The 57,671-nt window shown below is 75.6% G+C and carries 45 protein-coding genes and 1 tRNA gene (2 of these 46 cut by a window edge); 22 read left to right on the top strand and 24 right to left on the bottom strand.

From position 1 onward, the window contains the following. Together AUV08_RS01835 and AUV08_RS01830 are read right to left on the bottom strand one after the other, a co-directional pair. A protein-coding gene (locus tag AUV08_RS01835) for a DUF1003 domain-containing protein (protein WP_061867034.1) crosses the window boundary here: on the bottom strand, window positions 1-154 show its beginning. It extends 626 nt beyond the left edge of the window; the window shows 154 of its 780 coding nt (coding positions 1-154); its start codon is at window positions 152-154; its stop codon lies beyond the left edge, outside the window. Window positions 155-193: 39 nt separating this feature from the next. Then, on the bottom strand, window positions 194-1,462 hold the full coding sequence (locus tag AUV08_RS01830; protein ID WP_010080556.1) for a magnesium transporter MgtE N-terminal domain-containing protein: 1,269 nt from the start codon (window positions 1,460-1,462) through the stop codon (window positions 194-196). A 92-nt stretch (window positions 1,463-1,554) separates the two neighbouring features. Here AUV08_RS01830 and AUV08_RS01825 point away from each other — a divergent pair, with 92 nt between their 5' ends. Next, a complete protein-coding gene (locus AUV08_RS01825; RefSeq protein ID WP_061873074.1) occupies window positions 1,555-2,331 on the top strand; it encodes a general stress protein in 777 nt (258 codons plus the stop codon). A gap of 6 nt (window positions 2,332-2,337) precedes the next feature. Here AUV08_RS01825 and AUV08_RS01820 read toward each other — a convergent pair whose 3' ends face one another. Next, entirely contained in the window at window positions 2,338-4,143 is a 1,806-nt protein-coding gene (locus AUV08_RS01820) for a pyruvate kinase (protein ID WP_061867032.1), read from the bottom strand. 33 nt (window positions 4,144-4,176) lie between these two features. Then, window positions 4,177-5,775 (bottom strand): aminopeptidase P family protein, encoded by a 1,599-nt coding sequence (locus AUV08_RS01815; protein ID WP_061867031.1) that lies wholly within the window; start codon window positions 5,773-5,775, stop codon window positions 4,177-4,179. A 64-nt stretch (window positions 5,776-5,839) separates the two neighbouring features. On the opposite strand from AUV08_RS01815, the gene AUV08_RS01810 reads away from it, so the two are divergent. Further along, complete coding sequence (locus AUV08_RS01810) at window positions 5,840-6,700, top strand: PHP domain-containing protein (RefSeq protein ID WP_049147253.1); 861 nt, start codon at window positions 5,840-5,842, stop codon at window positions 6,698-6,700. A 118-nt stretch (window positions 6,701-6,818) separates the two neighbouring features. Here AUV08_RS01810 and AUV08_RS01805 read toward each other — a convergent pair whose 3' ends face one another. From AUV08_RS01805 to AUV08_RS01785, 5 genes are all read right to left on the bottom strand, one after another. Next, the gene (locus AUV08_RS01805) at window positions 6,819-8,627 is read right to left on the bottom strand and encodes a DEAD/DEAH box helicase (protein ID WP_061867030.1); all 1,809 of its coding nucleotides are present in this window, start codon (window positions 8,625-8,627) and stop codon (window positions 6,819-6,821) included. Between the two features lie 251 nt (window positions 8,628-8,878). Further along, the gene (locus tag AUV08_RS01800) at window positions 8,879-10,444 is read right to left on the bottom strand and encodes an RNB domain-containing ribonuclease (RefSeq protein WP_061867029.1); all 1,566 of its coding nucleotides are present in this window, start codon (window positions 10,442-10,444) and stop codon (window positions 8,879-8,881) included. Between the two features lie 67 nt (window positions 10,445-10,511). Further along, window positions 10,512-10,736: a DUF3107 domain-containing protein gene (locus AUV08_RS01795; protein WP_002854967.1), complete on the bottom strand. Its 225-nt coding sequence runs from the start codon at window positions 10,734-10,736 to the stop codon at window positions 10,512-10,514. 120 nt (window positions 10,737-10,856) lie between these two features. Continuing rightward, window positions 10,857-11,513 (bottom strand): TetR/AcrR family transcriptional regulator, encoded by a 657-nt coding sequence (locus AUV08_RS01790; RefSeq protein ID WP_061867028.1) that lies wholly within the window; start codon window positions 11,511-11,513, stop codon window positions 10,857-10,859. Window positions 11,514-11,538: 25 nt separating this feature from the next. Further along, entirely contained in the window at window positions 11,539-12,891 is a 1,353-nt protein-coding gene (locus AUV08_RS01785; RefSeq protein ID WP_061873073.1) for a glutamyl-tRNA reductase, read from the bottom strand. A 136-nt stretch (window positions 12,892-13,027) separates the two neighbouring features. Between AUV08_RS01785 and hemE the strand changes: the two genes are divergently transcribed. The 6 genes from hemE to AUV08_RS01755 are packed head-to-tail and all read left to right on the top strand — an operon-like array spanning window position 13,028 to window position 19,851. Continuing rightward, window positions 13,028-14,251 (top strand): uroporphyrinogen decarboxylase, encoded by a 1,224-nt coding sequence (hemE, locus tag AUV08_RS01780; RefSeq protein WP_061867026.1) that lies wholly within the window; start codon window positions 13,028-13,030, stop codon window positions 14,249-14,251. Then, window positions 14,248-15,756, top strand: a complete 1,509-nt coding sequence (locus tag AUV08_RS01775; protein ID WP_061867025.1) for an NAD(P)/FAD-dependent oxidoreductase — start codon at window positions 14,248-14,250, stop codon at window positions 15,754-15,756. Before hemE ends, AUV08_RS01775 begins: the two co-directional genes overlap by 4 nt. A 50-nt stretch (window positions 15,757-15,806) precedes the next feature. Continuing rightward, a complete protein-coding gene (gene hemQ, locus AUV08_RS01770) occupies window positions 15,807-16,523 on the top strand; it encodes a hydrogen peroxide-dependent heme synthase (RefSeq protein ID WP_036314319.1) in 717 nt (238 codons plus the stop codon). Beyond that, window positions 16,523-17,872, top strand: a complete 1,350-nt coding sequence (locus tag AUV08_RS01765; protein WP_061867024.1) for a ferrochelatase — start codon at window positions 16,523-16,525, stop codon at window positions 17,870-17,872. Before hemQ ends, AUV08_RS01765 begins: the two co-directional genes overlap by 1 nt. Before the next feature lie 4 nt (window positions 17,873-17,876). Further along, the gene (hemC, locus tag AUV08_RS01760) at window positions 17,877-19,010 is read left to right on the top strand and encodes a hydroxymethylbilane synthase (RefSeq protein WP_061867023.1); all 1,134 of its coding nucleotides are present in this window, start codon (window positions 17,877-17,879) and stop codon (window positions 19,008-19,010) included. A 1-nt stretch (window position 19,011) separates the two neighbouring features. Then, window positions 19,012-19,851 carry a uroporphyrinogen-III synthase gene (locus tag AUV08_RS01755; protein ID WP_061867022.1) on the top strand — a complete coding sequence of 280 codons (840 nt, stop codon included), beginning with the start codon at window positions 19,012-19,014 and terminating at the stop codon, window positions 19,849-19,851. A gap of 27 nt (window positions 19,852-19,878) precedes the next feature. Here AUV08_RS01755 and AUV08_RS01750 read toward each other — a convergent pair whose 3' ends face one another. The 3 genes from AUV08_RS01750 to brnQ all read right to left on the bottom strand — a co-directional run bounded on the left by AUV08_RS01750 (window position 19,879) and on the right by brnQ (window position 22,735). Next, window positions 19,879-20,160 (bottom strand): hypothetical protein, encoded by a 282-nt coding sequence (locus AUV08_RS01750; RefSeq protein WP_061867021.1) that lies wholly within the window; start codon window positions 20,158-20,160, stop codon window positions 19,879-19,881. Between the two features lie 99 nt (window positions 20,161-20,259). Further along, entirely contained in the window at window positions 20,260-21,330 is a 1,071-nt protein-coding gene (locus AUV08_RS01745) for an NYN domain-containing protein (protein WP_061867020.1), read from the bottom strand. Window positions 21,331-21,340: 10 nt separating this feature from the next. Then, window positions 21,341-22,735: a branched-chain amino acid transport system II carrier protein gene (gene brnQ / locus AUV08_RS01740; RefSeq protein ID WP_036314330.1), complete on the bottom strand. Its 1,395-nt coding sequence runs from the start codon at window positions 22,733-22,735 to the stop codon at window positions 21,341-21,343. A 107-nt stretch (window positions 22,736-22,842) separates the two neighbouring features. Here brnQ and hemB point away from each other — a divergent pair, with 107 nt between their 5' ends. Together hemB and hemL are read left to right on the top strand one after the other, a co-directional pair. Next, window positions 22,843-23,829, top strand: coding sequence for a porphobilinogen synthase (hemB, locus tag AUV08_RS01735; RefSeq protein WP_036314332.1), 987 nt, complete (start codon window positions 22,843-22,845; stop codon window positions 23,827-23,829). Continuing rightward, window positions 23,826-25,151, top strand: a complete 1,326-nt coding sequence (gene hemL, locus AUV08_RS01730; RefSeq protein WP_061867019.1) for a glutamate-1-semialdehyde 2,1-aminomutase — start codon at window positions 23,826-23,828, stop codon at window positions 25,149-25,151. Before hemB ends, hemL begins: the two co-directional genes overlap by 4 nt. A 28-nt stretch (window positions 25,152-25,179) precedes the next feature. Here hemL and AUV08_RS01725 read toward each other — a convergent pair whose 3' ends face one another. Then, window positions 25,180-25,866: a 3'-5' exonuclease gene (locus tag AUV08_RS01725; protein ID WP_049147285.1), complete on the bottom strand. Its 687-nt coding sequence runs from the start codon at window positions 25,864-25,866 to the stop codon at window positions 25,180-25,182. Between the two features lie 44 nt (window positions 25,867-25,910). Between AUV08_RS01725 and AUV08_RS01720 the strand changes: the two genes are divergently transcribed. The 3 genes from AUV08_RS01720 to AUV08_RS01710 are packed head-to-tail and all read left to right on the top strand — an operon-like array spanning window position 25,911 to window position 33,270. Further along, a complete protein-coding gene (locus tag AUV08_RS01720; RefSeq protein ID WP_061867018.1) occupies window positions 25,911-26,321 on the top strand; it encodes an MGMT family protein in 411 nt (136 codons plus the stop codon). Then, a complete protein-coding gene (locus AUV08_RS01715) occupies window positions 26,318-29,758 on the top strand; it encodes an ATP-dependent DNA helicase (protein WP_061867017.1) in 3,441 nt (1,146 codons plus the stop codon). Before AUV08_RS01720 ends, AUV08_RS01715 begins: the two co-directional genes overlap by 4 nt. After that, a complete protein-coding gene (locus tag AUV08_RS01710) occupies window positions 29,746-33,270 on the top strand; it encodes an ATP-dependent DNA helicase (protein WP_061873072.1) in 3,525 nt (1,174 codons plus the stop codon). The genes AUV08_RS01715 and AUV08_RS01710 overlap by 13 nt, the downstream gene beginning before the upstream one ends. Here AUV08_RS01710 and AUV08_RS01705 read toward each other — a convergent pair. After that, window positions 33,245-34,351: a phosphotransferase gene (locus tag AUV08_RS01705; RefSeq protein WP_041105121.1), complete on the bottom strand. Its 1,107-nt coding sequence runs from the start codon at window positions 34,349-34,351 to the stop codon at window positions 33,245-33,247. The genes AUV08_RS01710 and AUV08_RS01705 overlap by 26 nt on opposite strands. Window positions 34,352-34,423: 72 nt before the next feature. Between AUV08_RS01705 and nudC the strand changes: the two genes are divergently transcribed. Both nudC and AUV08_RS01695 read left to right on the top strand, forming a co-directional pair. Further along, entirely contained in the window at window positions 34,424-35,413 is a 990-nt protein-coding gene (gene nudC / locus AUV08_RS01700; protein WP_036314348.1) for an NAD(+) diphosphatase, read from the top strand. Window positions 35,414-35,428: 15 nt separating this feature from the next. Next, window positions 35,429-37,558: an ATP-dependent DNA helicase UvrD2 gene (locus AUV08_RS01695; protein WP_041105123.1), complete on the top strand. Its 2,130-nt coding sequence runs from the start codon at window positions 35,429-35,431 to the stop codon at window positions 37,556-37,558. A gap of 42 nt (window positions 37,559-37,600) precedes the next feature. Here AUV08_RS01695 and AUV08_RS01690 read toward each other — a convergent pair whose 3' ends face one another. Then, entirely contained in the window at window positions 37,601-38,329 is a 729-nt protein-coding gene (locus AUV08_RS01690; protein WP_041105125.1) for a ThiF family adenylyltransferase, read from the bottom strand. Window positions 38,330-38,426: 97 nt separating this feature from the next. Here AUV08_RS01690 and AUV08_RS01685 point away from each other — a divergent pair, with 97 nt between their 5' ends. Further along, a complete protein-coding gene (locus AUV08_RS01685) occupies window positions 38,427-39,098 on the top strand; it encodes a M48 family metallopeptidase (protein ID WP_041105127.1) in 672 nt (223 codons plus the stop codon). A gap of 64 nt (window positions 39,099-39,162) precedes the next feature. On the opposite strand, the gene AUV08_RS01680 is transcribed toward AUV08_RS01685, so the two are convergent. Further along, on the bottom strand, window positions 39,163-40,563 hold the full coding sequence (locus tag AUV08_RS01680; protein ID WP_041105129.1) for a zinc-dependent metalloprotease: 1,401 nt from the start codon (window positions 40,561-40,563) through the stop codon (window positions 39,163-39,165). A 196-nt stretch (window positions 40,564-40,759) separates the two neighbouring features. Here AUV08_RS01680 and AUV08_RS01675 point away from each other — a divergent pair, with 196 nt between their 5' ends. The 3 genes from AUV08_RS01675 (at window position 40,760) to AUV08_RS01665 (ending at window position 45,333) form a co-directional block, all read left to right on the top strand. Next, window positions 40,760-41,830: a PDZ domain-containing protein gene (locus AUV08_RS01675; RefSeq protein ID WP_230594532.1), complete on the top strand. Its 1,071-nt coding sequence runs from the start codon at window positions 40,760-40,762 to the stop codon at window positions 41,828-41,830. 110 nt (window positions 41,831-41,940) lie between these two features. Then, entirely contained in the window at window positions 41,941-45,084 is a 3,144-nt protein-coding gene (locus AUV08_RS01670) for a UPF0182 family protein (RefSeq protein ID WP_061867014.1), read from the top strand. Window positions 45,085-45,259: 175 nt separating this feature from the next. Then, a tRNA-Met gene (locus AUV08_RS01665) sits at window positions 45,260-45,333 on the top strand. 133 nt (window positions 45,334-45,466) lie between these two features. Here AUV08_RS01665 and AUV08_RS01660 read toward each other — a convergent pair. The 3 genes from AUV08_RS01660 to AUV08_RS01650 all read right to left on the bottom strand — a co-directional run bounded on the left by AUV08_RS01660 (window position 45,467) and on the right by AUV08_RS01650 (window position 50,114). Then, complete coding sequence (locus AUV08_RS01660) at window positions 45,467-46,867, bottom strand: sodium/glutamate symporter (RefSeq protein ID WP_036341163.1); 1,401 nt, start codon at window positions 46,865-46,867, stop codon at window positions 45,467-45,469. Window positions 46,868-47,046: 179 nt separating this feature from the next. Continuing rightward, window positions 47,047-47,865, bottom strand: coding sequence for a PspA/IM30 family protein (locus AUV08_RS01655; RefSeq protein WP_002854906.1), 819 nt, complete (start codon window positions 47,863-47,865; stop codon window positions 47,047-47,049). Between the two features lie 116 nt (window positions 47,866-47,981). Then, entirely contained in the window at window positions 47,982-50,114 is a 2,133-nt protein-coding gene (locus tag AUV08_RS01650) for a TPM domain-containing protein (RefSeq protein ID WP_036314365.1), read from the bottom strand. Window positions 50,115-50,372: 258 nt separating this feature from the next. Between AUV08_RS01650 and AUV08_RS01645 the strand changes: the two genes are divergently transcribed. After that, entirely contained in the window at window positions 50,373-51,653 is a 1,281-nt protein-coding gene (locus tag AUV08_RS01645; RefSeq protein ID WP_061867013.1) for a S1C family serine protease, read from the top strand. Beyond that, window positions 51,650-52,429: a PIG-L deacetylase family protein gene (locus AUV08_RS01640; RefSeq protein WP_061867174.1), complete on the top strand. Its 780-nt coding sequence runs from the start codon at window positions 51,650-51,652 to the stop codon at window positions 52,427-52,429. Before AUV08_RS01645 ends, AUV08_RS01640 begins: the two co-directional genes overlap by 4 nt. A gap of 63 nt (window positions 52,430-52,492) precedes the next feature. Here AUV08_RS01640 and AUV08_RS01635 read toward each other — a convergent pair whose 3' ends face one another. The 5 genes from AUV08_RS01635 to folP are packed head-to-tail and all read right to left on the bottom strand — an operon-like array spanning window position 52,493 to window position 57,262. Further along, on the bottom strand, window positions 52,493-53,923 hold the full coding sequence (locus tag AUV08_RS01635; protein WP_061867012.1) for an anti-sigma factor domain-containing protein: 1,431 nt from the start codon (window positions 53,921-53,923) through the stop codon (window positions 52,493-52,495). Window positions 53,924-53,930: 7 nt separating this feature from the next. Next, window positions 53,931-54,491: a tRNA (cytidine(34)-2'-O)-methyltransferase gene (locus tag AUV08_RS01630; RefSeq protein ID WP_061867011.1), complete on the bottom strand. Its 561-nt coding sequence runs from the start codon at window positions 54,489-54,491 to the stop codon at window positions 53,931-53,933. A 40-nt stretch (window positions 54,492-54,531) separates the two neighbouring features. Continuing rightward, window positions 54,532-55,485: a J domain-containing protein gene (locus AUV08_RS01625; protein WP_061867010.1), complete on the bottom strand. Its 954-nt coding sequence runs from the start codon at window positions 55,483-55,485 to the stop codon at window positions 54,532-54,534. Beyond that, window positions 55,482-56,273: a dihydrofolate reductase family protein gene (locus tag AUV08_RS01620; RefSeq protein WP_061867009.1), complete on the bottom strand. Its 792-nt coding sequence runs from the start codon at window positions 56,271-56,273 to the stop codon at window positions 55,482-55,484. Before AUV08_RS01620 ends, AUV08_RS01625 begins: the two co-directional genes overlap by 4 nt. Next, on the bottom strand, window positions 56,270-57,262 hold the full coding sequence (gene folP / locus AUV08_RS01615; protein WP_061867008.1) for a dihydropteroate synthase: 993 nt from the start codon (window positions 57,260-57,262) through the stop codon (window positions 56,270-56,272). The genes AUV08_RS01620 and folP overlap by 4 nt, the downstream gene beginning before the upstream one ends. Window positions 57,263-57,327: 65 nt before the next feature. Between folP and AUV08_RS01610 the strand changes: the two genes are divergently transcribed. Further along, window positions 57,328-57,671, top strand: the beginning of a protein-coding gene (locus AUV08_RS01610; protein WP_166437547.1) for a TrkH family potassium uptake protein. It continues 1,015 nt past the right edge of the window; only the first 344 of its 1,359 coding nucleotides appear in the window; it begins with the start codon at window positions 57,328-57,330; its stop codon lies beyond the right edge, outside the window.

The following is a 57,671-nucleotide window of genomic DNA, read 5'->3' as shown; positions in this document are numbered from 1 at the left end:
GCGGGGTGCCCATGAAGCGGGCGATGCCCTCGGTGGCCTCGCCGAAGGCGTCCGGGTTCGGGGCCAGCCGGGGCACGCGGCGCCCGCTGGCGCTCAGCGGGGTGTCCAGGCCGGTGCCGCGGCCCGGGCGCAGGTATCGCGCGGTCTGGGTCATGCTCACACCTCCGGTGTCGTGCGGCGGCGGGCCGCGGGGTCAGGTTGCGGGGCGGGTCTCGGCGTCGTCGAGGTCCATGGCCCGCCAGTCGTCGGGCAGGATGTGGTCGAGCAGGTCGTCCACGCTCACAGCCCCGACGACGCGGTCCTGCTCGTTCACCACGGGGATGCACGTGAGGTTGTAGGTCGCGAGCTCGCGGGTCACGTGGGCGATGGGGGCGAGGTCCGAGACGGCCTCGAGATCCTTGTCCATGATGTTGCCGATCGCCTCCGGCGGCGGGTACCGCAGCAGGCGCTGGAAGTGGACGACGCCGAGGAACCGGCCCGTCGGCGTCTCCAACGGCGGCCGGGCCACGATCACGAGCGAGGCCAGCGCGGGGGAGATCTCCTGCTGTCGGATGGTCGCCATGGCCTCGGCCACGGTGGCCTCCGGGGGGAGGATGACCGGCACGGGGGTCATGAGCGAGCCCGCCGTGCCCTCCTCGTACTCGAGCAGGCGCCGGACGTCCTCGGCGTCCTCCGGCTCCATGCGTTCGAGCAGCAGCTCCTGCTGGGAGTCGGGCAGCTCGTGGAGCAGGTCCGCCGCGTCGTCCGGGTCCATCTCCTCCAGGACGTCGGCGGCGCGGTCGATGTCCAGCTGGGAGAGGATCTGCACCTGGTCGTCGTCGGGCAGCTCCTGGAGCACGTCCGCGAGGCGTTCGTTCTGCAGCTCCCTGGCGACCTCGACGCGGCGCTTCTCCGACATGTCGTGGAGCATGTCCGCCAGGTCGGCGGGCTTGAGGTCCTCGTGCGCGGCGAGGAAGCTCGTGGCCCCCTGCGGGTCGGCCTGCGCCGTCCAGCGGGCCTCGTCCCAGTTCAGCAGGAGGTGCTCGCCCCGCTGGGCGCGGCCGAAGGGGCCGCGGCCGACGATGCGGCGCACGTACAGGTCCGAGACCAGCCAGTCGCCGTTGCGCTGCTGCTCCAGCCCGATGTCCTCCAGGAAGGCCTCGCCCGACCCGTCGGAGAGGCGCACCTTCCGGTCGAAGAGGTCGGCGGCCACCATCTGCTCGGCGCCACGGCGGGAGAACCGGCGCAGGTTGATCAGCCCGGTCGTGATGATCCGGCCCGAGTCCATGGACGTCACCCGCGTCATCGGGACGAAGACGCGCTTCTTGCCGGGGACCTCGATCACGAGGCCGGTGGCGAACGGGGCTGCGGCGGGGCCGCGGTCCAGCACGACGACGTCGCGCAGCCGTCCCAGGCGGTCGCCGAGGGGGTCGAAGACGTCCAGGCCCAGCAGGCGGGCCACGAAGATCTTGGGGGAGCTCACCGACCCAGCCTACGGCGTGCCGGACCGCGGCTCCGTGTCCGCGTACGGCGGACCGCCGCCCGCCCGGGCGCCGGGCCGGGCACAATGGGTCCATGTCGTTCATGATGTCCAACCCTCAGCCCGGCGCCGAGCAGGGCCTGCCCCGCGGAGAGCTGCTGGCCACCTACGCCACCTACGCGCAGGCGCGCGAGCAGGTGGACCGCCTCGCCGCCACGGACTTCCCCGTGAGCGCCGTGTCGATCGTGGGCAAGGACCTGCGGGTCGTGGAGCGGGTGCGCGGCCGGCTGAACTACGCCCAGGTGGCGTTGTCCGCGGGTGTGCGCGGCGTGTTCTTCGGCGGACTGATCGGCATGTTCCTCTACCTGCTGGCCCCCGAGGCCGGCCCGGGGCAGATCCTCACCTCCATGCTGCTGGGCCTGGCGGTGTGGCTGATCTTCGGCGTGATCGGCTTCGCGATGCGTCGGGGCCAGCACGGCTTCGCGTCCTCGCAGGCCGTCGTGCCGACGGCCTTCGACCTCGTGGTCGCGTTCGACCACGCCGCCCGCGCCCGCCAGGAGCTGGGCCTGGGCGGTGCCGCGGCCCCGACGCCGCAGCCGGCCCCGCAGCCGGCGCCCGCCCCCGCCGCGGAGGAGGCCGGGGGCGGGTCCGTGCAGGCCACCCCGGCCGCCGCGCCGTCGTCGGGCGGGTCCCACGCGGCGCCGGCCCCCGGCGGGCCCGAGGCGTCGGCCCGGCCCACTCCGGAGGCGGACACCGCGCCCACCGGCCTGGACCGCTCCTACGGCGTGACCCTGCCCCCGGAGGAGGTCGCCAAGCTCATCGAGGCGCGCGGCGGCCACCCGCCCCGGCCCCAGGACGAACCGCGCGGCTGAGCCCCGTCAGAGGGACCAGGACTCGAGTCGCCGGAGCATGTCGCGCTTCTTGCTCGCATGACCGTGCATCCGGCCCAGGATGTCGCCGAGGACGGTGACGGCGCGGTCGATGTACGGGCCCTTGTTCAGCATCGCGGCCTCGGCCCGCTGCGCCATCGCGGCGTCCGTGATCTCCGCCCGTGAGGGCAGGCCGGTCTTGGCGAGGGACTCGAGGACCTGGGTGGCCCAGATCGCGGGCACGTGCGCCGCCTCGCACAGCCACAGGATCTCCTCCTGCAGCTCGGCCATCCGTGCGAAGCCGGCCTCCACCGCCAGGTCGCCCCGGGCGATCATCACCCCGACGTCCCGCCAGCGCATCGCCTCGAGCAGCATCCGCGGCAGCTGCCGGAAGGCCTCCACCGTCTCGATCTTCAGCGTGATGTCCACGTCCGGCGCGTCCTCGGCCTCGAGCGCGTCGATCAGCTGGGCCACGTCCTCGGCCGAGCGGACGAAGGACATGTTCACCATGTCCGCGTGGCGGGCCGCGAACGGGATGTGGGCGAGGTCCTCGTCCGTGAGGGCCGGGATGTCCAGGTGCGTGTCCGGGAAGTTCACGCCCTTCTCCGCCTTGAGCTTCGCCCCGCGCGGGCCGGCCTGGGTCACCTCGAGGGTGATCTCGTCGTCGGACACCGCCGTGATCCGCGCGCCGATCCGCCCGTCGTCGAGGGAGACCCGGTCGCCGACCGCCGCGTCCGCGAACGCCTGCGCCAGGGTGAGGCCGATCCGGTAGGGCGGCGTGTCGACCGCGGGGACCGGCTCGAGCGAGCGGGCCAGCACGATCTCCTCGCCCTCGTGCACGCGCATGGACTGCTCGAGCGGGGGCAGCGGCCCGACCTCGAGCGGCCCGTGCGGCGTCGTCAGCGCCGTGCCCGTCGCCCAGTAGACCGTCTTGTCCGCCTGCACGAGCACGCCCTCGCCGTCCACCTGCTCGACCTCGAGCCTGCGGTGAGCGCCACGCGCGTCGGTCAGCTCGATCTCGTCGCCGCGCTGCAGGACCGCCAGGGTCGTCCCCTCCGGGTCCGCGAGCGGCACGACGACGGCGCCGTCCGGCCGGTCCGCTGTGGCCACGGCGTCGTGGGGCCCGGCGGCGAGCCACACGCGGGAGGGCTCGGTGACGATCCCGGAGGGGTCCCGGGCGGGCTTCACCTTCACGACGCGCGGTCCCGGCTCGATGGGGCCGGTGCGCACCTTCGGCCCGGCCAGGTCCATCGCGACCAGGGGTGCGGGCCGGCCCGCACCGGCACACCGGCGGACCGCCGCGATCATGGCGGCCCACGCCTGCTCGTCGTCGTGGGCGCAGTTCACGCGCGCCAGGTCCATGCCGGCCTCGGCGATCCGGGCCACGAGCTCCGGGTCCGTGGCGGCCTCGGAGGGCATGGTCACCATGATGCGCGCGTCCCGGTCGCCGCGGGCCGGACCGAGCAGGCTCGCCGCGTTGCGGGCGAGGATGGCGCGGCCCTCGGCGGAGGTCAGGGCGTCGTCCTCGGGCGCGGGGGCGGGGTCGCCGTCGAGCGCGCGGGCGGCGGCCAGCACCGCGTCCACGTGGCCCAGCACGCCGGCCTCCATGCGGCCCAGAGAGGACAGTCCGGCGTCGCTCAGCGCCTCCTGCAGGGGCCGCAGGTCGGTGCCGCGCAGGGCGACGTAGTGCACGAGGTTCCGGGCCGAGGCCCGGTGGCGCTCCCGGACGCGGGAGATGAGGTCGGCGTGCTCCGCCTCGGCGGAGAGGAGGCGGTCGCGGAGGGCGGTGAGCTCGGTGGTCAGGTCGATACCCATGGTCCGAACCCTAGGGGCGCCCTCCGCGCCGGATCACGCCTGGAGCCGCGCCATCCAGGCCTCGATCTCGTCCGGGGTGCGGGGGAGGACCGCGGAGAGGTTCTCGGCCCCGTCCTCGGTCACGAGGATGTCGTCCTCGATGCGCACGCCGATGCCGCGGTACTCCTCGGGGACGGCCAGGTCCTCCTCCTTGAAGTACAGACCCGGCTCGATCGTGAAGACCATGCCCGGCTCGAGCACGCCGTCCAGGTAGAGCTCCCGCTTGGCCTGCGCGCAGTCGTGCACGTCGAGGCCGAGGTGGTGCGAGGTGCCGTGGGGCATCCAGCGCCGGTGGTGCTGGCCCTCGTCCGATAGCGCGACCTCGGCCGAGACCGGCAGCAGGCCCCAGCCGTCGAGGCGGTCGACGAGCACCCGCATGGCCTCGGCGTGGAGCTCGCGGAACCGGATGCCGGGGCGCACGATCGCGAAGGCGGCGTCCGCGGCGTCGAGGACCGCCTGGTAGATGCGGCGCTGCACGTCCGTGAACGTGCCGGACACGGGCAGGGTGCGGGTGATGTCCGCGGTGTAGAGGGAGTCGTCCTCGACGCCGGCGTCGAGCAGCAGCAGCTCACCCGGGCGCACGGCGCCCGTGTTGCGGATCCAGTGCAGGATCGTGGCGTTGTTGCCGGAGGCCGCGATCGTGTCGTAGCCCAGGTCGTTGCCCTCGAGGCGGGCGCGGGCGAAGAAGGCGCCCTCGACCACGCGCTCGCCGCGGTCGTGGCCCACGGCGCGCGGCAGGGCCCGCACGACGTCCTCGAAGCCCGCGATCGTGGCGGCCACCGAGGCGCGCATCCGCTCGACCTCCCACGCGTCCTTGACCAGGCGCAGCTCGGAGAGGAACTCGGCGGTCTGGGCGTCGGCCTCGGCCGCGGCGGCCAGGTCCACGCCGGCCTCGGTCCGGACGGCGGCCAGCAGCGCGTCCACGTCCTGGTCGGTCTCGGCCAGCAGCCGCACCGCGGTGCCGTCCGCGGCCACGTTCTTGGTGACGGCGGACTCGAGCTCCTCGAGCCCCGCCGTGCGCAGACCCGTGCGGGCGGCCAGGCCGGCCAGGGTCGGACGGGGGCCGATCCAGAACTCACCCGAGCGCGAGTCCGCGTAGAACTGCTCGGTGTCCCGGCCGGCCAGGGGACGGAAGTACAGGGTGGCGGTGTGGTCCGTGCCGTCGTCGCCGGCGCCCGGGTCCGTGGGCTCGAGCACGAGCACGGCGTCCGGCTCGTGGTCCACGCCGAGGCCCGTCAGGTGGGCAAACGCGGAGTGCGCGCGGAAGCGGTAGTCGGTGTCGTTCGAGCGGACCTTGAGGCGGCCGGCCGGCACCACGATCCGCTCGCCCGGGAAGCGCGCGGACACGGCGGCCCGCCGCCGGGCGGCGTACGGGGCCGAGGCGTCGGGGTCGGGCAGGGCCTGCGACGAGGGCGCCCAGTCGGAGGCCATGAAGTCGCGGAAGGCGTTCGAGGCGGGGCGCTGCGAGCGGTTGTCGACGCGCTCGGCCAGCGGCTGGGGGTTCACCGCGCCGGTGCCGTCGGCGCCCGCCTCGGGGGCGGCGGCGGGCTGGTCGGGGGTGGTCTGGGCGGGGTGCTGTGCGGCATCGGTCATGCCCTCCATCATGGCACCGGTGGGCGCGGGCAGGTCGGGGCCGCCGCGCGCGGGTCTCGGTACCATGGCCGCCATGGCCCGCTACGACCTGCACACGCACTCGACCGAGTCCGACGGCACCGAGCCGCCGGCCGACGTGGTGCGTGCGGCGGCGCGGGCCGGGCTGGACGGCCTCGCGCTCACCGACCACGACACGACCGCCGGCTGGGCCGAGGCCGCCCACGCCGCGCGGGAGACCGGGCTGACGCTCGTGCCCGGCATGGAGATGTCCTGCACCTCCGCCGACGGCGTGAGCGTGCACGTGCTCAGCTACCTGCACGACCCCGAGGACCCCGCCCTGCTGCGGGAGGTCGGCCTGGCCCGCGACGCGAGGCTGATCCGGGCGCAGGAGATGGTGCGGCGCCTGGGCGCGGACTTCCCGATCACGTGGGAGCTGGTCCAGGAGCACGCGGCGGAGAACGCGACGATCGGCCGGCCCCACCTGGCCGACGCCCTCGTGACGATCGGGGCCGTCCCGGACCGCTCCGCGGCGTTCCGGGAGATCCTCGCCGGCCGGTCCAAGTACTACGTGCCGCACTTCGCCCCGGACCCGGCCGAGGCGGTCGCGCTCATCCGGGCCGCCGGCGGGGTGCCGGTGTTCGCGCATCCCCGGGCGCGCATGCGGGGCCGCGTGGTGGGCGACGAGGTGTTCGAGCAGATGGCCGAGGCCGGACTGGCGGGGGTCGAGGTCGAGCACCGGGACAACCCGGCGGAGGAGCGCACCTGGCTGCGCGCGTTCGCGGACCGGCACGGGCTGTTCGTCACCGGCTCGTCCGACTACCACGGCACGGGCAAGCCCAATCCGATCGGCGAGCACACCACGGGCGCGGAGGTGCTCGCCGAGATCGAGCGGCAGGGCACCGGCACGGCGATCATCCGCGGCTGAGCCCGGACGGCCGGGGCGACGGCGGAGGATCCGTTGCGCGAATGACCCTTCCGGCCGCCTGCACGGCGGTCAGAAGGGTCATTCGCGCAGAAGACTCCCGGGGGCCCGGAAGGGAGGGTCAGCCGTCCACGACCTCGCCGTTGCGGCGGCGCGTGCGGGTGCGGCCGCCCCGGCGACGACGGGCCTCGGCCCGCGCCTCGGCGCGCTCGGCCCGGCGGGCCTCCGTCAGCTCGACGCCGGCCACCGGCTCCGGCGTCCGGGCTGCGGGGGCCTCGGAGCGCGAGGCGGTGCGCTCGCGGCCCTCGCCGCGACCACGGCCCCGGCCCTCGGCGCGCTGCTCGGCGGGTACCTCACCACGCCCGCGGGCCGAGCGCTCGCCGCGGCCTCCGCCGCGTGCATCGTCGCGGCCCTCGCCGGAGCGGCCGCCCCGGTTCCGTCCGCCACGTCCGCCGCGGCCGCCCTCACGGCCGCCGCGCTCGCCGTCGCGGGACCGACCGCCCTCGCGACCCCGTCCGCGGCCGCCGTCGCGCTGCTTCGCCTCGGGGCCGCCGAGGTCCTCGAGCGTCTCGCCCTCGAGGCCCTCGAGCACGCGCTTGGCCTGCGGCAGACGGCCCTTCGTGCCCTTCGGGATGCCGAGGTCGGAGAACAGGTGCGGGGAGGAGGAGTAGGTCTCCACCGGCTCGGGCTGGCCGAGGCCGAGCGCCTTGTCGATCAGGGACCAGCGCGGCATGTCCTCCCAGTCCACGAGGGTCACCGCCACGCCCTTGTTGCCGGCGCGGCCCGTGCGGCCCACGCGGTGCACGTAGGTCTTCTCGTCCTCCGGCGCCTGGAAGTTGAACACGTGCGTGACGTCGTCGACGTCGATGCCGCGCGCCGCGACGTCGGTGGCCACGAGGATGTCCACCTTGCCGTTGCGGAACGCGCGCAGCGCCTGCTCGCGGGCGCCCTGGCCGAGGTCGCCGTGCAGCGCGCCGGCCGCGAAGCCGCGCGCCGTCAGCTCGTCCGCCACGCGAGCGGCCGTGCGCTTGGTGCGCGTGAAGATGATGGTCCGGCCGCGGCCCTCGGCCTGCAGGGCGCGGGCCACGAGCTCGTCCTTGTCCATGTGGTGGGCGCGGTAGACGAGCTGACGGATGTCCTTCTTCGTCAGGCCCTCGTCCTCCGGGTCCGCCGCGCGGATGTGGGTCGGCTGCGTCATGTAGCGGCGCGCCATCGCGACCACGGGACCCGGCATGGTGGCCGAGAACAGCATGGTCTGACGCACGGCCGGGACGGCGGCGAGCAGGGTCTCGACGTCGGGGAGGAAGCCGAGGTCCAGCATCTCGTCGGCCTCGTCCAGCACCACCGTGTTCACCAGGTCCAGGCGCAGGTGGCGCTGGCGCATCAGGTCGATGAGGCGGCCGGGGGTGCCGACGACGATCTCGACGCCGCGCTGCAGCTCCTCGATCTGCGGCTCGTAGGCGCGGCCGCCGTAGATGGTGGCGATGCGCAGGGGGCGCCGGGCCGCGGCGGCCGTGAGGTCGCCGGCCACCTGGACGGCGAGCTCGCGCGTCGGGGCGACGATCAGGGCCTGCGGGGCGCCCGCGGTGCCCTTGGCCTCGAGGCCGTCCCAGCCGGGCTCGCCCGGGCCGATGGCGCGCTGTAGCGCGGGGATGCCGAAGCCGAGGGTCTTGCCGGTGCCGGTCTTGGCCTGGCCGATGATGTCGTGGCCGCCGAGGGCGACCGGCAGGGTCATGGCCTGGATGGGGAAGGGGTGGACGATGCCCTTGGCCTCCAAGGCCTCGACGATCGCGGGGTGCACCCCGAAGTCGGCGAAGGTCTGCTCGGGGGCCACGGGGGCGGCGTCCTCGGTGACGATGTCCTCCGCGATCGCGGCGACCGTCGGGTCGAGATCGGCGGAGGCGGGGGTGTGCTCGGAGTTCTGGGTCATGGCGACTCGCGTTCCTGGTCAGGCGTCGTCACGGCGGGCGGAAGGCCCGGCTCCGCCGTGCGCGCGGTTCAAGCGGAAGCCGATCGCGAGGCAAGCACGCGGAGCGGCCGACGGGCGGCGCCCCGTGGAACCGGGCCGGGCGCGCCGTACGCGGCGGGCCGTGCCGGATCCGGCAGGTCATGGTGCCGTCCCGGGCGTCAGGGGCGCGGGCGGCGGGTCAGGGTGATCAGAGAGCGACCGGTCATCCTGGGTCAGCGTGAGCTGTGCGGCCAGTCTACCCCCGCGGCCATGATCGCACCCGAGGCACGGTCCACGCCCTCGATCCGCACGCGCACCCGGGTGCCCGCCGGGACGCCGCCCGGCACCCGCAGGCTCACGGCCGGGTCGAGCAGCCACACCTCCGTGCCGTCCTTCGCCTCGCGCACCGCGATCCCCTCGAGCTCCGCGCCGACGCGGGACTCGAGCGCCGCCGCCTCCACGAGGTCCGCCGCCGTCCGGCTCGCGGCCGAAGCCCGGCGCGACGAGTCCGCCATGAGGGCGGGCAGCTCGGGCAGGGCGCTGCGGACCCACGCGGGGGCGGGGGCGCCGACGGCGTGGGCGTGGCACAGGGCCAGGACGAAGCGGTCCACGAGCCGGCGCAGCGGAGCGGTGGCGTGGGCGTAGGGGGCGGCGAGCGCGGCCTGGGCCGGTTCGTCCGGCGGCGTGCGCAGGCCCGGGTCCTCGGTCTGCGCGTCGAAGGCCGTGTACCCGGCGCCGCGGAACAGCCCGGTGGCCGCGTGCAGCACCGCCAGGTGCCGCGCGTCGGCGGGGTCGAGGGAACGCAGGTAGGCGCCGTAGTCCTGGCCCTCGTCCCACGGGGCGCCCAGGGCGCGCGTGCGCTCTCGGAAGGCGGCGACGGCGTCGGCGTCCGGCGCCGGCATCGTGCGCAGGATCCCGACCCCGGCGGCCAGCATCAGCTCGGCCGCGGCCATGCCGGTCAGCAGGGAGAGCTGGGCGTTGTGCTCCTCCGCCGGCAGCGGCGCCCGGTGCACGAGCTCGTGCGCCCCGTCCTCGGTGACACGGACCTCCTGGTCCGGCAGGTTCAGGGAGGCACCGCCGCGGGCGGCCTCCTGCGCGGCCCGCCGTCGGCCCACCTCCGGCAGCAGCGCCAGCGAGTCGCGCACCTCGGCCGGCCACCCCTCGGCGGCGGCCCGGTCCGCGTCGGTGACCCCGGGACGCGGCGTCGTCGGCGCCTGCGCCCCCGGCTGTGCGTCGAGGAAGGCCTGCACCTGCCCGTAGGTCAGCTGCGCCCGGGAGCGGACGCGGGCGCGTTCGAGGCCGGTCTCGACGACGACGCCCGCGGCGTCCAGCAGGAACGTCCAGACGAACGCCGGGCGCTCGCGGTCGGGCAGCAGGGAGGCGGCGTCCTCGCTCAGCACCTCCGGGTGCAGGGGGACCCGGCCGTCGGGCAGGTAGACGGTCTGGCCGCGGCGGCGGGCCTCGGCGTCCACGGCGCCGCCCGGGGCCACGAAGGCGGGCACGTCCGCGATCGCGTAGCGGACGAGGATGCCGTCGTCGTCGGCGGGGGTCAGGAGCAGGGCCTGGTCCAGGTCCGTGGAGCCGGCGGGATCCACGGTGACAAACGGCAGGGCCGTGCGGTCCGCGTGGTCCGGGCTCCCGGTCAGGCCCGCGTGCACCTCACGCGCGGCCGCCTCCGCCTCGGCCAGGACGGGGGCGGGGAAGGCCGGCGGCAACTCGAGCTCCGTCCACAGGGCGGCGAGACGCTCGAGCAGGGCCGGGTCGGCGGGGCCGCGGAGGCCGAGGGCGTGAGGCGACATGGCGATGCTCCTGGGCAGGGGCCGAGACGACGCACGCCCCGGCGGATCACCGGGGCGTGCGGGCGGGTCAGGAGGCGGCGAACCCGAGCGGGCCCGACTTCTTCGCGCCGATCTCCACGAAGCCGATGCGGTCGCCGGGGACGACCACCTGGCGGCCCTTGGCGTCCGCCAGGACCAGCGGGGTGCCGTCGGCGACGGCGGCGTCCACGAGGGAGCGGACCTCGTCCGCCGACTGCTCGCTGTCGATGACGACCTCGCGGCCGACGTGCTGCACACCGATGCGGATCTCCATGGGGAACCTCTTCTCTTCGTCGCGTCCTGTGCGGTCCGCCGTCAGCCTACGGGACCGCTCGGCGGGGTGGACGGGCGCCCCCGAGGTTCACCCGCGGGCGAAACGGGCCGGACGGCCGGGTCAGCGCGGCGCGTCGTCCGCGGAGGGCAGCGAGGCGAGGCCGCGCCAGACGAGCGCGTCCACCGTGCGGGCCATCTCGGCGGCGGCGGGGCGGGCATCGGCGTCGAGCCGGTCCGCCCAGTGGCGTGCGGCGCCCAGGAGATAGCCGACGAGTCCGCGGGAGAGCACCTCGGCCTCGGCCTCGGCCACGGTGGTGTCCGCGCGGATGGTGCGCGCGACCTCGGAGGAGAGCAGCCGGTGGACGGCCTCGCTGCGCGTGCGCACCTCCGGGTCCGCGTCGATGCCGGAGTCGAAGATGAGGCGGTGGGTCCGCTCGGGGGAGGCCATGTACTCGAACACGGCGGCGACGGTGGCCCGCACCCGTTCGCGGTTGTCCCGGCGGGTGTCCATCGCCGCCTCGAGAAGCGCGCGCAGGTTCGCGACCTCGGCGTCCAGCAGCTCGAGGAAGAGCTCGTGCTTGCTGGGGAAGTGCTGGTAGAGGACCGGCTTGGAGACCTCGGCCCACTCGGCGATCTGCTCCATGGAGGCCCCTGCGTACCGCTCGGCGGCGAAGACCGCGCGGGCGCAGTCCAGCAGCTGGCGGCGACGCTCGTGCCGGGGCAGACGACGGCCTCGCCCGGGCTCGTCGGGCGCGGTGGCGGCGGGGTGGGCGGTCACGGGGTCCTCCTGGCGCGGGGCGGGCTCACGCGATGCGCGCGGCGCCGCCCTCGTCCTGGTGCGCGGGGCAGGCCGCCTCGACCGTGCCCACGGCGGGGGCGGGGCGGCCGGGGGCCTCGATCCCGAAGACCGCCTCGAGGGCGTCCTCATAGCGGTCGAGCCGGCCCTCGGCGGCGAGTCGCTTGGCGCGCACGCTGGGCTCGTGCAGGAGCTGGTTCACCATGCGGCGCAGGGCGAACTCCACCTCCTCGGCGGCCGCCGTGCAGCCGTGGCGGGCGCGCACGCGCTCGAGCTCCCGGTCGAGCACGCCGAGGGTGTGGCGGCGCAGGGCCTTGATCGCCGCGTCGGCGCTGCGGCCGCGCTGCGCGGCGCGGTACTCCTCGACGGCGTCGTCCACGAGCGCGCGGGCCTCGGCGACGGCGACCTCGGCCTGTTCGGGTGCGGCCAGCCGCACCGACTCGAGGGTGACGAGGTCGACGTCCGGCAGGTCCGCGACCGCCGGGTCGAAGTCCCGCGAGAGGGCCAGGTCGACCACCGTGAGCGGGCGCCGCCCGCCCTCGCGCAGCTCCTGCAGGCGCTCGGGGCTGATCTGGCGTTCGCCCCCGGAGGAGCCGATGATCACGTCCGCCTCGGCGACGGCGCCGGCCACGGCCTCGCCGCCGAGCGCGAGGGCCCAGCCGCCGCGGTCCGCGACGAACTGCTCCGCGCGGCCCGAGGCCGAGTGCACGCCGACGGTGGTCGCGCCCCGGTCCGCCAGCTGCGCGAGCGTGGTGCCGGCGTAGGCGCCCGTGCCGATCAGCAGGATGGTGGCCCCGGCCCAGAAGTCGCGCTGGGCCGCGGCGTCGGTGAGACCGCGCAGCTCCTCCGCGAGGTCCAGGGCGACGGAGACGACCGAGCGGCCGGCCGCGCCGAGCGCCGTGCGGGAGCCGACGTCCTTGGCCGTGCGCGTGGCGGACTCGAAGAGGCGGACGAGCGGGCCCGAGGCGGTGCCGGCCTCCTGGGCCGCCGTCAGGGCGCGCCGGACCTGACCGGCGATCTCGCGCTCGCCCACCACGGCGGAGTCCAGTCCGGCGCCGACCTCGAAGAGGTGACGGGCCGTGGCGTCGGCGTCGAGCGTGCGGAACGCGGCGTGCACGTCCTCGTCCGGCAGGGAGGTGGAGGCGGCGACGGCGGACAGCAGCCCCGCGCGGGCGGCCTCGACGCCGACCCCGTCGGCCTCGGCGTAGATCTCCACGCGGTTGCACGTGGCCAGGACGACGGCGCCCGCCGCACCGCTGCCGGGCAGGGCGGGCCCGACCCCGGTCGCGCCGGCGCTGAGGCGGGCGACCGTGTCCAGGTCCAGGTCATGGTGGGAGGCGACGAGAGAGAAGACAGTCACAGCGGGCCAAGTCTAGCCCCGACCGCCCCGCCCGTCCGGGAAGGCGGACCTGACCCGGGCGCCGTCGACGAGTGTGACGGCGCTCACGGAGGACGCGGATGTGCCACCGCGACACGACCGGTGGGACACTGGGGGCATGTCCGCCCTGTCCCAGACCCCCGAGACCCCCGCGGCCGTCCCGGCACTGCCCGCCGCGCACCCGCTGCGCACCGAGGATCCGTCACGCTCGACCGCGGCCAGCCCGCTCCTTCGCGCGCTGCGCGGCCAGCGCCCCGACCGCCACCCCGTGTGGTTCATGCGGCAGGCCGGCCGTTCGCTGCCCGAGTACCGCCGGGTGCGCGAGGGGATCGGGATGCTCGACTCCTGCCTCATGCCGGACCTGGTCCGGGAGATCACGATGCAGCCGGTGCGCCGCCACGACGTCGACGCGGCGATCTTCTTCTCGGACATCGTGGTCCCCCTGCGCCTGGCGGGCGTGGACGTGGAGATCCAGCCCGGCGTGGGCCCCGTGCTCGGCCAGGCCGTCCGCACCGCCGACGACGTCGCCGCGCTGCCCGTCCTCGAGGACGCCGCCCTGGACGTGATCCGCGAGGCCGTCGCGGCCACCGTCGCCGAGCTGGGCCCGCGCCCCCTGATCGGCTTCGCCGGCGCCCCCTTCACGCTGGCGGCGTACATGGTGGAGGGCCGTCCCTCCCGCGACCACTTCGGCCCGCGACGCATGATGCACGCCGACCCCGAGACCTGGGCCGCCCTGGCCGGCTGGGCGGCCACCGTGTCCGGCCAGTTCCTGCGCGCCCAGCTCGAGTCCGGCGCCTCCGCCGCGCAGCTGTTCGACTCGTGGGCCGGTTCGCTCTCGGCGGACGACTACCTCGAGCACGTGCAGCCGCATTCGACGGCGGCCCTCGCCCATGTCGCCGACCTCGCCGGGCCCGGCGTCCCCGACGGCGCCCCGCTCCTGCACTTCGGCACGGGCACCGGAGAGTTCCTGCACCACATGCGTGACGCGGGCGCGACCGCCGTCGGCGTGGACCACCGCCTCACGCTCGCCGAGGCGCACCGCCGGCTCAGCGCGAACCCCGGCCCCGACGGACGCGGCGCCGTGCCCCTGCAGGGCAACATCGACCCGGCCCTGCTCGCCGCCCCGTGGGAGGTCCTCGAGGCCCACGTGCGCGACGTCGTCGCCTCCGGCGCCGTCGCGCCCGGCCACGTCGTCAACCTCGCCCACGGCGTGCCGCCGGAGACGGACGCGGCCGTGCTGACCCGCGTGGTCGAGCTAATCCACTCCCTGCCCGTGCCGGAGCGGGAGGGCCAGGACCCGGCACCGGGGGTCGAGACCGCCGAGCGGGAGGAGCGCGCATGAGCGGCACGGCGCTCGTGGTCGGCGGCGGCATCGCCGGCCTCGTCGCGGCCCACCGACTGTCCACGGCGGGCTGGGACGTGACCCTCGCCGAGGCCACCTCCGTGCTCGGGGGCGCGGTCTCCCCGCGCTTCCTCGACGTCCCCTCGCACGGCGAGACCGGGGCCCCCGAGACCCAGACCCTCGAACTCGACGGCGGCGCCGAGTCGTTCGCCGTCCGCGGCGCCGCCGTGCGCGCGCTCGTGGAGGAGCTCGGGCTGGGCGAGAAGATCGTCGCGCCCGAGCCCCTCGGCTCGTGGCTGCACGGTCCCGCCGGCCCCGTGCGCGCCCCGCGTCTCGGCATCGTCGGCATCCCGGGCGACCTCGACGCCGAGGACCTCGCCGCCGCCCTCACGCCGGCCGGCCTGGAGCGCGCCCGGCAGGACGCCGAGGCCCCCATGGATCGCTGGGCCGCCGCGCTCGCGGCCGGCGAACCGGTGACCGTCGCGCAGGTCGTGGCCGACCGCCTCGGCGACGAGGTGCTCGACCGCCTCGTGGCCCCCGTCGTCGCCGGAGTCCACTCGGCCGACCCCGCGGTCGTCGAGCTGGAGCGCGTGGCCCCCGGCCTGCTCGCCGCCGCCGTGGAGCACGGCGGGCTGGCCGCGGGCGTCGCCGCGCTGCGGTCCACCGGGACCCCCGGCTCGCTCGTGGCCGGTCTGGACGGCGGCATGGTCCGCCTCACCGGCCGGCTCGTCGAGGCGCTGCGCGAGGACGGGGCCACCGTCCTGCGCGGCGTCCGGGTGGCCGCCCTGTCCCGCGTGCCCGCCACCGGCGGCTGGTGGGCCCAGATCTCGGACCGGGACGACGAGGTCGTCCGCGGGCTCGACGTGGACCGCGTCGTGCTGGCCGTGGACGGCGTCACCGCCTGGGACCTGCTGGCCCCGCTCTCGGCCGAGGCCCTGGACCCCGGCGCCGGCCCCGCCCTCGGCGAGGGCATCGCGCTGGCCACGCTCGTCGTCGAGGCCGCGGGCCTGGACGACGCGCCACGCGGCACCGGAGTGCTGGTCGGCGCCGGGACGGACGTGGCCGCCAAGGCCCTGACCCACGCCACCGCCAAGTGGGCGTGGCTGCGCGAGGTCGTCGCGCGGCCACAGGAGGGCGGCGTCGCCCGTCATCCCCATCGCCACGTGCTGCGCCTGTCCTACGGCCGCCAGGGCGGCGGGCCCGAGGCGCTGGGCCACCGCAGCGCGGACGAGGAGCTGCTCGCGCAGGCGCTCGTGGACACGGCGACTCTCACCGGGGTGCCGCTGGCGGAGGAGGACGTCGTCGCCCGCACCGTCACCCGCTGGCGCCGCTCCATCCCGCCGCAGGCCGGCCCCGACCGCGCGAAGGCGGACACGCTGATCGACTGGGCACGGGACGTGCCCGGCCTCGAGCTCGTGGGCAGCTGGGTGCACGGCACCGGGCTGGCCGCCGTCGTCGCCGGCGTGGACCGCACCCTCGGCGCCGACGCGCCGCCCGCGGGTTGACCTCGCCCCCAGACCACCCCTGACGCAATCGGATCTCAAGGAAGAGGACCATGACCAAGGACAGCACCACCACCCCTGCCGAGGCCGGCAAGGACTGGTTCACCACCTACACCGTGTTCGCCCGCCCACAGGGCGAGCCAGGCTGGCTGGGACTGGAGGGCCGCGACGCGAAGAAGGCCGCCAAGGAGTTCGACGAGGCCGTCGCGCGGGTGGCCCAGACCGGCGTGACCGTGCGCGGCGTCTACGACGTCTCGGGCATGCGCGAGGCCGGCGACGTCATGGTGTGGATGTACGGCCAGGTGCCCGAGGACCTGCAGGCCGCCATCCGCGAACTGCGCCGCACCCGTCTGCTCGAGGGCACCACGATGGTGCTCTCGGCCATGGGCGCCGATCGCATGGCCGAGTTCAACAAGGACCACGTCCCCGCCTTCGCCATGGGCCGCAAGGCCCTGAAGTGGCTGTGCTTCTACCCGTTCGTGCGCTCGTACGACTGGTACCTGCTGGACCCGAAGGAGCGGGCCCGCATGCTCCGCGAGCACGGCCAGCTCGGCCAGGACTTCCCGCAGGTATGGGCGAACACCACCAGCGCGTTCGGCCTGAACGACTGGGAGTGGCTGCTGGGCCTCGAGGCGGACGAGCTGACGGACCTGGTGGACATGATGCGCCACCTGCGCAACAACGAGACCCGCCTGCACGTGCGCAGCGAGGTGCCGTTCTACACCGGACGCCGTCTGGAGACCGCCGAGATCGCGGAGGTGCTGGCCTGATGACCGCCGCCCCCGAGCCCCGCGCCGACGCGCCCGTCCACACCGGCCCGGACGCCGGCGTCGCCCCGGCCCTCCGGACGCCCGAGAAGGCCGCCGCCGGCGTCGACTACGACGTGTGCGGCGTGATGGCCCCCAAGGACTACGACGCCCTGCTGCTCGCCTCCTTCGGCGGGCCCGAGGGTCAGGACGACGTGATCCCGTTCCTGCGCAACGTCACGCGCGGGCGCGGCATCCCGGACGAGCGCCTCGAGGAGGTCGCCACCCACTACCGCGCCAACGGCGGCGTCAGCCCCATCAACGCGCAGAACCGCGCGCTGAAGGCGGCCATCGAGGCCGAGCTGGCCGCCCGCGGCCTGGACCTGCCCGTGTACTGGGGCAACCGCAACTGGGAGCCCTACTTCCCGGACACCCTCGCGCGGATGCACGCCGACGGGCACCGCCGCATCCTGACGGTCACCACCTCCGCGTACTCCTGCTACTCCTCGTGCCGCCAGTACCGCGAGGACATGGGCATGGCCATGGAGCAGACCGGCCTGACCGGGAAGGTGGACCTGGACAAGACGCGCCAGTACTTCAACCACCCCGGCTTCATCGAGCCGTTCCGGGACGGCCTGCGCGCGGACCTGGCCTCGCTGCGCGCGGAGCTGGGGGACGACGCGCGGATCCACGTGCTCTTCGCGACCCACTCGATCCCCACCTCCGACGCCGCCGCCGCCGGCCCGCGCGGCCTCGCCGCCGACCTGCGCGCGCAGGCGGGGGCGGAGCCGGGCGACGAGGGTGCGGACGTGTACTCGGCGCAGCACCTCGACGTGGCCCGCGAGATCCTCGCCGGCGTGCCCGAGGCCGCGGACGTGCCGTGGTCGCTCGTGTACCAGTCGCGCTCCGGCCCGCCCTCGGTGCCGTGGCTCGAGCCGGACATCAACGACGCGATGGAGCACCTCGCGGGCGAGGGCGCCGAGACGGACGCGCAGGGGCGCGCCGTGGCGGGCTTCGTCGTCGTGCCGCTGGGCTTCGTCTCGGACCACATGGAGGTGGTCTGGGACCTCGACACCGAGGCCAAGGAGACCGCCGAGGGGCTGGGCGTGGGGTTCCGTCGCAGCCCCACCCCGGGCACCGACCCGCGGTTCGTGGCCGGGCTCGTGGACATCGTGGAGGAGCGGCTGGGCCGCCGCGAGGGCCGCGCCGCGGCCGGCTGCTTCCCGGCCTGGTACGACGTGTGCCGGCCGGACTGCTGCGCCAAGGTGATGCGGGACGGCTCGACGCGGCCGACGACGTCCGCGGTCGACGCCGCCGTGCGCGGGCTGGCCGAGCACGAGGCGGGCGCCGCGGCCCCCGCCGAGGAGGCCTGAGACCGTGACCCCCCTGCGCATCGGCACCCGGGGCTCCGCCCTGGCGACCACGCAGACCACCCACGTGGCGGAGGCGCTCACGGAGCGCTCCGGCCTGGCCCACGAGCTGGTGGTGATCCGCACCGAGGGCGACGTCACCACCGGCTCGCTGGCCTCGCTGGGCGGCACCGGCGTGTTCGCCTCGGCGCTGCGGGCCGCCGTGCTCGACGGCGTCGTGGACGCGGCCGTGCACTCGCTCAAGGACCTGCCGGCCGCCCAGCCGGAGACCCTCGAGATCGCCGCGGTGCCGGCCCGGGCCGACCTGCGGGACGCCCTGTGCGCCCGCGACGGCCTCACCCTGGCGACCCTGCCCGAGGGCGCCCGGGTGGGCACGGGCTCTCCGCGCCGCGTGGCCCAGCTCAAGGCGCTGCGCCCGGATCTGGAGCTCGTGGACATCCGCGGCAACGTGCAGACCCGCCTGGCCCGCGTGCCCGGGCTGGAGCAGCACGACGACCACGCCCCGGCCGCCGTGGGTTCGCCCCGCGGTGACCTCGACGCCGTGATCCTGGCCTGTGCCGGGCTCGACCGGCTCGGCCTGGACCACGTGATCACCGAGCGGATCGACCCGGAGGTCATGGTGCCCGCCCCCGGGCAGGGCGCCCTGGCCGTGGAGATCCGGGCCGAGGACGAGTCCTTCCTCGGTCGGGCGCTCCTGGACCCCCAGGCGCCGGTCGGGAGGCTGCACGCCGCCCTCGAGCTGGTCGACGATCGGGACACCCACGTGGCGGTCACCGCCGAGCGGGCCCTGCTGCGCCGCCTCGAGGCCGGCTGCGCCGCGCCGATCGGGGCCGTGGCCCGCGTGACCGACGGCGAGGCCGGCGCGCCGCGCATCGAGATGACCGCGATGGTGGCCGCCCTCGACGGCTCGCGCGTGCTGCGCCGGACCTCGTCCGTGCAGCTCGACCCGGTGCCGGCCGACGTGGCCGGCGACCCGGCGGCCGCCGACGAGTGGCTCGAGGACACCCTGTTCGTGGCCGCGGAGGCACTCGGCGTGCACGTGGCCGAGCAGTTCGTGGCCGAGGGCGCCGACCTGCTGCCCGGCACGGTGCGCGGGGTGGACCGGGGCGACGGCGCCCCGCGGCCCGACGACCCGGCCTGAGATGCGCGTCCTGCTCACCCGCCAGCCGGCCCAGGCCGGCGACCTCGAGGCCGGTCTCGCCGGCGCCGAGGTGGCGGGGCGGCGGCTGCGGGTCGGCTTCCTGCCGCTGACCGACTTCGCGCTGCCCGACGACGACGGCCCCCTGCGCGCGCTGCTCGCGGACTGGGCGGGGGCCGACGGTGATGCGGCCGGGCCGGTGCGCTCGGACGGGTCCCGCTGGCTCGTGCTGACGAGCCCCAACACCGTGCGCGCACTCAGGGCCGTCAGCTGGGACGGCCATGTCCCGGCGGGCGCGCGGATCGCGGTCACCGGACCGGGCACGGCACGGGTGCTGACCGAGGCGGGCTGCGACGCGGCGCCGTGGCTGCCGCCCGAGGACCGCTCCGCCGATGGCCTGATCGCCGGACTCGCCGCCCTGCATCCCCGCGGCGCCCGCGCGTGGCTGCCCCAGTCCGATCGGGCCCGGTCCCGCCTCGCCGACGGCCTGCGCGCGGCGGGCTGGGACGTGCGGACCGGGCTCGCCTACCGGACGGTGCCGTATCCGGCGCAGGTCGGCAGGCGGCTGCTCGACGGGGCGGCAGACGAGGGCCGGGGGGACGTCGTGACGCCCGCGCGGTTGGCCGCGGTCGCGGCGGGGACCGCCGTGGTGCTCACCAGCTCGTCCGCGGCGGAGGAGTTCGTGGCCGCGGGCCTGACGCCGCTGGTGGGGGAGCGGGTGCGGCTCGTGGCGATCGGCGCGCCGACCCGTGACACGTGCGCGCGGCGGGGTCTGCCCCTGCTCGGGACGGCCCCCACGCCGGACGCGGCCGGAGTGCTGGCCGTGCTGCGCGCTGCGGCCTGAGCCGCCCGTCCGCACTCGAGGCGAGGCTCAGTCGGGGCGGCCGCCGTCCCGGTCGGTCGCGTCGTCCTCCGTCGACGCCGGGCCGGCGTCGTGCGTCTCGTCCTCCGGCACGCCGGTGGCGGCGGCCATGATGTCCACCCGCGGATCGCGCAGGATGGCGACCGAGACGTTGGTGAAGCCCGTGTTGGCGAGCAGCTCCGAGGCCTCCTCGTCCGTCAGGTCGTACGCGTGCGCGAGCATGCGCACGTTCTCCGTGTAGAAGGCGTGCAGGCGGTCGACGCCGCGCAGGAAGCCCAGAGTGTTCCCCATGGCGGGGAGCCTACCGGGCGGGCGTGGTGGCCGGGTGGCCGGCGGGTGAACGGCTGGTGGACCGGCCCGCCGGCCGCGGGGGACGACGGGCCGTGCCGCTCAGCCCTCGGCGCGGCGGCTGCGGCGGCGGACCAGCGAGACCTCCATGGTCCGGCCCTCGGTGCGGGTGCGCAGGTACGGCTGGTCCTCCACGAGGGTGGAGAGCTTGGAGTGCCCGAAGTCGCGCGGGTCGAAGTCCACGTGGGTGCGGCTCAGGTGCTGGCCGATCAGGGACAGCGTGGCCCAGCCGTCGTCGGTGCTCGTGGCGTTGACGGCCTTGGTGAGCGCGGCCTGCAGGTCGATGCGCGGGGCGGCGTCGGCCTCGTCGTGCTCGGGCTCGGCCTCGACCGGCACCTCGGGCGGGGTCGGGTCCTCGGTGACGTCCGACGGCGACGCACGGCGGCCCCGCCGACCGGCCCCGGACTTCGCCTGCGGGCCCTTCCCGTCCTTGCCGGCGGCGTCCCCGGCGGGCGCCTCGTCGGCGCCGGGGGCCTCGGCGTCCGCGACGTCCGCGTCCGTGGCCTCGGGGGTGTCGGCGGCGTCGGTGGTCTTGGACCCGCGACCGCGGCCTCGACCGCCGCGGCGGGACCCCGAGCGGCCGGAGCCCTCGGACGCCTTGGCGTTCTCCTCCTTGGCGGGGGCGTCCTCCCCGGTCTCGTCGTCGTCGACGTCGTGGTCCGTGGCGGTGCCGAGCAGCTCGAGGTAGATGAACTGGTCCACGGCGTTGCGCAGCGAGGCGGGGGTCTTGCGGGCGCCCAGGCCGATCACGCGCTTGCCGCCCTCGCGCAGGCGGGTGGCCAGGCGCGTGAAGTCGGAGTCCGAGGAGACGAGGGCGAACGCGTCCACGTTGCCCATCCAGAGCAGGTCCATCGCGTCGATGATGAGCGCGGAGTCCGAGGAGTTCTTGCCCACGGTGTAGGCGAACTGCTGGACCGGCTGGATCGCGTGGTGGTTCAGCGCCTTCTTCCAGCCGTTGAGGTTGGTCGTGGTCCAGTCGCCGTACGCGCGCTTGATCGTGGGGGTGCCGTAGGTGGCGAGCTCCTCGAGGATCAGGGGGGCGAACTTGGGGGAGACGTTGTCGCTGTCCATCAGGACGGCGATTCGCAGGGATGCGGGGGTGGGTTCGGGCATGTGTCCCACCCTAGTCGGCGGCGGTGCGCCCGTGGCCGGCGGTGACCGGGATCGCCTCCCGCTCGCCCCGGCGGGGGCGGGGCCGCGAGGCGGCGGCCACTGTGCCGACGACCAGCCCGACGAGCGCCGGGACCACCCAGCCGAAGCCGACCGCGTAGCCGGGCAGCACCCGGCCGGCCAGGCCCGTCAGGGCGGTGACGGGCGGCGTCGTCGCGAGCGCCTCCGGCAGGGCGCCCAGCAGGTCGAAGAAGGCGGCGAGCCCCGTGCAGGCGACCACCCAGCGGGCCACCGCCGGGTGGTCCCGCACCCAGGCCCAGGCGAGACCGAGCAGGATGACGACGACGGCGATCGGGTAGAGGAACATCAGCACCGGGACGGACCAGGCGATGATCGCCTCCAGGCCCAGGTTGGCGAGCGCGAAGGACACGACGAGGAAGAGGCTCGCCCACAGCCGGTAGGACCCGGGGAACATCTCCGCGAACATCTCGGTGCACGCCACGATCAGTCCGATGCAGGTCTTCAGGCACGCGACGACGACGATGGCCGCGATGAGGTACACGCCCGCCGCGCCGAAGAAGTGGCTCGCGCTGCGGGCGAGGACGTCGCCGCCGTTCGCGGCCTGCGCGAACGCGCCGTGGCTCGTGGCGCCGACGTACGCCAGGGAGGCGTAGACCACCGCCATCGCCGCACCGCCGAGCAGCCCCGCCTTGCCCAGCTCCACCGCCATGCGGCGCGGGCCCGTCACGCCCAGGCGCCGGGCGGCGTCGACGATCACGACCGCGAAGGCGAGCGAGGCGAGCGCGTCCATGGTGTTGTAGCCGTCCAGCAGGCCCCGCACGAGCGCCCCGTCGGCGTAGGCGGGGGTCGGCGAGGGCAGGGCGCCCGTGCTCATCGGGGCCACGACGGCGGCCGCCATCAGGGCGCCGAGCAGGACCAGGAACGCCGGGGTCAGGTAGCGCCCCACCCACTCCATGAGCCGGCCCGGACGGAACGCCGCCACCGCGGCGACCGCGAAGAACGCCGCCGTGAAGCCGAGCAGCCGCAGGCCGCCGTCGCCCGCCAGGGGCGCGACACCGATCTCATAGGACACCGTGGCGGTGCGGGGGATGGCGAAGAGGGGGCCGATCGTCAGGTACAGCAGGCACGTGAACGCCACGGCGAAGCGCCGGGAGACGGGCGCCGTCATCTCACGGACCGAGCGCGCCCCCGTCACCGCCGAGGCGACGATGCCCAGGACCGGCAGCCCCACCGCCGTGACGAGGAAGCCGAGCGTGGCCGGCGTGACCGCGGCGCCCGCATCCCGGCCCAGGCCGGCGGGGAAGATCAGGTTGCCGGCGCCGAAGAACAGGCCGAAGACGAGCGAGGCCAGCAGCAGGGTCTGACCGGGGCGCAGGCGCGGGGGCATCACGGGCCTCTCGACGGCGAACGGGGCGCCATGACTGTACCCGGCGCGCGGTCAGCCTCCGCGCCTAGACTGGACGGGTCCCCGAACCAGGAGCGTGTGACCCCGTCATGTCCTTCCCGCTGCACCGTCCCCGGCGTCTGCGCCGGTCCGCCGCGATGCGCCGCCTCGCCGCCGAGACGCGCCTGCACCCCGCCGAGCTGATCCTGCCGGCCTTCATCAAGGAGGGCGCCGCCGAGCCCGTGCCGATCGCCTCGATGCCGGGCGTCGTGCAGCACACCGCGGACTCGCTCAAGGCCGCCGCGGCCGAGGCCGCCGAGCTGGGCCTGGGCGGCATCATGCTGTTCGGCGTGCCGACCACGCGCGACGCCGTCGGCAGCGCCGCCCTGGACCCGGACGGCGTCCTGAACCGGGCCATCCGGGACGTGAAGGCGGAGGTGGGGGACGGGCTCGTCGTGATGTCCGACCTGTGCCTGGACGAGTTCACCGACCACGGCCACTGCGGCGTGCTCACCGCCGAGGGCGCCGTGGACAACGACGCGACGCTGGAGATCTACGCCCGGATGGGCGTCGCGCAGGCCGAGGCCGGTGCGGACGTGCTCGGCCCCTCCGGGATGATGGACGGCCAGGTCCGCGTGATCCGGGAGGCCCTCGAGGGCGCCGGCCACCACGAGACCGCGATCCTCGCCTACGCCGCGAAGTACTCCTCGGCGTTCTACGGGCCGTTCCGCGACGCCGTCGACTCCCAGCTCACGGGCGACCGCAAGACCTACCAGATGGACGCCGCCAACCGGAGCGAGGCCCTGCTCGAGGTCGCCCTCGACCTCGAGGAGGGCGCGGACATGGTGATGGTCAAGCCCGCGATGAGCTACCTGGACATCGTGCGCGACGTGGCGGACATGGCGGACGTGCCCGTCTCCGCGTACCAGATCTCGGGGGAGTACGCGATGATCGAGGCCGCCGCCGCGCACGGCTGGATCGACCGGAAGGCCTCGATCGTCGAGTCCGTGCTCTCCATCCGGCGCGCCGGCGCCGACTCCGTGCTCACCTACTGGGCGGCCGAGCTCGGCCGCTGGATGAAGGAGGGGTCCCTGTGACCGCGTCCCAGCCGACCACCAACGCCGCCGCCTTCGCCGCGGCCCAGGCCGTCATCCCCGGCGGCGTCGACTCACCCGTGCGCGCCTTCGGCTCGGTGGGCGGCACGCCCCGGTTCATGGCCGGCGCACGCGGCCCGTACCTGACCGACGTCGAGGGCAACGAGTACGTGGACCTGGTCTGCTCGTGGGGCCCCATGCTGCTGGGCCACCAGCACCCCGAGGTCGTCGAGGCCGTGCACGCCGCCGTGGACCGCGGCCTCGGCTTCGGCACCTCCACGCTGGAGGAGACCGCGCTGGCCGAGCTGATCGCCTCCAAGGTCCCGGTCGAGCGCGTGCGCTTCGTGTCCACCGGCACCGAGGCCACCATGACGGCCCTGCGCCTGGCCCGCGGCGTGACCGGCCGCAACCTGATCGTGAAGTTCGCCGGCTGCTACCACGGCCACTCGGACGGCCTGCTGGCCGCGGCCGGCTCGGGCGTGGCGACCGCCGCCCTGCCCGGCTCCGCGGGCGTCACCGAGGCCGCCGCCTCCGAGACCCTCGTGGTGGACTACAACGACCGCGCCGCCGTCGAGGCCGTGTTCGCCGAGCACGATGAGCGCATCGCCGCGCTCATCACGGAGGCCGTGCCCTGCAACATGGGCGTCGTGGAGCCCGCCGAGGGCTTCAACGCGTTCCTGCGCGAGATCACCCGCCGCCACGGCGCGCTGCTGATCTGGGACGAGGTGCTCACCGGCTTCCGCGCCACCGCCACGGGCGGCTGGGGCCTGTCCGGACAGCCCGAGGGCTGGACCCCGGACATCTGGTGCTTCGGCAAGGTGATCGGCGGCGGCATGCCCGCGGCCGCCCTGGGCGGCTCCGCCGAGATCATGGACCACCTGGCCCCGCTCGGCCCCGTGTACCAGGCCGGCACCCTCTCCGGGAATCCGGTGGCCATGGCCGCCGGCCACGCCACGCTCTCCCGCGCCGACGAGGCCGTCTACGCGGCCGTGACGCGCGCCTCGGACGCCGTGCGCGAGGGCCTCGTGGCCGCGCTCGACGCCGAGGGCGTGGACCACTCGATCCAGCGGGCCGGCACCCTGTTCTCCCTGGCGTTCGGCACCTCCGGCACCGGCGTGCGGGACTACCGGGACGCCCAGGGCCAGGAGGTCTTCCGCTACGCCCCGTTCTTCCAGTCGATGCTGGCCTCCGGCGTGTACCTGCCGCCGTCCGTGTTCGAGGCCTGGTTCGTCTCCGCCGCCCACGACGACGCGGCGGTCACCCGGGTGCTCGACGCGCTGCCGGCCGCGGCGAAGGCGGCCGCGGCGGCGACGCCCCAGGCCTGAGACCCGAGCGCGGGTCGGGGCCGGGCGCTCAGCGCTCGGCCTCGACCGGCCAGTGGCGCGAGACGGTGGCCTGCGGGTCCTTGCGCCGCAGGTACTGCTCGAAGCTCTCCGCCTGCTCGGCCTTCCAGCGGACCTGCCGCTCGTGCAGGTCCGCCGGCGCGACGCGCAGCTGCTCGTACTGGGCGGCCAGGGCGTCGGCCACCTGGACGGCGGCGAGGGCGTCCGCCGCGGAGGTGTGCGCGTTCTCCAGGGTCACCCCGTAGTGCTCGGACACCGCGGAGAGCGTGCGCTTGCCCTTGCGGAACCGGTCCACCTGCTTGTCCAGCACGAACGGGTCGATCACGGGGCGGGCCTCGAGCGGCGTCAGCCCGTGGCGGCGCGCCTCCCGGTCCATCACCGTGAAGTCGTACACGCCGTTGAACGCCACCACGGGGATGCCCGCGGCGAACAGGTCCCGCAGGGTCTCGGTGATCTCCGTGACACCCTGCGCGGCGGGCATGCCCTCCGCCTGCGCCCGCTCCGTGGTGACGCCGTGGACCTCGGCCGCCTCGGCCGGGATGGGCACGCCCGGGTCCACGAGCCACTCGGCCGACGACGCGGCGCGGCCCTGCTCGTCCACCATCACCAGGGTGGCGGTCACGATCAGCGCGGTGCGCGGATCACGTCCGGTGGTCTCGAGGTCGAAGCCGGCGCGGATGCTCTCATGCCAAGTCACGCGCCTCACGCTACCCGGAGCGGCGGACACGACAGGATGGGGTCGTGACCGATCACCCTGTGCTCCCCGGCGCCCGCCACCGCGACGACGGACCGCTCACCCTCGGCGAGGGGCTCGAGGCGCTCGCCCGTCTGGTCCCGCCCGGACGCGCCGTCAGCTACGGGGGGCTGGCCGGCCTGCTGGGGGTCGGCGGTCCGCGGCAGGCCGGCCGGGCGATGGCCGAATCGAGCCCCGGCACGCCCTGGTGGCGCGTGGTCCGGGCCGACGGCTCGCTGCCTCCGGAGCTGGCCGCGCGGGCCGCCGTCGAGCACGAACGCGAGGCCATGCCCCGCACCCCGGCCGGGCGCATGGACCTGCCCCGGGCCCGCTGGGAGCCCGACGACGGCGCCGCGCGGGCGATCCGTGCGATCGCCGACCGTATCGTGTCCGGGCCCGGTGCGAGGATGAGGCCATGACCAGGGAACACGGGGTGGACCCCTTCGACGACGACGCGGCGGCGCCGGAACGGGCCGCTCGGCTGGTGCGCACGGCCGCCGCGCCCGAGGACCGGATCACGCTCACGGACGAGCAGGAGGCGATCGCCTCGCTCGCCCCCGGGCACGGCGCCGTGCTCGTGCTGGGCGCCCCCGGCACGGGGCGCACCACCGTGGCGGTCGAGTACGCGGCCCGCCGGATCGAGGCGGGGCTGGACCCCGAGTCCCTCCTGCTGCTGGCCCCGAGCCGGGATGCGGCGGCGCGGCTGCGTGACGCGCTGACCCGCCGGCTCGCCGCCGCCGGTCGGGGCACCCGCGCCGTCACCCCCGTGCGGACCTGGTCCTCCTACGCGTTCGACCTGCTGCGCCGTGCCCGCGTCACGGGACCGCTGAGGCATCTGGAGGTCGCCCCCCGGCTGCTCACCGGTGCCGAGCAGGACACGGTGATCGCCGAGCTGCTCGAGGGCTACGCCGCCGGCCTCGCCGCCGCGCCGGACTGGCCGGACGACGTCGCCCCCGCCGTGGAGGCGAGGGGATTCCGCCGTGAGGTCCGCGAGCTCGTGGACCGCATGAGCGAGCTCGGCCTCGAGCCGGGCCGCCTGCAGGAGCTCGGCACCGCCCACGGGCGCCCCGAGTGGGAGGCCGCGGCCGTGCTGCTGCAGGACTACCGGGACCGGATCGACCTGGGCATGGCCGAGGCGTTCGACGCCGCCGGGCTGCTGTCCGCCGCCGTCCGCGTGCTCACCGAGCGGCATCCCGAGGACCCGGAGCGCGACGCCGCGGCGCAGGCGTTCGTGGCGGCGGAGCGGGACCGCCTGGCCGTGCTCGTGGTCGAGGACCTCCACGAGGCCACCCCCGCCGTGCACGACCTGCTCACCGTGCTCGGACGCGGGCGGGACGTGCTGCTCACCGCGTCGCCGGACACCACCGTGGAGGGCTTCCGCGGCGCCCGGCCCGACCTCCTCGCCCGGTACCCCGGGGTCCTCGACCCCGATCCCGTGCCGGGGGCCGCCCCGCCCGCGTCCCCGGACGGGCGCGTCCGGGTGCTGACGCGCGGGCACCGCATGCGCGCCGAGGTCCAGGACGCCTACCTGCGCGTGGCCCGCCGGGTCCGCCAGCGCACCGCCGGCGTCGAACGGACCCGGACCGAGACCGTCCCGGCGGACGGTGACGGCGCCGTCCGCGCGCACGTCGTGCCCACCCGCGCCCACGAGGACCAGCTCGTCCTCGAACGGGTGCTGCGGGTCCACCACGAGGACGGGGTGCCCCTGGACCGGATCCTCGTGGTCGCCCGCTCCGGCTCCCGTGTGGCCGCGCTCGCCCGCCACCTGGAGGCCGAGGGCGTCCCCGTGCTGCGCGACGCCGCCGGGCTCGTGCTGAAGGAGGAGCCCGCCGTCGCGCCCCTGCTCACGCTGGTGGACGCGGCGGGGGCGCTCGCGGAGGATCCGGAGGCCCGGGTCGAGGACGTGCTCGACCCGGACGAGGTCGTGGGACTGCTCACCGGCCGGTACGGGATGGCCAGCGCGCTGCACGTGCGGCGGCTGCGCCAGGACCTGCTGGCCGCCGAGCGGGGCCGGGGCGGCCGGCGCACCTCGGACGCGCTGCTCGCCGCGGCCCTGCTGGACCCGAGCCTGGCCGGCCCCGAGCACGAGCGGCACCGCGCCCTGCGCCGCGTCCACTGGATGCTCCGGGACGGCCTGGAGGCCGCCCGCGCCCCCTCGGCCTCGCCCGAGACCGTGCTGTGGGCGCTGTGGTCCGCCTCCGGTCGGGCCGAGCGGTGGCGTTCGCTCGCGCTGCGGCCCGCCGAGCACGCGAACGAGCGCCGCGAGTCCCGCCGGGCGGACGCGGACCTCGACGCCGTCGTCGCCCTGTTCAAGGTGGCCGAGCGCTTCGTGGACCAGTTCCCGGGCGCGTCGCCCGAGTCGTTCGCCGTCTACATGGAGTCCCAGGACCTGCCCGTGGACACCCTGGCCCGCCGTGCCGAGTCCGGTGACGCCGTGCACGTGCGCACCCCTGCCGCGGCGGCCGGCCAGGAGTGGGACACGGTGATCGTCGTGGGCCTGCAGGAGGGCGTGTGGCCGAACACCCGGCTGCGCGGCCAGCTGCTCGGCGCCACCGACCTCGTGGACCTCGTGACCCTGCCCGCGGACGCCCCGTGGCCCACGGATCACCGCACCCGGCTGCGCGAGGTGCGTCAGGACGAGCTGCGCATGCTCGCGGCCGCGGTCTCCCGGGCACGGCGTCAGGTGGTCGTCACGGCCGTCCGCTCGCCGGATGAGGGCCCCTCCGACTTCCTCGACCTGGTGGACCCGCCCGAACGGCTGCCCGCCGAGGCGCGCGACGCCGCCGGCGTCCGGCGGCTCACCGCGGTCCCCGACCCGATCACGGCGTCCGCGCTCGTCGGCCGGCTGCGCCGCGTCCTGGAGGCCGGGGACGAGGCGGACGCGGCCGACGGGGCGACATCCCGGGCCGCGGCGGCCGCCGGCCTGGCGGTCCTCGCCGAGGACGGCGTGACCGTCGCGGACCCCCGACGCTGGTGGGGCCTGCTGCCGCTGTCCACCGAGGCCGCGCTCGTCGACCCGGAGCGCGAGGTCGTCGCGCTCTCGCCCTCCCGCGTGGAGACGGCCCTGCGCAATCCGCTGAACTGGGTGCTGTACCACGTCGGCGCGAACGCGGGCGGAACCCTCGCCCAGTCCGTGGGCACGCTCGTGCACTCGGTGGCCGAACACCACCCCGAGGGCGTGCCCGAGGACGTGCGCGCCGAACTGGAACGCCGCCTGCCCGAACTCGGCCTGCCGGAGGGCTGGATCACGGAGATCGAGCACGACCGGGCCCGCGGCCTGGTGGACGCCTACATCGGCTACTGGAGCATCGCCCGGGCGGCCGGGCGTCGGCCCGTGGCCCAGGAGGTGCGGCTCCTCGCGGACCTGACCTGGGGCGGGACCACCGTCCGGATCACCGGCGTCGTGGACCGGCTCGAGGCGGATGCGCAGGGCCGACCCTTCATCGCCGACCTCAAGACCGGCCGCAGCGCGCCCACCGGCGCGGAGATGGCGCGCCAGCCCCAGCTGGCCGCCTATCAGGTGGCCGTCCGCGCCGGCGGTCTGGAGCAGGTCCGGGACGACCCCGCCACGGACCCCGCCCTGCGCGCCGCGCTCGCCGGTCTGGAGCACCCCACGACACCGGCCGGCGCGGCCCTCGTCCAGCTCGGCGCCGGCACCCAGAAGACCAAGGTGCAGGACCAGCCGGCCCTCGAGGACGAGGACACCTGGGCGCTCGAGCAGGTGTTCACGGCGGCCCGCCGCACCACGGGGCCGCGCTTCCTCGCCCTCCACGAGGCCGGCGCCCGCCGGTGCGCGCTGCCCTCCGTCTGTCCGCTCTGCTCCGAAGGAAGGCAGGTCACCGAATGGCCCCGCTGACCGGCGATCCCGCCGCTCAGACCGATCGTCCGCGCGTCGAGGACGCGGTCCACTCCCCGGAGGACATCGCGGCGCGGCTGCGGCTGCCCCCGCCCACGGAGGAGCAGGCCGAGGTGGTCACCGCCCCGCTCACTCCGCGCCTGGTGCTGGCCGGCGCCGGCTCCGGCAAGACCGCCACCATGGCCGACCGCGTGGTCTGGCTCGTGGCCAACGGTCTCGTGCGCCCGGACGAGGTCCTCGGCGTCACGTTCACCCGGAAGGCGTCCGGTGAGCTCGCCGAGCGGATCAACGGGCGCGTGGACGCCCTGCTGCGCTCCGGCCTCGAGATCCCCGGCTTCGACGGGGAGCCCGAGGACCTGGGCCGCGCCTCGGTGTCCACGTACCACTCCTACGCCGGCGCGCTCGTCAGGGACCACGGCCTGCGGATCGGCGTGGAACCGGAGGCGCGGCTGCTCGGAGGCGCGGACGCCCACCGGCTCATGGGCGCCGTCGTGCGTTCGCATCCGGTGGTCGCGGACACCCTCGGCGTGGCCCCGTCCCGGCTCATCACGCAGGCGTTGCGGCTGGCCGGGGACATGGCCGAGCACCTGGTGAGTGCGGACGAGGTGCGCGAGTTCCTCGCCCGGCTGGCCGAGCAGGGGAGCGCCCTGCCGCTGCCCCCGCGCGCCAAGACCCCCTCGAAGGAGATCCAGGAGTTCCTGACCGGCCTGGCGGACCGCGCCCTCATGGCGGACCTCGTGGCCCGCTACGACGAGGTCAAGCGCGAGCAGGACGTGATGGACTTCGGCGACCTGCTGCGCCACGCGGCGCGCATCGCCGTCGAGGTGCCGGCGGCCGGCGAGCAGGAGCGCGCGCGGTTCCCCGTGGTGCTGCTGGACGAATTCCAGGACACCTCCCACGCCCAGATGCGGATCTTCGCCGGGCTGTTCGGCCCGCGCGGCCCCGAGGACGACGCGCCCGGGTTGGGGCACTGCGTCACCGCGGTGGGTGACCCCCACCAGTCGATCTACGGCTTCCGCGGCGCCTCCGCCGGGCAGCTCTTCGCCTTCCCGCACGCCTTCCCCCGACTGGAGACCGGCCCCGGCGGCGCCCCGCGGCGCGTGAACGCGGACGTCTCGCACCTGACGATCGCGTGGCGCAACGAGGAGTCGATCCTGGCGGTCGCCAACGCCGTCGCCGCACCGCTGAACGCCCACGCCGCCGCGACGGGCGGCGCGCCGGTGGAGGTGCGCACCCTGCGGCCCCGGCCGGGCGCGGGGGAGGGCGTCGTCCGGGTGGACCGGTTCGTCACCGCGGAGGAGGAGGCCGCCGACGTCGTCGCCCGCCTCGGCGCCCTCACCGGGTCCGGGCCCGGGGGGACCACCCCGAGCCGCGCCGTCCTGTGCCGCACCCGCGCCCAGTTCGGCCCCGTGCTGGACGCGCTCGACGCCGCCGGCCTGCCCTACGAGGTGCTCGGGCTCTCCGGGCTGCTGGCGCTGCCGGAGGTCGCCGAGGTGCTCGCCGTCCTCCACGTGCTGGCCGACCCCACGCGCAGCGACCAGCTCGTCCGCCTGCTCACCGGCCCGCGCTGGCGCATCGGCGTGGCCGACCTCGAGGTGCTGCAGGAGCGCGCCCGGTTCGTCTCGCGGCTGCGGGCCCGGCGGGCCGGCGGTGGGCGGGAGGACCCCGCCGGGGACGCCCCGGACCCGGCCCGGGACGTGAGCCCCGAGGAGGACGCCGACGCCGCCGCCCTGCTGGAGGCCCTCGACTCCCTGCCCGGGGAGGGGACGGACTGGGTCGGCTCCCGCGGCCGCGGCTTCTCACCCGAGGGCCTGGCCCGGCTGAGGGCCGTCAACGCCGAGCTGCGCCGGCTCTCCACGCGCACCGGGGAGGACCCGGCCGACCTCATCGCGGAGGTGATCCGTGAGACGGGGTTGGACGTCGAGGTGGCCCTGCGGCCCGGCGTCTCCGCGGCCGCGGCCCGGCGGCACTTGAACGCGTTCCAGGACGCGGCCCGCGACTTCGGCGCCGGCACCACGGCGACGGACCTGACGGCGTTCCTGGCCTGGACGGAGTCCGTCCTCGAGCACGAGGACGGCCTCGGCGTCGAGAACGCCGAACCCACCCCCGGCCTGGTCCAGGTGCTCACCGCGCACGCCTCGAAGGGGCTCGAGTGGGACGTCGTCGCGGTCCCCGGCCTGCAGGAGGGCACGTTCCCGTCCACGCGGGCGGACCGCTGGACCAGCCCCGGGGCCGGCGCGCTGCCGTGGCCCCTGCGCGGGGACCGCGCGTCGCTGCCGCAGTGGGACGGCTCGTGGGCCCAGGACCAGCGGGACTGGGTCCAGTCGGCCGGCACCAAGTACAGCTCCAAGGCGGCCCAGGAGGGCAACCCGGACCCCTATGCCGTGGCCGTGGCCGCCCACGCCGAGCGCGAGGAGCGGCGCCTGGCCTACGTCGCGTACACGCGCGCGCGATCCGCCCTGTGGCTGAGCACCTCCCTGTTCAAGGGAGTCAACAAGGAGCCCCTGCCGGCCTCGGCCTTCCTCGAGGAGGTGGCCGGTCTGGCGGGGGAGGTGCCCGGCGTCGCGCTCGGCCCCGCCCCGGCCGAGGACGACCTGCCCGAGGCCAACCCCGCCGCGGCCCGGACGCTGGTCGCCCGCTGGCCCTTCGACCCGCTCGACGGCCCGGAGGCCTTCGTCGCCGACCCGGAGGACCCCGAGGACGAGGAACGCTGGCAGCCGCTGCCGCACCGCTCCCGGGCCCGCCGGCACGGGGTGGAGGCGGCCGCCGCGGCCGTGCACGCCGCGGACCCGGCGGCGCTCGGGGACGACCCGGAGCTGGCCCGCCAGGTGGACTGGGTGCTGCTGCGCCGCCGGGACGTCGCCGGGACGGGCGGGGAGACCGCCCTGCCCGAGCACGTCTCCGTGTCCCTCTACGGCGAGCTCGCCGCCGACCCGCAGGCCGTGGCCGAGCAGCTGCGCCGGCCCCTGCCCCGGCCGCCCGCGCACGCGGCGCGACGCGGCACGGCGTTCCACGCGTGGCTCGAGGAGCGCTTCGGGGCCACCGGCATGCTGGACATCGACTCGGCCGAGGACGCCGCGGACCTGTGGGTCGACGAGGCCCTCGACCTCGGCCCGATGCAGGAGTGGTTCCGCTCCTCGCGCTGGGCGGAGCGCACCCCGGCCTTCGTCGAGGCCCCGGTCGAGACGACGGTCGGCGGGATCACGCTGCGCGGCCGGGTCGACGCGATCTACCGCTCCGGCGGCGACCCCCGCCTGCCCTTCGACCCCGAGGCCGACTGGGAGCTCGTCGACTGGAAGACCGGCGCCGTGCCGCGGGGCCGCGACCTCGAGCTCAAGTCGCTGCAGCTGGCCGTCTACCGGCTCGCCTGGTCACGGCTGCACGGGATCCCGCTGGAACGGATCGGGGCCAGCTTCGTGTACGTGGCCCACGGGCAGGAGCGCTCCTTCCCGGACCTGCCGGGGGAGGAGGAGCTCGAGCGTCACATCACGGACGCCCTGGCCCGCCGTTGATCGGCCGCACCACCTCGACGGCGGGCAGCGACCCCGTCTCCGGGTCCGCGGTCCTCGCGGCCGCGGCCTCCCGGGCGTCCTCCGCCGCATCCCGGGCGTCCTCGGCGGCGTCGGCGGCCGCGTCGGCCTCCGCCTGGCGCGCGGCCGCCTCCTGCGCGGCGCGCACGTCGCCCTCGAGCTCGGCCAGCATGGCCTCCGCCTCGGCGACCATCCCCTCGTCGTGCCGGTCCAGGCCCCGCGTGAGCCACTGGGCGAGGGCGAACTCGGCGAGCAGCGCCGCACGGCGCATCAGGTGGGCGTCGCCGTCGTCGGCGGCCCCCGCGTCGGCCCGCCGGGCCGCGTAGGCGTCGAGGACGCGGTCGGCCAGGTCCGGGTCCGTGGCGGCGGCCAGCCAGGCGACGTCGCCGGCCGGGTCGCCCACGTGCAGGTCCGTCCAGCCCGTCACGCCCACCACGCGGCCGCGCTCGAGGAGCAGGTTGTCCTCGTGCAGGTCACCGTGCACGGGCACCGGGGTGAACCGCCACAGGGCCTCCTCCTCCATGGCCTCCTCCCAGCGGCGCAGCAGCAGGGGCGGCACGCGGCCGGAGGTGGCCGCCTGGTCGAGGGCGTGGAGGTGACGCTGCCGGATCTGCTCCGCCGTGTAGGAGGGCAGGTCCGCGTGGTCCACGACATCCGAGGACAGCGTGTGGATCGCGGCCAGCACGCGGCCCACGTCCTGCACCGCGGGCTCGCCGAGCCGGGCCAGCTCCTCCAGGGTGACGGGACGCCCGGGCATGTCCTGGTAGACGAAGGTGCGCAGCCCCTCGAGCCGCACCGCGCCCGCCACGGAGGGCGTGCGGAACGGCAGGCCGGCGCGCACCGCCGGGGTCAGGCCCGCCAGCACCTGCAGCTCCGTCTCGAGACGGATGCCCGCCTCCGGGGTGCGGGGCGAGCGGACCCGCCACCGCTGGCCCTCACCGTCCACGACGACGGCGGTCGAGAAGTCCGCGGGGTCGTCCGGGCTCGCCTCCACGGAGACGGGGGCGAGGCCGGGGACGGCCGCGGCGGCCAGGGCTGCGAGACGAAGGGGCTGACGATCCACCCCTCCAGCCTAGGCGCGGAACGCCCTCCCCCGTCGTCGGGCGCACCGGAGACGGGTCGCTAGCCTGGACGCATGGCTTCCTGCCCCCCGTCGTCGTCCGACCCCACCGCCGCACCACCCCTGGCCCTGCCGCTGGCCCGCGAGGAGCTGGACCGCGGTGCCGTGGCCCGCCTCGACCCGGGCCACCTGGCGGCGTCCTGGGCGCGCGAGGGGACGGAGGTCCTGTGGCTGCAGGGCGGCCGCGCACCGGTCGCGGACGGCCGGCTCGTCTTCACCGCGCCCTCCGGTCCCGTGCCGGCCGAGGCCGCGTATCTGGGCCGCGGCACCGCGGCGGACCGGGGCCCGCACGGGCGGGAGCGCGAGGTGGTCTCCGTCGCCGTCGAGCCGCCGGCGGCCCTGCCCGAGGACGCGGCCGCCGCGCTCGCCGACGCCGTGTGGGTCGGCCTCCGCGATGCGGCCGCCGCCCTCAGCGACGCGGACACCGGGCTGTTCGTGGCCGCCGTCGCGAACGCCAACTGGCACGCCACCCACCGCTTCTGCGCGTTCTGCGGCGGCGTCACGGACGTCGAGGCGGCCGGCTGGGTGCGTCGCTGCCGCGACTGCTCCCGGGAGCAGTTCCCGCGCACGGACCCGGCGGTGATCGTGGCCGTCATCGACCCGGCCGGGCGGATCCTGTTGGGCCGCAACGCGGCGTGGCCCGAGGGGCTGTACTCCTGCCTGGCCGGGTTCGTGGAGCCGGGGGAGTCCCTGGAGCACGCGGTGGTCCGGGAGATCGCGGAGGAGTCCGGGATCACGGTGACGCACCCGCGCTACCGCGGCTCCCAGCCGTGGCCGTTCCCGCGCTCGCTCATGCTCGGGTTCACCGCCCTGGCCCCGGCCGGCGTCGAGCCGGTTCCGGACGGCGAGGAGATCCTCTCCGTGCGCTGGTTCGAGCGGAAGGAGCTCGCGCATCTGGCCCGCGAGGGCGACGTCACCCTGCCCGGGGCCGTGTCCATCGCGCGGGCGCTCATCGAGGATTGGTACGGTGGGATGCTGCCCGATGCGCAGACCCTGATCACCTAGGAGGACTCGTCCCGCATGAGCACTCCCGACGAGATCCTCCGCGGCCTCGACCCGGAGCAGCGCCGGGCCGCCACGGCCCTGCACGGGCCCGTCTGCATCCTGGCCGGCGCCGGCACCGGCAAGACCCGCGCCATCACGCACCGCATCGCCTACGGCGTGGCCTCCGGCGTCTTCGACCCGCACCGCACCCTCGCCCTGACCTTCACGGCGCGCGCCGCCGCGGAGATGCGCACCCGCCTGCGCGACCTCGGCGTGGCCGGCGTCCAGGCCCGCACGTTCCACTCGGCGGCCCTGCGCCAGCTGCAGTACTTCTGGCCCCAGGCCGTGGGCGGGCCCATGCCCTCGCTGATCGAGAACAAGGTGCGCCTGCTCACGGAGGTCGCCCAGCGCATGCGCATGACCGTGGACCGGGCCGGCCTGCGCGACCTCGCCGGCGAGATCGAATGGGCCAAGGTCTCCCTGCACGCCCCCGAGGGCTACGCCGAGGCCGCGAAGGAGCGGGAGATGCCCGCCGGCTGGACCGCCACCACCGTCGCCCGTCTCTACACCGGCTACGAGGAGGCCAAGACAGCCCGGAACATGATCGACTTCGAGGACGTGCTGCTGATCCTCGTGGGGATCCTGTCCACCGAGCCGCAGATCGCGGCCACGATCCGGGACCAGTACCGCGTGTTCGTGGTGGACGAGTACCAGGACGTCTCGCCGCTGCAGCACCGCCTGCTCGACCTCTGGCTCGGCGACCGCGGCGACCTGTGCGTCGTCGGCGACGCCTCTCAGACGATCTACTCGTTCACGGGCGCGACCTCCCGCTTCCTCACCGACTTCCGTGAGCGGTATCCCGCGGCCACGGTGGTCCGTCTCGTGCGTGACTACCGGTCCAGCCCGCAGATCGTGGAGGCGGCCAACCGCCTGCTGGCGGACCGCACCAAGGCGGGGGAGCGGGACCGCACGATGCCGCGCTGGCCCGACCCCCTCGAGCTCGTCTCCCAGCGGCCGGCCGGCCCCGACCTCGTGTTCGCGGAGTGCACCGACGACGAGGCCGAGGCCGGCTGGGTCGCAGACCGGATCGCGGCGCTGATCGACGACGGCGTGCCGGCCTCCGAGATCGCCGTCCTGTTCCGCACCAACGGCCAGTCCCAGGCCTTCGAGACGGCGCTGTCCTCGGCGGGCATCGGCTACCAGCTGCGCGGCGGCGAGCGGTTCTTCTCCCGGCGCGAGGTGCGCGACGGCATCCTGCAGCTGCGGGCCGCCGCCCGCGCCGCCCAGGACCTGACGGGCGACGACGTCACGGACCGGGTGCGGGACGTGCTCTCCTCGCTCGGCTACTCCGCCGAACCGCCGGCGGCCTCCGGCGCGGCCCGTGAACGGTGGGAGTCCCTGCACGCCCTCGTCAACCTCGCCGACCAGCTCGCCACGACGCGCGGGGCCGAGTTCACGTTGACCGAGCTCGTGGCCGAGCTCGACGAGCGTGCCCAGCACCAGCACGCGCCGACGGTGCAGGGCATCACCCTGGCCTCGCTGCACTCGGCCAAGGGCCTCGAGTGGGACGCGGTGTTCCTCGTGGGCCTGTCCGAGGGGCTCATGCCGATCTCCTTCGCGGAGACCCAGGCCGAGGTGGACGAGGAACGGCGCCTGCTCTACGTGGGCATCACGCGTGCCCGCCAGCACCTGTCGCTGACGTGGACGCTCTCGCGGGGCACGGGCGGGCGCTCCACCCGGCGGCCCTCCCGGTTCCTGTGGGCCATCGACCCGACCCTCGGCGGCACCCGCGAGCACGCCCCGGCCCGTGGTTCCGCGGCGGGCCCGACGGCGCCGCGGCGCCGGGGCGCGAAGGTCGCCGTGTGCCGCACGTGCGGCAAGCCCCTCGAGACGGGAGCCGAGCGCAAGGTCGGCCGCTGCCTGGACTGCCCCGCCACCTACGACGAGGCGGTGCTCGAGGAGCTGCGCGACTGGCGCACCCGCACGGCCGCCGAGATGCGGATGCCCGCGTTCGTGGTGTTCACGGACGCCACCCTCGTGGCCATCGCCGAGGCCATGCCGAAGACCCCGGCAGAGCTGCTGAAGGTGCCCGGCCTCGGCAAGTCCAAGCTGGAGAAGCACGGACCGGAGCTGCTCGAGCTGCTGCACGGCACCCCGGCGGCCTGAGCCGCGGACCCGCGCTCCGTTCCGCCGGCGGCGCCGACCCCCTCAGAACGCCCAGCCGAGCGCGTCCGGGTCGCAGGCACAGCCGGGCCGGGGGCGGACCCGCACCCGGCGCGTGCGTCCCGTCACCCGATCGGCCCGCAGCACGCCGGGGGCCGGTCCGGCCCGCAGCGCGTCCACGGTCAGCACGGCGGCCCGCAGCGCCGCGAGCCCGTCCACCTGTCCCCGGTGCGCCGACGGGCCGGGCGCCGTCGGGGCATCGGGGACGCCCGTCGGATCCGCGGGCCATCGGCACAGCGGGCACCCGCGCACCCCGGGGGCGCACCACGGTCCGACCGTGACCGCCTTCGGTCCCACCGTGACCGGCAGCAGCGGGTGGTCGGCGGCCAGGGCCTGCGCGGCCAGGTCCGCGTCGAGCACGGACCCCACCGCCACCGTCGCCTGCCCCACGAGCACCGGCACCGGGCCGTGGTGCGCGTAGAGGCGCAGCCCGGGGGCCACGTCGCCCAGCCGGCGCTCGAGCGCACCCGCCCGGGGCCGACCGAGGTCCCCGGGCAGCAGGCCGGTCCCCAGGTCCGCGGCGTCGACGGGCCGCGGATCCCACAGGGCCAGGCGCAGCGCCCCGGCCCCCGCCAGGGCGTGGGCGATCGCCGCGCCCACCGCGTCGAGGCCCGCCACATGGACGTCGGTCGGCGGGGCCCACACCCCCGGCTCCGGCGCTGACGCGGCGGTGTCATGAGGGACGGTGGTGACGGTCTCGGCGACGGTGCGCACGGCTCTCCTCTCGGCTCGGTGCCTCCCACCCTGCCAGGGCGCCCCCGGACCGCGCCGGATTGTCCACAGCCTGCGGCCCATGCCGGAGAATGGCCCGATGCGCCCTGTCCCGCCCGCCCCCGGCCGCCCTCCGCGTGCCGTCCCGGCCGCCCACCGCGGTCCCGCCCGCGAGAGCACCGACCTGGACTGGGAGGGCACGCCCGTGCGGCTCGTGCGCTCCACGGCCCGCACCCGCACCGTCTCGGCGGCGTGGCGCGACGGCCGCCTGCAGGTCAACGTCCCGGCCCGTCTCTCGGCCGCGCAGGAGCGCGAGTGGATCGGCCGGATGGTCGCGAAGGTGGGCGCACGCGGTGGGACGGGGCAGCCCGCGGCCGACCCGGACGGCCGCCCCGCCGACGCCCGCTCCGACGACGCGCTCCTGGCCTGGGCGGGACGGCTCTCGGCGGCACACCTGGGCGGGCGGGCCCGTCCGGTCTCGGTCACGTGGTCGGCCCGGCAGCGCCGCCGCTGGGGCTCGTGCACGCCGGGGCGCGGCACCATCCGGCTCTCGACGCAGCTGCGCGGCATGCCGGACTGGGTGGTGGCGGCGGTGCTCGTCCACGAGCTGGCCCACCTGCTGGAGTCCGGACACGGCCCGGCCTTCCGACGCCTCGTGGACCGGTACCCGCGCTACGCCGAGGCGATGGCCTTCCTCGACGGGGTCACCTTCGCCGAGGGCCGCGGTCGCACGGCGCCGGACCGGTGGGCGGAGGACGAGGACGCGGGTTGACACGACGGCGGGCGGCCCGCACCCGAGGTGCCGGGCCGCCCGCGGCCGTCGTGCCGAAAGGGGCTCAGCCCTCGCGCGGCGCGTCGCCGAAGCCGCCCTCGAGGAGCTTGCGCAGCTCGTCGTCGAGGGACTCGGTGCTGGCGTCCGCGGCGGAGCGGCGCCCGGTGTACCCGGCGGGGTCCTCGAGGTCCTCCGCCGTGGGCTGACGCTCGGGATGGCGCCAGATCTCCTCGCGATACTCCGTGCCGTGCTCGGCCGTGACGTGCTCCCAGAACGCGGCGGCCTCGCGCAGGCGGCGCGGGCGCAGCTCGAGGCCCACGAGGGCGGCGAAGGCCTGTTCGGCCGGGCCACCCGAGGCGCGGCGGCGGTTCATGGTCTCGCGCAGGGCGGCCGCCGACTCGAGCGGGCGCGCGGCCTCGGCGACCACCACGTCCACCCAGCCCTCCACGAGGGCGACGAGCAGCTCCAGCTGGTCCAGCGCGGCCTGCTGGGTGGCGTCCGGGGCGGCGATGAAGGACGCCCCGTCGAACACGGCCTGCAGGGAACCGGGGTCCATCGGGTCCACCGACTGCGCGGCCCGCTCGATGCCCTCGGTGTCCAGGCGGATGCCCGCGGCGTACTGCTCGACGGCGGCGTACAGGTCCCGCTCGAGCCACGGCGAGTGCAGGAACAGGCGCATGCGTGCGGCCTCACGCAGGGCCAGGTAGATGCGGATCTGGTCGTCCGGCACCGAGAGCCCGTCGCCGAACTCCTCGATGTTCACGGGGACGAGGGCGAGACGGTGGCCGGCGACGGGCAGGCCGATGTCCGTGCCCGAGAGCACCTCCTTGCCCAGGGCGCCCACGGCGCCCCCGAGCTGCAGGCCGAACATCGTGCCGCCCATGTTCTTCAGCATGGGCTGCAGCCCGCCGAGCAGGGAGGCGTCCATGCCCTCGGGGAGCTGACCCGGCAGCTGCTGCTCGATGGCCGCGGACATCGCACGGGACATCGAGATGGCCACGGGCTCGGTGAGCCGGCGCCACTGGTCCATGGTCGCCTCCACCCACTCGGCACGGGACCAGGCCACGCCGACGCTGCCGACGGGCTCGGTCTGCGTGACGCCGTCGAGCCACAGCTCGGCCAGCCGCAGCGCCTCGTCCACCTCGCGTCGCGCGAACGAGCCGACGGCCGGGTCCTCGCCGGCCACGGCCTGGCGGGCGGCCTGCTTCGCCAGAGACCAGTTCACGGGGCCGTCCGAGCCGGAGCCGGAGCTCATCATCGCCTGGAACTGGGCCATGGCCTGCTGCATCATGGCCGGATTCAGCTGGGACGGGTCGAAGGGCACCCCGCCGGGGCCGCCCAGGCCCTCCATGGCGCGTCGGACTTCGTCCGGGTCGGGGCCCTGGCCGCCGAAGAGCTGCCGCAGCATCTCCTCCAGGGGGTCGCGGCCGTCGTCGGATCCGGGCGTGCGCGCGTCGTTGCTCATGTCTCCAGCGTATCCGCGTCGGCGCGACGCGCCCGCCCTCCCGACGTCGCGGCGGCGCGGTTCGCCCATGGCGCACGGCGTCGCGCGGGGCAGGCGGGGGTCGCGGCCCCGCGTAGACTGGTGTGACCGTCGCCGCGCGGCCCGTGCCCGGCGGCGAGGACGGCCCGATCAGGACCCCCAGGAAAGACGGTGTCGCGTGCGCGCAGTGCCCTCGAGGACCACCCGCGCCGCCCGCGTGCCCTTCTCCGGATGGCTCGCCCTGGGCAGCGCCGGGCTGGCACTGCTGGCCCCCACCCCCTACATCCTCGAGGGCCCCGGCCCCGCCGTGGACCTGCTGGGCGAACGCGAGGGTCGACCCGTGCTGCGCGTCGAGGGCGGCGAGGCGGACCCGGGTGAGGGGACCCTGCACATGACCACCGTGATGGTCGGGGGTCCTCCCATCGGCACCACCTCCCTGCTCGATCTCGGCCGCGGCCTGACGGACCCCGCCGTGGACGTGGCCCCGCGCGAGCTGATGTATCCCACCGGCGTCACCTCCGACGAGGTCGGCGAGGCCAATTCGGCGGCCATGTCGGACTCCCAGCAGACCGCGACCGCCGCGGCCCTGCACGAGCTCGGCCGGGAGGTGCCCCAGCGGCTCGTCGTGCAGCAGCTCGTGTCCGGCGGGCCCGCCGAGGGTGTCCTGCGGGCCGGGGACGAGGTGATCGCCGCCGAGGGACGGCCCGTGGCCGACCTGGAGGCCGTGCGCGCCGCCGTCGGGGCCGCGGGGCCCGACCCGGTCACGCTGACGGTCCGCCGCGACGGCGTGGAGCAGGACCTCGAGGTGCCGGTGGCGGCCGCCCCCGAGGGCGCGCCCCAGCCGTGGCAGATGGGGGCCCTGATCGAGACCGCCTACGACGTCCCGGTGGACGTCGAGCTGACCGTGCCGGACATCGGCGGGCCCTCGGCGGGTCTGATGTTCGCGCTCACCGTGATCGAGCGGCTGACCCCGGGCGCGATGACGGGGGGCGCCCCGATCGCGGGAACGGGCACGATCTCGGGGGACGGCGTCGTGGGTCCCATCGGCGGGATCCCGCAGAAGGTGCGCGGCGCCGCCGAGGCGGGGGCCACGACGTTCCTCGCCCCCACGGCGAACTGCGAGGAGCTGGCCGGCCGTGTGCCCGAGGGTCTGACGGTGTACCCCGTGGACACGCTGGGCCAGGCCCGCGACATCGTCGAGGCGGTGGCCCGGGGGGAGAGCCCGGCCGCCGCCCGGACGTGCGGCTGAGCCGACGCACACCAGGACCACCAGACCACCAGACCGGACGACATGTCCGGGGCGCAGCGCCCCGGACCGGAGCAGAGCCCCGCGGACGCGGGAGGGAAGAGGACAGAGCAGTGAGCTTCGGACAGGGAGGCGGCGGACCGTTCGGCGGCCCGCCCCGTGACGGCGGCGGGACCGCCGGGGGCCAGTCCGGCCCGTTCGGGGCGTTCGGCCCCTTCGGCGGCGCCCCGCGCGGCCCGGGCGACGACGGCGACCGCGGTCCTGGTGGCCCGTTCGGCGGGGGCGGGTCCTCCGCCGCGCGCGGCAGGGGCCGGCCGGGCCGGCCGAGCGCGCTCGTGCTGACCATCATCGCGGTGGCCGTGCTCGTGGGGCTGTTCGTGGTGTTCACGAACGTCTACACGGACGTGCTGTGGTTCTCGCAGCTGGGCTTCACCGAGGTCTTCTGGACCGAGGTCGTCGCCAAGGCCGCGCTGTTCCTGATCGCCGGGCTCGGGATGGCCCTCGCCGTGTGGCTGGCGATCCGCACGGCCTGGCGCCACCGCCCCGCGGACGCGTCCGCGGCCGCGCGGGACTCGCTCAGCCAGGCCCAGCGCCAGCTGGAGCCCATCCGGCGCCTGGTGTTCCTGGGTGTCCCGCTCGTGCTCGGCGTGTTCGCCGGCTCCACCGCGATGAACGGGTGGAACACGGTCCTGCTGTTCCTGAACCAGGTGCCCTACGGCCAGGCGGACCCGGAGTTCGGCCTGGACCTCATGTTCTTCATGGCCACCCTGCCGTTCCTGACGCTCGTGGTCGGGTACCTGATCTCGGTGGTCCTGGTCTCCGGCATCACCGGTCTTCTGGTGCACTACCTGTACGGCGCGGTGCGCGTGGAGGAGGGCGGCGGCGTGCGGATCACCCCGGCGGCGCGCGCCCACATCGGCATCACCCTGGCCGTGTTCCTGCTGCTGCAGGGCGTCAACTTCTGGCTCAACCGCTACCGCACCACGCAGTCGCAGACCGGCAACTGGGCCGGCGCGCTCTACACGGACGTGAACGCGGTCATCCCGACGTCGGCGATCCTGGCGGTCACGGCCGTGATCGTGGCCGGCCTGTTCGTGTGGACGGTGGTCTCGGGCCGGTGGCGGCTGTCGCTGATCGGCACCGCGGTCCTGGTCATCACGGCGCTCGTGGTGGGCACGGCGTACCCCTTCATCGTGCAGGAGTATCAGGTGAAGCCGTCCGAGCGCACGCTCGAATCCCAGTACATCGAGCGGAACATCGCCATGACGCGCGAGGCGTACGGCCTGGACGACGTCGAGGTGACGAACTATGAGGGCGCCACGGACACCGAGGCCGGGGCCCTGGCGGGCGAGGAGGCCAACACGGCCAACGTCCGTCTCATGGACCCGAACCTGATCTCCCAGACCTTCGGGCAGCTCCAGCAGTTCCGTCCGTACTACGCGTTCCCCACCACCCTGCACGTGGACCGCTACGAGGTGGACGGCCAGACGCGGGACACCATTCTGGCGGCCCGTGACGTCAACGTGGACGACTCCCAGTCGTGGGTGAACCGCCACACCATCTACACGCACGGCTACGGCATGGTCGTGGCCGACGCCTCCGAGGTCGCGGCCGGCGGCCGGCCCCAGTGGCTGCTCTCCGAGATCCCCACGCGCGGGCCGCTGGCCTCCGACCAGGACTACGAGCCGCGCATCTACTTCGGGCACAACTCGCCCTCGTACTCGGTGGTGGGTGCGCCCGAGGGCGCGCCGGCCGTCGAACGCGACCGGCCGCAGACGGCCGACTCCCAGGAGGACACGGCGTACACCTTCTCCGGCGACGGCGGCCCCTCGGTGGGCAACCTCTTCAACCGGCTCGCGTACGCGGTGAAGTTCGGCTCGCCCGAGCTCGTGCTGTCCTCGGACGTGAACGAGGCCTCGCAGATCCTCTACGATCGCGACCCGGCCGAGCGCGTCCGCAAGGTCGCGCCCTACCTGACGGTGGACACCGCCCCCTACCCGGCGATCGTCGACGGCCGCGTGCAGTGGATCGTGGACGCCTACACGACCTCGGACCAGTTCCCGTACTCCACCGCCCAGCAGCTGGGCGAGGTCACGGTGGACTCCCTGAGCCAGGGCCAGAACCCGGCGCTCCAGGGCCGGGTGAACTACATCCGCAACTCGGTGAAGGCGACGGTGGACGCGTACGACGGCTCGGTGTCTCTCTACGCGTGGGACGACCAGGATCCGCTGCTGCAGGCCTGGCAGAACGTCTACCCGTCCTCGCTGCGCCCGTACTCGGAGATGAGCGCCGGACTCCTGGACCACGTCCGCTACCCGGAGGACATGTTCAAGGTCCAGCGCGAGCTGCTCGGCCGCTACCACGTGACCGACGCGGACGACTTCTACGAGAACAACGACGCGTGGTCCGTGCCGTCGGACCCCACGCGCGAGGAGGACGTCAAGCAGCCGCCGTACTACATGACGCTGCAGATGCCCGGCCAGGACGAGCCGGCGTTCTCCCTCACCAGCAGCTACATACCGCAGATCACGGACGGTGCCCAGCAGCGCAACGTGCTCTACGGGTTCCTCTCCGCCGCCGGCGACGCCGGCACGGGGGAGGACGGCGTGAAGGCCGAGGGCTACGGGCAGCTCCGACTGCTCGAGCTGCCGCGGTCCACCACGGTGCCCGGCCCTGGCCAGGCGCAGGCGAACTTCGACTCGAACGCGGACGTCTCGCGGGAGCTGAACCTGTTGCGCCAGGGCGCGTCCGAGGTGCTCAACGGCAACATGATCACCCTGCCGGTGGCCGGCGGCATCCTCTACGTCCAGCCGGTGTACGTCCGCTCCTCGGGCGGCACCACCTACCCGACGCTGCGCAAGGTGCTCGTCTCGTTCGGCGACAAGGTCGGCTTCGCGGACACCCTCCAGGAGGCCCTGGACCAGGTGTTCGACGGCGACTCGGGCGCGGTCACCCCGGAGGAGAACCAGGCGGAGGCGCCCGCCCCGGGCGAGGAGCCGTCGGCTCCGGGCACGGTCGAGGAGGAGCTCTCGGCGGCCCTCGAGGAGGCGCAGGACGCCCTGACCCAGGGCCAGGAGCGTCTGGCCGAGGGCGACTGGGCCGGCTACGGCGAGCAGCAGAAGCGTCTCAACGAGGCCCTGAAGCGTGCCACCGCCGCCGACGACGCCCTGGGCGGCGACGCGCCTGCCCAGGACCAGGCCCCGGCCGAGGCGAGCCCCGCGCCGTCGTCGAGCCCCAGCCCGACGCCGAGCGGCTGACGGGCGTCGGCGGGCCGGGCCCGCCGGACCGTCGACGACGGCCCCGGCCACGCACCGCGCGTGGTCGGGGCCGCTGTCGTCTCGGGGCAGATGGCCGCCGCATGGCCGCCGGATGGCGGGGTGCTGACGCTGATTTGAACTCGACGGGACAGGTGTGTATAGTTCTAGAAGTCGCCGCGGGGTGGAGCAGTTCGGTAGCTCGCCGGGCTCATAACCCGGAGGTCGCAGGTTCAAATCCTGCCCCCGCAACGAGAAGGAGAAGGCCCCCAGCATCTGCTGGGGGCCTTCTCGCATGTCCGGACCCGGTCGCCCCGGCCCGCCGGCACGGTGCTGGCGGGCGAGCCGACCGCCCTCGGGCGATCAACGCGGGGGAGCGGGAGCGTCAGCGGCTCGAGGCCCGGACCGCCTGCTGGGCCGGGGTGCGGCGGCCCGGGTCGGTGCGGCGCAGCCAGACGGCAGCGATGATCGCGATGACCGCGATGGCGCCCCAGATGCCGACGACGGCCCAGGACAGGCCCGCGAGGAGCAGCAGCGGCACGAAGGACACGGCCGCGATCTCCACGGGCACCACCGGGATGTAGGCCACGCCGAACTGCTCCATGGTCCCGGACTTCAGCTTCGGGTCCACGATGCGCAGCATGGCCACGCCCGTGGCGACGGCGCCGGTGGCCCAGCCCCACGTGAACAGCTGCTTCTCGAACCACGCGTCGGTCATGACGCGCGGCGCCACGACGATCCCCAGGAACAGGGCCAGCGCGAGGCCGATCACGAACAGGAGCAGCAGCGGCTGCCAGTAGTCCACGACCACGGTCGGGGCGATCGCGGCGATGCCACAGACGATGAGGATGTCCGTGGCGGTGCCGGACACCGAGTTCAGCGAGCCCGGGTCGAGGAACTTCGCCGTCTTCGTGGCCTGGAACAGGACGCGGGCGATCAGGCCGAGGAGGAACGCGATCGCGAACGCGGGGATGATCAGCTGGGGACCGTCCTCACCCACGACGCTCGGCCACACGGCCGTGATCCAGGAGACCACGCCGTGCGCGGCCGCCGCGATCATCGCGACCACGCCGACCTGGAAGGCCAGCGACTCCACCGAGGCCGCCGAGAAGGTGTGCCGGCCGATGACCGGGCGTTCCTCCACCTGGTTCAGCACCCCGGTGCGCAGCTCCTCCGGGATGGAGGTCAGGCCCGCGAACTCCCGCGCGTGGCCGCGCTGCGCGCCGATCTTGGCCTGGATGATGCCACCCACCACGCCGACGATCATGCCGACGGTGGCCGAGGTGTAGGCCAGCGAGGTGACGGTCGCATCACCGTTGGCCGCGTACGCCTGGCCCACGGCGGCCGCGGAGCCGAAGCCTCCCGCCCAGCCGGCGAACAGCAGGGCGGCGAACGAGTCGGGCGCGTCGAACAGCGGCTGCAGGAGGACCAGCGTGACGAGGGCGCCGATGGCCACCTGGGAGGAGTAGATCAGCACGCCGTAGGACGCGAACGCGCCCACGGGGCGGCCGATCTTGCGGACGTCGAAGTCGTCGGTGAGCGCGATGCACACGAACACGATGACGATCAGGATCGAGCCGTACGTGCCCAGCTGGGAGCTGAACGGCAGCCAGCCCAGGCCGTTCGGGCCGAGGGCCAGGCCCAGGATGCCCGCGATGACGGAGGCCGGGATCATCAGGGTCTGGAGGGGCGTGATGACGGCACGGGCCAGCGTGCCCACGGCCAGGAGCGCGCCGATGAGGCCGGCGTCGACCAGCACGGACCAGGCCGTGAACTGCTCTTGCATGGGGTTCTTCCTCTGTGCGGGGACGGGGGTGTCCCACGGAGCGTGCCGAGGGACCCCGGGACAGTACCAAAGGAGCGCGGGGGCCGGGGCGCGTCCGGGAGGAGCACCGGGCCGGGGCGCACGAGGACGGCCCGCCGCGCCGGCGTGGGCCGGGCGACGGGCCGTGGGGAGGGGCGGGGTCAGCCGCGCGCGGTGCCGGTCTCCTCGGCGGTCCCCTCGGCCGCGTAGTCGAGGGTCAGGGTCTCATCGGCGTCGACGTCGCCCGAGGTGAGGGCGGCCTGGCCGGCGCCGCCGGCCTTGAGGGCGGCGAGGCGGGCCTCCACCTCGGTCTTCTCGCCGAGGTCCTCGAGGGACTCGAACTGGGCGTCGAGGGAGGAGGCGGCGATCTCCTGCTGGCCGCGCACGCGGGCCTCCTCGCGACGGACCTTCTCTTCGAAGCGGGAGACCTCGGAGGTCGGGTCCAGCAGGTCGATCGACTTCACGGCGTCGGCCACCGCGGACTGGGCGTGGGCGGACTTGGCGCGGGCGGTCAGCTCGTCGCGCTTGGCGACCAGCTGCTGACGCTTGACCTTCATCTGGTCCAGACCGGTCTTCAGGCGCTCCACGATCTCGCGCTGCGAGGCGATGGTCGGCTCCGCGGACTTCGCCTGGCGCTCGAAGTCCATCTGGCGCTCGATGGCCACCTTGGCGAGGTTGTCGAACTTGTCCGCCGAGGCGGTGTCGCCCTTGGTGCGGAAGTCGTCGGCCTTCTGGGAGGCGGCCAGCGCCTTCTGGCCCCAGCTGCGGGACGCGTCCTGGTCCTCGCGGTAGTCGTCCTCGATCATCCGCAGGTTGCCGATCGTCTGGGCGACGGCGGCCTCGGCCTCCGCGATGTTGTTCGTGTAGTCGCGGACCATCTGGTCCAGCATCTTCTGGGGGTCCTCGGCCTTGTCCAGCATCGCGTTGATGTTGGCCTTCGCCAGCGTGCTGATGCGGCCGAAGATGGACTGCTTGACCATGGTGTCTGCCTTTCGTCGGTCTTTCACGTCAGCGCAGACCGTCGGCCTGCGTCCACCCCGTCCCGCGCGTGCGGGCCGGGCCGGCGCCCGGGGCGCCGGAGTTCATGGGGCGGCGGTCAGAAGCCGCCGCCGGAGATGTCGCCGAACCCGCCGAAGTCGCCGCCGCCGAGGCCGCCGCCGTCGAACCCGCCGAAGCCACCGCCGCCCCAGCTGCCGCTGTTCAGGATCGAGTTCATCAGGATGCCGCCGAGCAGTGCGCCGCCGAGGCCGCCGCCGAAGCTGCCGCCCACTCCGGCGCGCGGGCGTGCACCGTACATGCCGCCCACCATGCCGGGGCCGTAGCCGAAGCCCTCGACGTCCGCGCGGGCCAGCTCGCTCGCGCGCTCGGCCAGCTGGGAGGCGCGCTGCGCCTGCTGGAGGGCGGCCACGGGGTCGGTGCGGCCGAGGCTGATCGCCGAACGCAGCGTGTGGTCGGCCTCCGCGAGCCGGGTCCGGGCCTCCGAGCCCACCGCACCGCGCCGGGCGCCGATGAAGTCGGCCGTGCCGTCGATCTGCGCCTGGGCCTGGGCGATCGTGGAGGTGAGCACCTGGGAGGCCTGGCGCGCCTGCTCCCGAGCGTCGCGGACGCCGGCCAGCGGGGTGTTGAGCTGGCGGTGCGCGGCCTCGAGCTGGTGCAGCAGCTCCAGGGGGTCCGGGCGGCCGGCCGCGAGGGCTCGGCGCACCGCGTTCACGGCGTTCTTCATCCCCGCCACCGGGCCGGCCAGCTCGGGGTTCGACCCGTTGGCCACGAGCGCCTCGGCCTCGGCGACGTCCTGCTCGGACTGGGCGAGGCCCGTCTGCAGGTTGCCCAGCATGGCCCGCAGGGACCCCTCGGCCTTGCCCACCGCCTCCGTGAGCGTGTCCACCTGGCTGAGCGCCTCCTCGGCGGCACGCACGGCCAGCGCCGCCGTGGAGCGGTCCTGGGCGTCCCACGCGCTCCGCGACTTCGCGACGGCGGTCTCCACGAACTCCAGCCGCTCCCGGGCCTGCGCCGCGTTGTCCGCGACCTCGGCGAGGGCGGACTCCGCGTACTGGCCGTGCAGCGCGGCGATCGCCGACTCGGACTCCTGCACCCGGGACCGCGCCTCGGGCAGGCGGGCATCGACGCGCTCGAGGGCCTCGGGCACCTGGTTCTCGAGGTCGCGCAGGGAGTCGAACTCCTCCTTGTGCGCCGCGAGGGCCGCGCCCACGGCCTCGCTGCGCTGGATGATCTCCTTGAGCCAGGCGCGCTGCTCGGCCTCGGTGTCCGGGATCTCGTCGTCGAGCTGGTGCTGAAGCTGGAACGAGGCCCGCATGTGCTCCTTGGCCTGGTCGATGTCCTCGCGGAACGTCGCCACGGACTTCTCCCCGTAGGACGCCTCAGCGAAGCCCAGCTCCTGCTCCGAGGAACGGATGGCGTCGTCCGCCGCCACGAGCTTGGAGCCCGCCTGAGTGCGCAGCTGCTCCACGCTGAGCTCGTCGAGGGGGTCGCGGCGGACCTCCTCCGTGCGGCCCCGTTCGACCGCGCCGCCCTGCGTGCGCTTCCGGCTGCGGGCCACGAGCACGCCGCCGCCCACGGCCGCGGCCACCGCGCCCGCGCCGAGCACCGCCGTCAGGGCCCCGCCGCCGGAGGCGCCCTGGGCCGTGCTCCCGCCGCCGGTGGTGCCGGCCGGCAGGGCACCGGCCGGATCGTACTCGGCCCCGCTGGCCCCCCTGCCGTCGAGCGTGCCGTCGGCGGCGTCGTCGAGCCCCTGCACCGCAGCGGTGCCCGCCGCGAGCCAGTCCGCCGAGCCGGGGTCCGTGCCGATCCTGGACAGCTCCGGACCCACGTAGGTGCGCGTCACCTGGTTCTGCAGGTTCGCGTCCCCGCCGCTGTCCAGCCCATAGGCGCGGTCCTCGACCGCGATCGCCAGGACCGAGTCGTTCGTTCCGAGCCCGCGCTGGCGCGCCACGTCCTGGGCCAGCGTCTGGGCGTCCGTGCTGAACTCATCCACGTAGACGACGTACAGCCCCTGCCCGGTGTCCCGGCGCAGGTCCTGGATCTCCTGGGTCAGCCGCTGCTCATCGGAGGTCGAGAGCACCCCGGCCTCGTCCACCACGTACACGCCCGGCGGCACCGTCACGGCGTGCGCGGCGGGTGCCGCCACCAGGAGGCCCAGGCCTCCCAGACCCGCGGCGGTCACGGCGCGCGCCAGACGGCCGACGTCGGCGGGGCGGGCGGGCACGGTCATGCGGGGTCTCCTTCGACGACGGAGGCGAGCCGCCGCACCGGGCGGACCCGCCGGATCCTGGGGTTGAGTGTAAGGCGGCGTGGGAAGCGGACACCAGAGATCCGGCGCGGCCGGGACCGTGGGAGGAGCGGACGTTCGGCCGACCTCTAGGCGGCGTTCAGTCATGCACGCTAGCGTGGACGTGCCCCGGGGCGCGCGTCCGCAAGACGACGGGCGTCCGTGTCGACCGCCCGGGGCCCGACCCGAAGCGAGGACCCCGTGGACCAGACCGCCGCCCCCACCCAGCCCCCCGTGCCGACGGCCCGCACCGTCGCGCGTCCCCGGCCCCAGTCCCGCGCCCGTGCCGGGGCGGGCCTGCTCGCCGCGGCCGTGCTCATGGTGGGGCTCTCCGGTTGCGCGGTCGCGGAGGACGGCGGCGAGGCCGCGTCCGAGGCCGCGAGCTCCTCGTCCTCGCAGGCGACGGACACCTCGGCCGAGGCCGGGGGACAGCCCGTGGCGGACACCGCCGTGGGGGACGCCGCGAGGACCGCGCTGCCCTCCGTGGTGACCATCTCCGCGACGTCGAGCTCCGCCTCCGGTTCCGGGTCCGGGTCGATCCTGGACACGGAGGGGCACATCCTCACGAACACCCACGTGGTCACCCTCGGCGGCCAGGCCAACGACGCCGAGCTGACGGTGCGCACCTCGGACGGGGAGGTCTACGCTGCCACCGTCGTGGGCACCGACCCGCTGTCCGACCTGGCCGTCATCAAGATCGACGCCCCGGACCTCACCCCCATCCAGATCGGCCGGTCCGGGGATTTGAAGGTCGGGGACGAGGCCGTCGCCATCGGCGCCCCCCTGGGCCTGCCGAACACCGTGACCGACGGGATCATCTCCACCCTGGACCGGACCATCGCGGTGGCGTCCTCCGAGGCGCCCGAGCCGCAGGGCGAGAGCTCCGGCTCGTCCTCCGGCTCCGACCAGTACCGTTTCCAGCTGCCGGGCACCCCGCAGGGCACCCGGGGCGAGGTGTACATCAACGTGCTGCAGACCGACGCGGCCATCAACCCCGGCAACTCCGGAGGCGCGCTCGTCGACGCCGAGGGTCGCCTGGTGGGCGTGAACGTCGCGATCGCCTCGGCCGGCCAGGACCCGAGCGAGGCGGGCAACATCGGGGTCGGCTTCGCCATCCCCGTGGACTACGCCCAGCGGGTCGCGCAGGACCTGATCGACCACGGCAAGGCCACGCATGCCATGCTCGGCGTGAGCGTCACCCCGGAGCCCGCCGAGGTGCAGGGCGGCGGCGAGAACGCTCAGACCGTGTTCAGCGACGGCGCCCGCGTCCAGCAGGTCGTGGGAGGGTCGGCGGCCGACGCGGCCGGGCTGAAGGAGGGCGACGTGATCACCGCCGTCGGCGACCGCGCGGTGATCGACTCCGAGTCCCTCACCGCCGTCGTCCGCGAGTACCGCGTGGGAGACTCGGTGGACGTCACCTACCTCCGCGACGGCGCGGAGCAGAAGACCGAGGTGACGTTCACGGAGGACACCCAATCCTGACCACCACACTCACCACCCCCGCTGAGCTCGCCGCCCACCACGGCTGGCGCCGGGTCTTGGCCGTCGGCGCCCATCCGGACGACCTCGACTTCGGGGCCGCCGCCACCCTGGCCGGATTCAGCGCGGCCGGGCTGCACATCGAGCTGTGCATCGTGACGGACGGGGACGCCGGCGGCTTCGACTCGGAGGGTGCCGAGGCGATGACCGCCCGCCGGCACGCCGAACAGCGCGCGGCCGCCGCCGTCGTCGGTGCCGCCGAGGTCCACTTCCTCGGCGAGCGCGACGGACACCTCGAGCCGGACCACGGCGTGCGCCGCAAGCTCGTGGCCCTGATGCGCCGCGTCCGCCCGGACGTCGTCCTCAGCACTCACCCCGAGCGGGACTGGGAGCGGATGCAGGCCGCACACCCGGACCACCTCGCCTGCGGCGAGGCCGTGGTGCGCGCCGCGTACCCGGCGGTCGAGAACCCGTACGCGTACCCGGAGCTCGCGGCGGAGGGGCTGGAGGCGTTCAAGATCCGGAACCTGCTGCTGTACGCCGCCCCCGCCGCACGCCGGAACACGGTCGTGGACGTCACGGGCCTGGCGGAGCAGAAGCTGCGCGCCCTCGACGCCCACCTCTCCCAGCACCCGGACGTCGACGCGATGCGGCGGCACGTGCTCGCCCAGATGGCCGAGCACCACCGGCACGCCGCCGGCCCGGCCGCCGGGCCGGGCCACGCCGAGGCGTTCCACCTGGTCACGGTCAACGGCCCGGGCACCATCGCCGGGTTCTGAACCGTGCCCGCAGGGGAGGGCCGACGACGGGACGCGTCGTCGGCCCTCCCCCTGCGGGACCTCTCAGTTGGTGCTCGGTCGCCCGCCGTAGCGCGGGCCGGTCTGCGCGGTGGGGTCGAGGTCCACGCCGACGACGGGCTCCGACGTCGGCACCTCCGAGCCCGAGCTGGGCTCCACGGAGATGCCCATCGCCGCGAAGCGGTCCAGCCCCCGGAAGGTGATGGGCTCGCCGAAGCCGTTGGCGTCGTACGTGCCGAGGGAGGCCGGGGCCGTGCCGTCCGAGGGGTAGAGCCACAGCTGGTAGGACTGACCCTCCGGCAGCTGGGGCATCCCGCTGATCGTCAGGTAGCCGCTGTTCTGCTCCCGGGACAGGAACGCCTGGACCGTGCCGCCGTCCTGGGCCGGGTACTCCGAGGTCGTGAACAGGTCCTTCGACTGGTCGATGCGGTGCACGATGCCCGGTCGCGTGAACTGGCTCCACACCGTCCACCCGCCGATGCCGAGCACGAGGGCCGCGAGCAGCAGGAGGGCGGTCACCTTGAGCCAGCGCAGGCGGTCCCGCGGCGGGCCGGCGGGGGTGGACTCGTCGCCGATCAGGTCCATGCCCACGTCCTGGGCGGGCAGGCGACGCAGGACCTCGTCGAGCAGGGCCGACGGCGGCTCGGCCGTCACGGACCGGAACGCCCAGGCCACCGCCTGGCGCGCCCCGTCCACCCGGGAGCGCCACCGGGCCAGCTCGCCGCCCCGCCGCTGCACGGCGGAGAAGGCCGCGGTGTGCCCGGCCGTGTCGAGGGCGTGCACAGCCGAGAGGTCGGCCAGCTCGAGTGCGCGGCCGGCGTCCACGTCCTCGCGCACGTCCGCGCCGAGGGCCGGGCCGGTCGCCGGGGCCGGCGCGGACGGCCGGGCGGCGTCCTGGGTGATGTCGCGGCGGGCCGCGACGACCTGCCGGACGCCGTCGCGCAGGAGGGTGCGGGCCCGGTCGGCCGGCAGATCCAGCCGATCGGCGACCTCCCGGTCGGTGCAGCCGCCCAGCCAGGCCAGCCGCACGGCCTCGAACGCGTCCGGGTCCACCCGGTCCATGAGGTCCTCCGGCAGCGCGGCGGGGCCGGCCGGGCCGGGACGACGCCCACGTTCCGCCGCGGAGCCGCCGGCGCGGCGCAGCGAGGTCATCACGCGGTGGGCGAGGACCTCGAGCCACGTGAACACCTGGCGTTCGCGGTGGGTCGCGTCGTCCTGCTCGCTCAGGTCGAGGCCGGCCTCGGACGCCTCCTCCCATGCCGTCAGGTAGGTGCGGACCGTGGCCGCGGCGGCGTCGTCGCCGGGGCCGAACATCGCTTCGGCCAGGCCGTGCACCCACGGGACCGTGGCGTCGTAGAACGCGGAGAACGCGGCCCGGTCACCCTCGGCGCTGCGGCGCAGGAGGGTGTCCAGGGCGGGCTGGCCGGCGTCATCGGGGCGGTCGACGTGGGGCTCGGGCGCGTCAGGAGTCTGCATGGTGGCCTCAGTCTAGGGAATCGGGACGGGCCGCGGACCCGGCGAAGTCGTGCTGGCGCCAGGCCTCGTACACGGCGATGGAGACGGCGTTCGCCAGGTTCAGGGACCGACGGGCCGGCTGCATGGGCAGGCCGACGGTCTCGGTGACCCGCGGATCGGCCAGCACCTCCTCGGGCAGGCCGGTGGACTCGCGGCCGAAGAGCAGCACGTCGCCGGGCCGGTAGGCGACCCGGTCGTGCCGCACGGACCCGCGCGCGGTGAAGGCCAGCACACGGGCGGGGGCGAGGGCCGCGAGGGCCGCGTCGAGGTCCGGGTGCACCGTCACCACCGCGAGGTCGTGGTAGTCCAGACCGGCGCGGCGCAGGTGGGCGTCCTCGAACCCGAAGCCCAGCGGCTCCACGAGGTGCAGCTCGGCCCCCGTGAGGGCGGCGAGCCGGATCGCGTTGCCGGTGTTGCCGGGGATCTCCGGGGTGAGCAGCAGGATCCGGAAGCCGGGGGTGCCGGGCGCCGGGGCGCGGTCGGCGCCCTCGTGCGGGTTCGGGCGGGGTGGGGTGGGGGAGTCGGGCACGCGCCCAGCCTAGTGGGGCGCCGCCGGGCGGGGACGTGCCTCAGTGGAGCCGGCCGACCAGCGCGCCGAGCGCGCGCCGGTCCACGAGATCCGGGTCCGTGCCGGTGCCCAGGAAGAGCGCGACCTCGCGCGCGAACGCGATCCCGGGCGCGGGCGGGGCGGTGAGCAGGTCGGCCTGCGCCTCCGGTGCGTCGGCGCCGCGCGTGTGGCGGATCACGGGTGCGTGCCGCGCGTCGCGGTCCGTCATCACGTGCACGAATCCGCCGACGGTGACTTGGGGCAGGGCCTGCTGCCACGCCATCATCGCGGGGCCGAGCAGCGGCGGGGCCACGGGACGGCCCCGGGAGCGCAGGTCCGCCCCGTCCCAGGTGTAGGTCCCTTCCGGGACCATGACGGAGCCGATCAGCGCCAGGCGATGGCCGCACAGCACCGCGTGGTCCACGTCGAGGTGCCGTCCCCAGCGCCCGCCCAGCCGCAGCCCGGTCAGGACCCGGGCGGCCGGCAGCGCGTCCGCCACGTGGCGCAGCAGCACGTCGAGGGTGCGGGCCTGCCGCAGCACCCGGTGCTCGTCCGGCAGGATCCCGCGCGGCCGCGGCGCCCCGTGGACGCGTTGGCTCGATCGCGGCAGGTCCAGCACGGTCGGGTCCGTCTCCGCCTCGCCGGGCGGGGGCTCGTAGCGCACGGGGCGGGCGGCACGTCCGCCGGGTCCGGACCGTCCCGACGGTCTCGCCCGCCCTGATCCGGCCGTCGCGTGGGGGCCGCGGGCACCGACGTCCGGGTCGGGCAGCGAGAGGTCGTACCGGCGCCGGGCCTCGGCGTCGCCGAGCAGGTCCCACGCCCGCGTCACGGCCCGGAAGGCGGCGGGGTCGCCACCGACGTCGGGGTGCGCGGCCCGGGCCGCGCGGCGGTAGGCCCGCCGGACCTCCTCGGCGGTCGCGTCGCGGGGCACGCCCAGGACCTCGTAGGCGGTGCGGTGCTCCTCGGCCGCGCTCACGGCGTGGCGTCCGGGCCGGGGGAGGCGCGCCGCTCGTGGTGCAGGCGCAGGAACAGCATGCCGTCGTCGTGGAGCACCTGGACCAGCTGCAGCCGGGCGGGGAAGCCGGGGCCGTCCTCGCCTGTCAGGACGCGGCCGGCGGCGGGTCCGGCCAGCAGCGGCGCCACGGTGAGGTGCACCTCGTCCACGAGGCCGGCCGCCGCGAGGCTGCCGAACAGGCGCGGTCCGCCCTCGCAGTGGACGACGCGGGCGCCGCGCGCGTGCAGGGTCGCCACCACGGTCTGGGGGTCCACGTGCTCCTCGCCGACCGCCAGCACGTCCGCGCGCGCGGCCAGCGCCGCCGCCCGCTCCGGCTCGGCCGCGAGGGCAGCCCGGGACGTGAGGATCCAGGGGCGGACCGGGGCGGCCGTGAAGAACGCGGACTCCGGGTCCAGGTCCAGGCTGCCGCTGACCACGGCCACGGGCGGGTCGGCAGGCCGGTCGGCCGCCGCGCGTCGACGCCGGTCCTCCTCGGAGAGGAGCGGTCCCTCGTAGCCTTCGGCGCGGATGGTCCCGGCCCCCACGAGGACGACGTCGGCGTCGTGCCGGGACAGGGACAGCAGCCGCTGATCGGCGGGGGAGCCGAGCCCGCCGGCACGGCCGTCCAGGGTGGCCGCGCCGTCGGCGGAGGCGATGAACACGACGCGGACCCAGGGTCCGGGGCCGGTGTCCTCGGCCGGGGGCGCGGCGAGGGCGGCGCGGAGGGCGTCGTCGTCCAGCTCGGGGCCGGTCTCGGTCAGCCGTCTCATGCCCGCCCCCCGCGGTGGGCGCGGTGTCCGGCCAGGGTGCTGCGGTCCGGCGGCGGGTTCTCCGCGCCCATGTTGTGGACCAGGCGCGCCGGCTGACGCCACCCGAACACGCACTCGAGCATGCGGGCCGCCGAGACGGAGGCGTCGGCGTCGTGCATGCGCAGGATCCGGGCGCCGCCGTACACGCAGGCCGCAGCCGCGGCCAGCGAGCCGGGCAGGCGCTCGTGCCGGTGCCGGTCCAGGCTCTCGCCGATGAAGTCCTTGTTCGAGACCGCGGCCAGCACGGGCAGCCCCAGGGCGGCGATCTCGTCCAGCCGCCGCGTGATCTCGAGGGTGTGCCGGGTGTTCTTGTTCAGATCGTGGCCGGGGTCCACGACGATCCTCTCCTCGGGGACGCCGAGCGCCACGGCCCGGTCGACGGTGCGCCGCAGGTGGTCGCGGACCTCCGTGACGACGTCGCCATAGGTCGGCCGGGGGACCACGGCCCGGGGTCCGCGCACGTGGGCGAGGGAGTGGGTGACCACGAGGTGCGCGCCCGCGGCGGCCACCACCCGGCCCAGGTCCGCGTGGAACAGCCCCGTGGTGTCGTTGACGACGTCCGCCCCCGCGGCCAGGGCCGCCTCGGCCACGGCCGGCTGGAACGTGTCCGCCGAGAGGATCAGCCGGCGTGACGCCTCGGACGACCCGGCCCCGTCCCCGCTCCGCAGGGCCGCGATCAGGGGGACCACCCGCGCCGCCTCCTCGGCCGGGTCGAGCTCCGCCCCGGGCGCGAACGGCACGCCGCCGACGTCGACCCACTCGGCTCCGGCGTCCGCCGCGGCGTGGGCCTGGGCGAGGGCGTCCTCGAGGACGGCGCCGGCGCCGTCGTCATAGAAGGAGTCCGGGGTGCGGTTGACCACGGCCATCGTGACGATCCGGCGGCGGAAGTCGATCTCGTGGTGGGCGAACCGGTGCACCGGGTGGACGAGCGGGACGGAGGGGGTCGGCACCCGGCCATTCAACCACCGGCGCCGCACGGTGACAGTGCGCCCCGGAAGGACTATGTTTCCCTCCCGTGACATTTACCTCGTCGCCGCGGGTCGGCCCGCGCCGGCCCCGCATCCGTCCGACCCAGCTCGTGGTCGGGTCCTTCCTCGTCGCCATCGTGACGGGCACCGGCGCACTGCTGCTGCCCGCCTCGTATCAGGGCCGCGCGCCCACCCCGCTGGAGGCCGCGTTCACGGCGACCAGCGCCACCACGGTGACGGGCCTCGGCGTCGTGGACACCCAGACGTTCTGGACACCCCTGGGTCAGCTCGTGATCCTCACGCTCATCAAGCTCGGTGGCCTGGGCGTCATGACGTTCACGTCGCTGCTGGGGCTGGTGATCCTCCGGCGGCTCGGCCTCACCCAGCGCCT

This window comes from Micrococcus sp. CH7 (assembly GCF_001595485.1).
Classification (GTDB): domain Bacteria; phylum Actinomycetota; class Actinomycetes; order Actinomycetales; family Micrococcaceae; genus Micrococcus; species Micrococcus luteus.
The sequence above is the reverse complement of the archived record's forward strand: the minus strand, read 5'-3'. Positions and strand labels throughout refer to the sequence as shown.

Excerpts from the sequence above, each read along its gene's own strand:
- hemE (WP_061867026.1), top strand. The coding sequence starts at position 13,028 with ATGTCCGCCCTGTCCCAGACCCCCGAGACCCCCGCGGCCGTCCCGGCA.
- hemQ (WP_036314319.1), top strand. The coding sequence starts at position 15,807 with ATGACCAAGGACAGCACCACCACCCCTGCCGAGGCCGGCAAGGACTGG.
- AUV08_RS01750 (WP_061867021.1), bottom strand. The coding sequence starts at position 20,160 with ATGGGGAACACTCTGGGCTTCCTGCGCGGCGTCGACCGCCTGCACGCC.
- hemB (WP_036314332.1), top strand. The coding sequence starts at position 22,843 with ATGTCCTTCCCGCTGCACCGTCCCCGGCGTCTGCGCCGGTCCGCCGCG.
- AUV08_RS01810 (WP_049147253.1), top strand. The coding sequence starts at position 5,840 with ATGGCCGCCATGGCCCGCTACGACCTGCACACGCACTCGACCGAGTCC.
- nudC (WP_036314348.1), top strand. The coding sequence starts at position 34,424 with ATGGCTTCCTGCCCCCCGTCGTCGTCCGACCCCACCGCCGCACCACCC.
- AUV08_RS01620 (WP_061867009.1), bottom strand. The coding sequence starts at position 56,273 with ATGAGACGGCTGACCGAGACCGGCCCCGAGCTGGACGACGACGCCCTC.
- AUV08_RS01820 (WP_061867032.1), bottom strand. The coding sequence starts at position 4,143 with ATGGGTATCGACCTGACCACCGAGCTCACCGCCCTCCGCGACCGCCTC.
- AUV08_RS01765 (WP_061867024.1), top strand. The coding sequence starts at position 16,523 with ATGACCGCCGCCCCCGAGCCCCGCGCCGACGCGCCCGTCCACACCGGC.
- AUV08_RS01795 (WP_002854967.1), bottom strand. The coding sequence starts at position 10,736 with ATGGAGATCCGCATCGGTGTGCAGCACGTCGGCCGCGAGGTCGTCATC.
- AUV08_RS01660 (WP_036341163.1), bottom strand. The coding sequence starts at position 46,867 with ATGCAAGAGCAGTTCACGGCCTGGTCCGTGCTGGTCGACGCCGGCCTC.
- AUV08_RS01805 (WP_061867030.1), bottom strand. The coding sequence starts at position 8,627 with ATGACCCAGAACTCCGAGCACACCCCCGCCTCCGCCGATCTCGACCCG.
- AUV08_RS01680 (WP_041105129.1), bottom strand. The coding sequence starts at position 40,563 with ATGAGCAACGACGCGCGCACGCCCGGATCCGACGACGGCCGCGACCCC.
- AUV08_RS01685 (WP_041105127.1), top strand. The coding sequence starts at position 38,427 with ATGCGCCCTGTCCCGCCCGCCCCCGGCCGCCCTCCGCGTGCCGTCCCG.
- brnQ (WP_036314330.1), bottom strand. The coding sequence starts at position 22,735 with ATGCCCCCGCGCCTGCGCCCCGGTCAGACCCTGCTGCTGGCCTCGCTC.
- AUV08_RS01745 (WP_061867020.1), bottom strand. The coding sequence starts at position 21,330 with ATGCCCGAACCCACCCCCGCATCCCTGCGAATCGCCGTCCTGATGGAC.
- AUV08_RS01655 (WP_002854906.1), bottom strand. The coding sequence starts at position 47,865 with ATGGTCAAGCAGTCCATCTTCGGCCGCATCAGCACGCTGGCGAAGGCC.
- AUV08_RS01635 (WP_061867012.1), bottom strand. The coding sequence starts at position 53,923 with ATGCAGACTCCTGACGCGCCCGAGCCCCACGTCGACCGCCCCGATGAC.
- AUV08_RS01650 (WP_036314365.1), bottom strand. The coding sequence starts at position 50,114 with ATGACCGTGCCCGCCCGCCCCGCCGACGTCGGCCGTCTGGCGCGCGCC.
- AUV08_RS01755 (WP_061867022.1), top strand. The coding sequence starts at position 19,012 with ATGCGCGTCCTGCTCACCCGCCAGCCGGCCCAGGCCGGCGACCTCGAG.
- AUV08_RS01815 (WP_061867031.1), bottom strand. The coding sequence starts at position 5,775 with ATGACCGATGCCGCACAGCACCCCGCCCAGACCACCCCCGACCAGCCC.
- AUV08_RS01800 (WP_061867029.1), bottom strand. The coding sequence starts at position 10,444 with ATGTCGCCTCACGCCCTCGGCCTCCGCGGCCCCGCCGACCCGGCCCTG.
- AUV08_RS01775 (WP_061867025.1), top strand. The coding sequence starts at position 14,248 with ATGAGCGGCACGGCGCTCGTGGTCGGCGGCGGCATCGCCGGCCTCGTC.
- AUV08_RS01695 (WP_041105123.1), top strand. The coding sequence starts at position 35,429 with ATGAGCACTCCCGACGAGATCCTCCGCGGCCTCGACCCGGAGCAGCGC.
- AUV08_RS01715 (WP_061867017.1), top strand. The coding sequence starts at position 26,318 with ATGACCAGGGAACACGGGGTGGACCCCTTCGACGACGACGCGGCGGCG.
- AUV08_RS01825 (WP_061873074.1), top strand. The coding sequence starts at position 1,555 with ATGTCGTTCATGATGTCCAACCCTCAGCCCGGCGCCGAGCAGGGCCTG.
- AUV08_RS01710 (WP_061873072.1), top strand. The coding sequence starts at position 29,746 with ATGGCCCCGCTGACCGGCGATCCCGCCGCTCAGACCGATCGTCCGCGC.